The following is a 55,180-nucleotide window of genomic DNA, read 5'->3' as shown; positions in this document are numbered from 1 at the left end:
CTGGGCCGGCCGCTGCCGGGCCGTCTCAACCTGGTGGTCAGCCGCCAGGTCGGCCTGCAACTGCAAGGCGCCGAAGTATTTCCCTCGCTGGAAGCGGCGCTGCAGCGCGCCGAAGAGTGGGCCAAGGGCGAGGACGCCGATGAGCTGATGCTGATCGGCGGCGCTCAGCTTTACGAACAAGGCCTGGCCCTGGCCCAGCGCCTGTACCTGACCCGCGTGGCCTTGAGCCCTGAGGGCGATGCCTGGTTTCCTGCGTTCGACGAGTCAGCCTGGCACCTGGCCTCGAGCATTGAGCACGAAGCCAGCGCCGAGACGCCGGCCTACAGCTTCGAAGTCTGGGACAAGCGCTAGGCCTGCACCTCCCGCCTACTGACTACGCTAATCACGCTGCCCCGCTCGGGGCGGCGCGTCGTTATTTCCGAGGTTTACCCATGCAAGACAACACACCGGCGGTGGATACCGTCGCTAAGGTTTTTGTTCGCCACCCGCTTTGGGAAGACGGCCTGGCCATGATTTCCGGCACCGCGATGGTGGCCCTGGGCATTGCCTTCTATGCCCACGCCGGGCTGCTCACCGGCGGCATGGTGGGGTTGGCCTTTCTGCTCAAGTACCAGTTGGGCGTGCCGTTTGGCCTGATGTTTTTTCTGCTGAATCTGCCGTTTTATGCGCTTGGCATCTGGCGCATGGGCTGGAGTTTTACCCTGCGCACCGGTTGCGCCGTGGCGCTGGTGTCGGTGCTGGCCGAGCTGACGCCAACCTGGATTTCCTTCAACCACCTGAGCCCGCTGTATGCGGCGGTGTTCGGTGGGCTGGCGATGGGCTTGGGGTTGCTGATGCTGTTCCGCCATCGCGCCAGTTTGGGCGGAGTGAATATTCTTGCGCTGTTCGTGCAGGAGCGTTTCGGCGTGCGGGCCGGGCTGGTGCAGATGGGCGTGGATGGACTGATCGTCGCGGCGTCGCTGTTTGTGATTGCGCCTGAAAAGGTGGCCTTGTCGGTACTGGGCGCGTTGGCGCTGAATATGGTACTGGCGATCAATCACCGTTCAGATCGGTATATGGGGGTAAGTTGAAGCATTGGTGCACACACCACACCCTACAAAAGCTCGTGCAGTTCGCCGGTCACCAATCCGTCTTCAATCCGCAGAAAACCCACGCTGATCGGTAATTTGAAGCGTCGCGGGCCGGCGCTGCCGGGGTTGATATACAGCACCCCATGCAACTGCTTTTGTAGCGGCTTGTGCGAGTGGCCGGTCACCACTACGTCGATGCCCGCCGGCAGGTGCTCCGGCACATCGGCCATTTCATGCACCACGTAAATGCCAATGCCGTCGATGCGCAGCACCGCATGCGTGGGCACGCTGCTGGCCCAGCTGTCATCTTCGTCGTTGTTGCCGCGCACGACAGTCAGCGGCGCCAGATCGCGCAGGGCTTCGAGGATCTCCGGTTTACCGATGTCGCCGGCATGCACGATGCGGTCGCAGCCTTGCAACGCGGCCAGGGCTTCGGGGCGCAACAGGCCGTGGGTATCGGAGATCAGGCCGATCTTCATGGGCAATTCCTCCCGTGGTTTTACTGGGTGAAATCGGAGAATTTAACGACCAATAGGTCGTTTGATCAAAAGCTTCGCCAGCAAGCTGGCTCCTACGCAATCCAACACCGCATAAAAAGCCCCGCACGAAGCGGGGCTTTTTTATTTCAGCAGCAAGCCATCACAGCCCGTCGAGCATCGCCTTGTTGCGCACAGCACCCTTGTCGGCACTGGTCGCCAGCAGGGCGTAAGCCTTCAGCGCGGTCGTTACTTTGCGTGGGCGTTTTTCCACCGGCTTCCAACCTTTCTTGTCCTGCTGATGGCGGCGATGGGCGATTTCTTCATCGGTCACCAGCAGGTTGATGCTGCGGTTCGGGATGTCGATCAGCACTTTGTCGCCGTCGCGCACCAGGCCAATGGCGCCGCCCGCTGCCGCTTCCGGCGAAGCGTGGCCGATGGACAGGCCCGACGTGCCGCCCGAGAATCGGCCGTCGGTGAGCAGGGCGCAGGCTTTGCCCAAGCCTTTGGATTTCAGGTACGAAGTCGGGTAGAGCATTTCCTGCATGCCCGGGCCGCCTTTCGGACCTTCGTAGCGAATGATAACGATATCGCCTTCCTTCACTTCGTCGGCGAGGATGCCGCGCACCGCGCTGTCCTGGCTTTCAAAGATCTTGGCGTTGCCTTCGAACACATGGATGGACTCATCCACGCCGGCGGTTTTCACCACGCAGCCGTCCAGGGCGATGTTGCCGTACAGCACGGCCAGGCCGCCTTCTTTCGAATACGCGTGTTCGAAGCTGCGGATGCAACCGTTTTCACGGTCATCGTCCAGGGTTTCCCAACGGGTCGACTGGCTGAACGCCGTCTGGGTCGGGATACCGGCAGGGCCGGCTTTGAAGAAGTGGTGCACGGCTTCGTCGTCAGTCTGGGTGATGTCCCATTTGGCGATGGCCTCGGCCATGGATTTGCTGTGCACGGTCGGCAGGTCGGTGTGCAGCAGGCCGCCACGGGCGAGCGAGCCGAGGATGCTGAAGATACCGCCGGCGCGGTGCACATCTTCCATGTGGTACTTCTGGATGTTCGGCGCCACTTTGCACAGCTGCGGCACCAGGCGGGACAGGCGGTCGATATCGCGCAGGTCGAAATCGATCTCGGCTTCCTGGGCGGCGGCCAGCAAGTGCAGGATGGTGTTGGTCGAACCGCCCATGGCGATGTCCAGCATCATGGCGTTTTCGAAGGCTTTGAAGTTGGCGATATTGCGCGGCAATACCGACTCATCGCCTTCGCCGTAGTAGCGCTTGCACAGCTCCACCACGGTGCGGCCGGCTTGCAGGAACAACTGCTCGCGATCGCTGTGGGTGGCCAGGGTGGAACCGTTGCCCGGCAGGGCCAAGCCCAGGGCTTCGGTCAGGCAGTTCATCGAGTTGGCGGTGAACATGCCGGAGCACGAGCCGCAGGTAGGGCAGGCGCTGCGCTCGTACTCGGCGACTTTCTCGTCGGAGGCGCTGGAGTCGGCGGCGATCACCATGGCGTCGACCAGGTCCAGGCCGTGGCTGGCGAGTTTGGTCTTGCCGGCTTCCATCGGGCCGCCGGAAACGAAGATCACCGGGATGTTCAGGCGCAGGGCGGCCATCAGCATGCCGGGGGTGATCTTGTCGCAGTTGGAGATGCACACGATGGCGTCGGCGCAGTGCGCGTTGACCATGTATTCCACGGAGTCGGCGATGATCTCGCGGCTTGGCAGCGAATAGAGCATGCCGTCGTGGCCCATGGCGATGCCATCATCGACTGCGATGGTGTTGAACTCTTTTGCCACGCCGCCGGCTTTTTCGATCTCGCGGGCGACCAGTTGGCCGAGGTCCTTCAGGTGCACGTGGCCAGGCACGAACTGGGTGAAGGAGTTGGCGATGGCGATGATCGGTTTCTTGAAGTCTTCATCCTTCATCCCGGTGGCGCGCCACAAGGCGCGAGCGCCGGCCATGTTGCGACCGTGGGTGGACGTTTTTGAGCGGTAATCAGGCATGACGGTTTCCTGCGGCTATTCAGGTGTCTGTTTATATTCGTGTCGGAGCGCTGGTTGGCCGGGGGCGACGGCAGATGGCCGTACGTTCGGGGCAGGTCGCAATTCGAAACGGGGTCACCGCTCGTGCGGCCGGGGCTCACAAGCCCGCCGGGGATGGTTGGCGAGGAATGAACTGATTCTACGCCCCCCGCGCCGGGCGAGGAAAGGCTGGCGGTCTGGATCGCCGTTGTAGGGCGGATATCCGCCGCGTCCACCGTCATCGCAACGGTGGATATCGCTTCGCGATATTCGCCCTACGCCAGCAATACCGAGACCGTTACGCGTTCGGCAGCAACCGGCACGTCAGGCTCTTGATGTAGCGGGTTTCGGCAATCGCCATGTGCACCGGATGGTCCGGGCCCTGGGCGCCGCGCTCGAGCATGATGATGTTGCGGTCCAGATGACGGGCGCTCTGCAGCAGTATGTTCTGCAGGTTGTCTTCTTCCAGGTGCATGGAGCACGAGGCGCTGACCAGAATGCCGTCCTTGCTCAGCAAACGCATGGCCATTTCATTCAGGCGACGATAGCCAGCTTCGCCGTTCTTGATGTCTTTCTTGCGCTTGATAAAGGCGGGCGGGTCGCACACCACCACGTCGAAGCGCTCTTCCGAGGCTTTGAGCTCCTTCAGCGCTGCGAACACATCACCTTCGATGCACGTCACTTTCTCGGCAACGCCGTTGAGGGTGGCGTTGCGCTCTACACCGTCGAGAGCGAATGCCGAGGCGTCGACACAAAACACTTCACTGGCGCCGAACGCCGCCGCTTGCACACCCCAGCCGCCGATGTAGCTAAACAGATCCAGCACGCGCTTGCCTTTGACGTACGGCGCCAGGCGCGCGCGGTTCATACGGTGGTCATAGAACCAACCGGTTTTCTGCCCTTCGATTACCGGCGCTTCGAACTTCACGCCGTTCTCTTCCAGAGCGACCCACTCCGGTACCACACCGAACGGGGTTTCGACATAACGCGGCAGGCCTTCGGCATCGCGCGCAGCAGAATCGTTCTTGAACAGCACGCCGCGCGGTTGCAGCACTTGCACCAGGGCGGCGAGCACTTCGTCCTTCTGGCGTTCCATGGTCGGCGAGGTGATCTGCACGACAAGGATGTCGAAGAAACGATCAACCACCAGGCCTGGCAGCAGGTCGGAGTCGCCATACACCAAGCGGTAGCACGGTTGGTCGAACAGGCGCTCGCGCAGCGACAAGGCGACGTTGATGCGGTGCACCAGCAGCGACTTATCCAGTTCATGTTTGGTGTCGCGCGACAGCAGGCGGGCGCAAATCAGGTTGTTGGGGCTTATGCCCACAACGCCCAGTGGCTTGCCGCCGGCGGCTTCGAGAATGGCCTGATCGCCGGCCTGAAAGCCGGACAGTGGCGTGACGGCCACATCGATTTCGTTGCTGTAAACCCACAAATGCCCGGCGCGCAGACGGCGATCGGCATTGGCTTTTAGGCGCAGGCTGGGCAGGGACATGGGGGGCGCTCTCCGAAAAAAGAGCGGGAGTATAGCGTAGGTTGGGTTGAGCCGGAGGCGAAGCCCAACAGCCCAAACGAGGTACTTAGACCACGTGGTTGTTGGGCTTCGCTGCGCTCAACCCAACCTACATCTACGAATCCCTATGATCGTTAGGCCGCCAACGTCTCGATCAGCTTCTTGTTAAACGCCGGAATGTCATCCGGCTTGCGGCTGCTAATCAGCGTGCCATCGGTCACCACTTCCTCGTCGACCCATTTGCCGCCGGCGTTGGTGATGTCGTCTTTGAGCGAGCTCCAGCTGGTAATGGTGCGGCCTTTTACCAGCCCGGACGACACCAGCAACCAGGCGCCATGGCAAATCACGGCAATCGGCACTTCATTCTGCGAGGCCTGCACCACCAGGCTTTGCGCCTCGGGAATGCTGCGAATGGTGTCGGAGTTCATCACGCCGCCCGGCAAGACCAACGCGTCATAGTCGCCGATGTTCGCCGCCTCGAAGGTCTTGCTCACGGTAAAGCTGTCGCCCGGTTTGTCGTGGTGCCAGCCTTTAACCTGCCCGGTGCTGTCGGAAAGAATATCCACGGTAGCGCCCAGTTGTTCCAGGGCGTCTTTCGGGCCGGTCAGTTCCACTTGTTCGAAACCGTCGGTGACGAGCAGGGCGACGCGTTTGCCTTTCAAAGAGGTTGTCATGGAAGCTCCTTTATCCGTTGAGGGTGTATAAGTTCCGAGGCCGCTGTGGCGGGTAAAGTTCAGGTTGTTCGACGGCGGTCAGGTCCGGACGAGTGGTCTAGCTCGCTTTCCCGCGCCGTTATTAAGTTCTTTCCGTCTGTCGGCGTTTTCCTGCGCTGCCGAGGGTTACGTCGGGTAACCAGGCGGTTAGACTGTGTGGCATTCGTCACGTCAACTAGCCTGTGCAGTCATGGCCCAAGAACTCTCCGCTGAACAAATCCAGAAAGTCCTGCAAGGCATCAGCGTGCCGCCGCAACCTCAGATCATGGTCGACCTGCAAATGGAGCAGGTGATGCCCCATCCTGATTTGAAGACCATCGCCAAGCTGATCAGCCAGGACCCCGGCTTGTCCGGCGCCTTGTTGAAAATCGTCAACTCGCCTTTCTTCGGTCTGTCCAACCGCATCGCCTCGATTCAGCAAGCGGTGAACCTCTTGGGCTGTAACACGGTGATCAACCTGATCAACGCGCAGTCGATCAAGGGTGAGATGACCGATGAGGCGATCGTCACCCTCAACCGTTTCTGGGATACCGCCCAAGACGTCGCCATGACCTGCCTGACCCTGGCTAAGCGTATCGGCTATCAGGCGGCCGACGAGGCCTACACCCTGGGCCTGTTCCACAACTGCGGCATTCCGCTGATGATCAAGCGTTTTCCCGACTACATGACCGTGCTGGAGGAGGCCTACGCCAGCGCCACCGCCGAGCGGCGTATCGTCGACACGGAAAACCGCGTGCTCAATACCAACCATGCGGTGGTCGGTTACTTCACCGCCAAGTCGTGGAACCTGCCGTTGCACCTGTGCGATGCGATTGCCAACCACCACAATGCCCTGTCGATCTTTACCGACGACTCGGTTCGTGATGCGCAGCTGAAGACGCTGCTGGCGATTCTGAAAATGTCCGAGCACATCTGCGAAAGCCATCGGGTGCTGGGCAACCAGACCGACGATTTCGAATGGCAGAGCATCGAGCAACTGGTGCTGGAGTACGTGGGGCTGTCGGAGTACGACTTCCAAACGCTCAAAGAAAGCATTCGCGACCTGAGCATGCATTGAGCCCCGCCGCTTGCTAAGGTGCTCCACCCTCTCTTGTCGCGGGCCCTGTCATGCCTGAATTACCCGAAGTCGAAACTACGCGCCGTGGCATTGCGCCGTACCTCGAAGGTCAGCGCGTCAGCCGCGTGATCGTGCGTGATCGCCGGTTGCGTTGGCCGATTCCCGAAGACCTTGACGTGCGCCTGTCCGGCCAGCGCATTGAAAGCGTAACCCGCCGCGCCAAGTACCTGCTGCTGACGGCCGAAGCCGGCACCTTGATCAGTCACCTGGGCATGTCGGGCAACTTGCGCCTGGTGCCTATCGATACGCCTGTGGCCAAGCATGAACATGTGGATATCGAACTGGAGTCGGGCCTGGCGCTGCGCTACACCGACCCGCGGCGGTTCGGCGCCATGCTCTGGAGCACCGAGCCGCTGCTACATGAGCTGCTGGTGAAACTGGGGCCGGAACCGCTGACCGAGTTGTTCGATGGCGACCGCTTGTTCACGCTTTCGCGGGGCAAGAGCATGGCGGTAAAGCCCTTCATCATGGATAACGCGGTGGTGGTTGGGGTGGGCAATATCTACGCGACCGAAGCGCTGTTCGCCGCCGGTATCGATCCGCGCCGCGAAGCCGGCTCCATTTCGCGAGCCCGTTATCTGGAGCTGTCACTGCAGATCAAACGTATTCTGGCCCATGCCATTGAACGCGGCGGCACCACGTTGCGTGACTTTGTCGGCGGCGATGGCCAGCCGGGTTATTTCCAGCAGGAACTGTTTGTGTACGGGCGCGGTGGCGAGTTCTGCAAAACCTGCGGCAGCACCTTGCGTGAAGTAAAGCTGGGGCAGCGCGCGAGCGTGTATTGCCCTAAATGTCAGCGCTGATACATCGGCTGCGAACCCTATAAAAAACGGCGGTATTGGCAGGGCGTGTGTAAGCGCACAGTTACGCTCGGTTTTTTCCTCGCCAATTGCCCTGCAAAACCCGCAGAATGCGATCTCCAGCGCTTGACGGCCGTCACGCTGACAATTTCCGGAGCGCTGTTATAGTTACAGCCACCGCACTTTGAATCGATGAAGGACCGCACTCATGAACCTGTTTCGCTCAACCGCTGTCGTCCTGGCGCTGACCACTGGCTTCCTGGCACTGCCGGCAATGGCGGAGCAGACCAACCAGAGCGGCGATCCCACCTACACCTTAGAAGCTCCGCCAGCCTGGGCCATGCTCGGTGACCTGATCATCGCCCGCCCCCTGCTGATCGCCACCACCATCATTGGTGCCGGTGCTTTCGTGATCAGCCTGCCGTTCACCGCCGCTGGCGGTAACATCGGTGAAGCGGGCAAGGCGCTGGTCGTAGACCCCGGCAAAGAAGCTTTCGTACGCTGCCTGGGCTGCACTGAAAGCGGCTACAAGCAAAAACAGCCGGAGTAAGTTGCGGGCATAAAAAAGCCGGTCCAGGTGACCGGCTTTTTTATGCCCGCGATTTGAAGCAGCGTAGGGCGAATATTCCAAAGGGATATCCGCCGCTGCCATCCAAAGTGAGCCTAGGCAGAGAGCCACGGCGGATACCCAAGGGGTATTCGCCCTACGGTTTCACATCCATCGCCGGGGGCGACAGCTTCGCTTGGCCAATCCCGCGTGGGTCGCTGGCGGCCTCGACGCTGCGGCTGTACTTGTTCCACAGCAGCACCTGCTGATTGCCATACGGCCGCTCAACCGGTTTCAGCGCATAACCGCGCTCGCGCAGTGCATCGCGTTCGGTGGCGGTGAAGGTGCTGGGTTCGTACTCCACCACATCGGGCAGGTACTGGTGGTGGTAGCGCGGCGCCGCCGGCCAGCTCGCCACCGGTTGGCCGTCCAGGTATTGCAGCATCGCCAGCAACACCATGCTCGGAATGCGGCTGCCGCCTGGCGTGCCGAATGCGCTGAACTGGGTAGGGCTTTCGATAAAGCTCGGGCTCATGCTCGACAGTGGCCGCTTGCCCGCCGCAATGGCGTTGGCCTGGCTGCCACTCAGGCCGTAGGCATTGGCGCCTTGAACATTGGCGGCGAAGTCGTCCATCTCATCGTTGAGCAATACGCCTGTGCCCGGCGGGGTGAAGGCCGCGCCGAAGGGCAGGTTGACCGAGAGGGTGGCAGACACTGCATTACCGGCTTCATCCAGCACCACGAAATGCGTGGTGTGGTTGCCTTCTGTCCAGGGCGGTGAAGGCGGCAGGCTGCTGCTGGGCGTAGCCTTTTGCGGGTCGATGCCGGCGGCAAGCTGTTTCAGGTAGCCGGCGTCCAAGAGTTTGCTGGTGGGGTTGGCAATAAAGTCCGGGTCGCCGAGCAGACCACGGTCGCGATACGCGCGGCGCAGCACTTCAATCACGTAATGGGCGCGCTGCAATTTATCGGCCTGGCGCCAGGGCAGCTGCTGCAGCATGGCCAGGCTTTGCGCCAGGGCGATACCCCCGGCCGACGGCGGCGGCGCGCTGATCAGCTCGCGGCCATCGGTGAGGGCGTAGCGCAGCGGCTGACGCTCCACCACCTGATAGTGCTCAAGGTCGGCCAAGGTCCAGATGCCGCCGGCGCGTCTGACCCCATCAACCAACAGCTGCGCCGTTTCGCCGCTGTAGAACCCCGGTTTGCCGTAGCGCCCCAGGCGCTCGAGGGTGTTGGCCAGGTCAGGTTGGCGCAGCAGGGTGAGTTCTTCGGGAATCGCGCCCTTGTCGCCAAGAAAGACACGCGCGGTTTCCGGGTTGTCGCGCATCGAGGCCAGGCGCCACTGCGCGCGTTCGCGGTACACGTGGTCAATCGAAACGCCGTCACGGGCCAGGCGAATGGCAGGGCCTAGGGAATCAATCAGCGGCAACTTGCCGTACTTGCGCGCCAATTCCACCAGCGCGGCAGGCAACCCGGGAATCGCTGCGGCCAGGGCGCCATCCAGCGAAAGCTGGGGCTGTATCTTGCCGTCGCGCTTGTACAGGTCGGCATGGGCGGCTAGCGGAGCGCGCTCGCGGGCATCGAGAAAGCGGTATTGCGGCTGCTCGCCGGCCTGGCGCAACAGAAAGAATCCGCCGCCGCCGAGGCCCGAGCTGTAGGGCTCGACCACCGCCAGCGCGGCGCTTACGGCAATGGCGGCATCAAAGGCATTGCCGCCAGCGGCCAGGGTTTCCAGGCCGGCGATGGTGGCGGCAGGGTGCGCACTGGCAATGGCCGCTTGTTTGGGCAGTGGGGCGGCGCTGGTGCCGAGTGCAACAAGGAGCAGCAAGGTACTGAGCAGTACCTTGCCGACGTGGCTGCCACGAACCCGGCAGCCCATGGCGTTACGCTTTCCCGGTGATGATCAGGTACTTGTTCATCAGCTCATCCTTGCTTTCGACGTTGTTCTCATCGAGTGGGATGCAATCGACCGGGCATACCTGCTGACACTGCGGCTCGTTGTAATGGCCGACACACTCGGTGCACAGGTTGGGGTCGATAACGTAGATTTCTTCACCCTGCGAAATAGCGGCGTTCGGGCACTCTGGCTCGCAGACGTCGCAGTTGATGCAGTCGTCGGTGATGATTAAAGACATGAAACACAACTCCTGCCGTTGCAGTCGGCCACGGCATGTTCGGACAGCGGAGTGCAAATTGTGCCGGATTGTCGGGAAGGGCGCCAATGTAGGTTGGGTTGAGCCGTAGGCGAAGCCCAACGTTGGACTCGATATACGCCGGCCCGTTTGGCTTCGCTACGCTCAACCCAACCTACGGCTATCTACTTCTTGAAGCGCTCGCGCAGCGCATCCGCCACCGCGGGATGCACGAACTTGCTGATATCGCCACCCAGGTTGGCAATTTCGCGCACCAGGGTGGAGGAGATAAACGAGTACTTTTCCGACGGTGTGAGAAACAGGCTTTCCACATCCGGCACCAGGATGCGGTTCATATTGGCCAGCTGGAATTCGTACTCGAAGTCGGACACCGCGCGCAGGCCGCGCAAAAATACATTGGCGCCCTGCTCTTTGGCGAAGTGCGCAAGCAACGTGGAGAAGCCCACCACTTCCACATTCGGCAGGTGCTTGGTCACTTCACGCGCCAGTTCCACGCGCTGTTCCAGCGGGAACAACGGATTCTTCTTCGGGCTGGCCGCGACGGCAATGACCACTTGATCGAACAGGCGCGAAGCGCGTTCAACAAGGTCACCATGCCCCTTGGTAATGGGGTCAAAGGTACCGGGGTACAACACTCGATTCATCGTGACGTCCTGGCGCAGGCCATAGGGGAGTCGGATGGTAGCGCAGCAACCCCCCCGGGCCAAGTCATCGCCGCTTTTGGGTGTAGGAATATTCCCGCACCCTTAGTGTCACGCGGACTTCAGGCGGTCTGCCAATTGGGTCGCCAATTGCGCCGTCAGCCCGTAGACGGACAACTGCGGGTTGGCGCCAATGCTGGTGGGGAACAACGAACCATCATGAATCGACAGATTGCGCAGCTGATGGTGGCGGCCCAGGCTGTCGGTAACCGCCTGCGTCGGGTCTTCTCCCATGGCGCAGCCGCCCATCACGTGGGCACTGCCCAGGCGGGTGCGGTAGATCTCCAGGCTCAAACCGTCGAGCTGGCTTTTTGCCTCGGCCAGCGTTTTCACATACTCGGCGTCGGTGTGCAGCGGCAGCACGCTTTTGGCGCCGGCGGCGAACTGGATTTCGGCCATGGTGTGGAACGAGCGACGGATGCCATCCCAGGTGTAATCGGTCATCTGGTAATCGAGCACCGGGCTGCCGTCACTGCGCAGTTCCACCGTGCCTTCGGCGCTATCGGGGTGAAAACCGTCGCGCAGCAGGGCGAGCATGGCGTTGGTGTGTGGCAACTGTTCCATGCGCATGGCGTTGTCGATGCCGAAGCGGCCGAGCAGGGTGGCGGTCAGCGCCGGCTGCATGGGTGGCACTTCGAGCTTGAAGGACATGCGGCCGGTGGTGCCGTCGTCCCATTGAAAGTGGTCGGAATAGATCGACTGCGGCGCACCGTAGAACGGGTTTACCACCTGCTCGAACTGCGCGGCCGAGAAGTTCACAAGGTGAATAAAGGTGCGCTTGCCGGCACGCTGGTGCGGGTCCGGCGCTTTCGAGCGCAGCAGAATCGCCGGCGTGTTGATGCCGCCGCCGGCGAGGATGTAGTGCTTGGCTTTTACCGTAATGGTGCGCCCGGTCGGCGTCACGCAGCGCTCGTCCATGGCCTGGCAGTGAATGCCAGTCACCTTGTCACCTTCGATCAAGAGCTTGTCGGCGCGTGCCAGGTACAGCAGCTCGCCGCCTTTTTCCAGGGTGGCCGGAATGGTGGTCACCAGCATCGACTGCTTGGCGTTGGTCGGGCAGCCCATGCCGCAGTAGCCCAGGTTCCAGCAGCCGCGCACGTTGCGTGGAATCACTTTCCAGTGATAACCGAGCTTGTCGCAGCCGACGCGAATCACATCGTTATTGGCGTTCGGCGGCATGATCCACGGCGCCACGCCCAGGCGCTGCTCCATTTTTTCAAACCAGGGCGCCATCTCCGCCACACTGTGGCCTTTTACGTTGTGCTCCTTGGCCCAGTGCTCCAGCGTCGGCTCGGGCGTGCGAAAGCTGGAGGTCCAGTTCACCAGCGTGGTACCGCCGACCGCCCGGCCTTGCATGATGGTGATGGCGCCGTCTTTGCTCATGCGCCCGATGCCTTCCTGATAAAGGCTTGGGTAAGCCTCGGCTTCCTGCATCTTGAAATCACTGCTGGTTTTCAGCGGGCCTTCTTCGATCAGCAGCACCTTGTAGCCGGCGGCGCTGAGGATTTCCGCCGTGGTGCCGCCGCCAGCACCGGTGCCGACGATGGCGACATCGGCTTCCAGGGTCAGGTCCTGCTCAAGGCGCGAGCCGTTGTAGGTTTTCCAGCCGCGGCCAAGGCCTTCGGCAAACAGATCAGGTACGGGCATTCAGGCTGCTCTCGGTAAATTCTTATTAGAAGTGGTGCAACGCCAAGGCGCGTTAATCAGACCCTGGGCGGGCCGGGGTAGCCGCAATGCGCCCAGGATTCCGGGCGGCCATACCAGGCCATCATCACCAGTTGCAGCAACGAGGCGTGCCCCATGCGCAACAGACTCAGCGAGCTGTTCTGCCAGCGGTTGAGGAAGTGGGTGATGTCCTCGCTGCTGGCATTTTCCCAACTGCCCCAGATGCCGGTTAGCGGGCCACGGGTAACGGCCATCGCCAGGACATCGAACAGCTGCACGGTGAGCTTGAGCATCTCCGGCGAGAGGCGGTTGAGGCTGTAGTCGAGGTTTTGCAGCGTGCCGTCGATGGCCTGTGGCATCTGCTCAGGTTTCACGGCGCCGGCGAGCATCACCGGAATCAGCGCCTTGAGAAACGGCAGGTCGGCGTCGCGCAGAATCGCAAAACCGTTGGCCGGCGTGCTTGCTGAGCAGCCGCTCAAGGTGGCGGCAAGGCCGGCGGTGGCGAGAAAGGCCGAGCCCATCAGGCCGACTTTCAGCAGGCCGCGGCGCGAGAGGCCGGGTGCAGCTACTACGGAGTCATTCATTATTGTTTTTTGACCTCGCTCTATAGGCGATTTAAAGGCGGCGCACCGTCAGGCTATGTCAAAACTACTGCGCTCGGTTAGGCGTTAAAAGCAGACTCACATCCCGATTAGCAGGCTAAAACCGGGCGCCGCGAGGTTCAGCTGGGGTTTAGCGGATGAACAGTTTGAGCACCAGTTTCTGCAACGCTTTGCCATACGGCGGGTAGATCACTTTCGAGGCGTTGAAGCGCTGCTTGATAAAGACGCCCTTGGCCTTGGAGAAGGTCAAGAAGCCTTCATGGCCGTGGTAGTGGCCCATGCCCGAGGGACCAACCCCGCCGAAGGGCATATCGTCCTGCGCCACATGCAGCAGGGTATCGTTCAAGCACACGCCGCCGGCGTGGGTCTCGTGCAGCACGCGCTTCTGCTCAGCCTTGTTGTAGCCGAAGTAGTAGAGCGCCAGCGGACGAGGGCGATCGTTGATGTAGTTGAAGGCATCTTCGAGTCGGTCGTACGGAACGATCGGCAGCAGCGGGCCGAAGATTTCGTCCTGCATCAGTTTCATCTCGTCGTTCACATTCAGCACCACGGTCTGCGCCATGCGGCGGCCCTGGCCTTCGGGGAACAGCGGAATAAGTTTGGCGCCTTTGCTTTCGGCATCACTGAGCAGGCCTTTGAGGCGGGTGAGTTGTCGGTCGTTGATGACGGCGGTGTAGTCCGGGTTGTCCTTCAGGGTCGGGTAGAAGGTCTGCACGGTTTTGCGGTAGGCCTCGACGAAACCTTCCACGCGGTCTCTGGGCACCAGCACGTAGTCAGGCGCCACGCAGGTCTGCCCGGCGTTCATGGTTTTACCGAACGCAATGCGCTCGGCGGCATCGGTCAACGGCACGTCGGCGGAAACGATGGCCGGCGATTTGCCGCCCAGTTCCAGGGTGACCGGCACCAGGTTTTCCGCCGCAGCGCGCATCACGTGTTTGCCGATGCTGGTGGCGCCGGTGAACAGAAGGTGGTCGAACGGCAGTTTGGAAAACGCCATGCCCACTTCGGCTTCGCCCAGCACCACGGCCACCAGGTCTTCGGGGAAGATGCGGGCCAGCAGGTCCTTGACCAGTTGAGAGGTCACCGGGGTGGACTCGCTCATCTTTATCATCACCCGGTTACCGGCAGCCAGGGCGCCCACCAACGGGCCGATGGCCAGAAACAGCGGGTAGTTCCACGGCACGATCACGCCCACCACACCCAGCGGCTGGTACACCACCTTGGCGCTGGCTGGCTGAAACGCCGAGCCGACGGAGCGGCGCGAGGGTTTCATCCATTTCTTGATGCGCTTGGTGGCGTAGTGAATGCCATGCACGCTGGGCATGATTTCGGCCAGCAGGGTTTCTTCGGCCGCACGGTTGCTGAAGTCCTGGGAGATGGCTTTTACCAGGGTGTCCTGCTCGTTGAGCAACAGGTCGCACAGGCTCTTGAGCCATTGAATGCGCTGCGACGCCTCGGGCATGGGGTTGGCGCGGAAGGCTTCGCGCTGGCGGCGTAGTAGTTCGTCCAACTGCTCGATTTGTTGTTGGTTGTGTTGCAGGTAAGCAATGTCGGCGACCATCGGAAAAGCTCCTGGGCAGTCCAGTTAAAAGAACCCGGAACCGCCATACGAGGGTCGGTTTAGGGTTGCGCAATACAGCGTGCTGGATTTTTAGAGCAATTACTCTAATATGTCAAATAGGATGCCGACAACGGCTCTGCGATGCACCCCAACGAAAAGTTAGGGTGCTTGGTTTCTGTGTTGATGGGTAACAATTAGGGCGCTTGTGCGTGTACCTTTGGCGCAAGAAGGGGAGCTGGCCCGGTGCAAACGGGTGCGGTTGCTGGAGCAACAGTGTGTGAGGTACGAGCGCCATGGCCGCGCCAATGAAAACCCGAGAGCGAATCATCCAGGCGAGCCTCGAGCTGTTCAATCTGCAGGGCGAACGCAACGTGACGACCAACCACATTGCCGCGCACCTGGCGATTTCACCGGGCAACTTGTATTACTACTTCCGTAATAAGCAGGCGATCATCGCCGAACTGTTCAACCAATATGAACAGCAGGTCGATACCTTCCTGCGCCCGCCGGAAGGCCGCGCGATGACGGTGGAAGACAAAACCTACTACCTCGAAGCCCTGCTCGCGGCGATGTGGCACTACCGCTTTCTGCACCGCGATCTGGAGCATTTGCTGGAAACCGACGCCAGCCTCGCGGCGCAATATCAGCAGTTTTCCCAGCGCTCAATGGGCCGCGCGACGGCGATTTATCAGGGCTTTGTCGATGCTGGCATTCTGATTATGGGCGAGCGGCAAATTGAGGCGCTGACCCTCAACAGCTGGATCATCATGACCTCCTGGGTTCGCTTTCTGTGCACCTCCCGTGGAGACCCGGGTGACCTCAGCGAAGAGATGCTGCGCCGTGGCATCTATCAGGTGCTGGCGCTGGAAGGTGGCTATATCGCCCCGCAAGCGCGCGAGGCAGTGGACGCTTTGCAGCAGCGGCTGTTCGTACCGCTGACTACGGTGACCTGAGCGCTACTTCAGCGCCGCCAGCCACGCCGGAATTCGCCGCTCCAGGTAGTACTCGGGGCGTCGCCACGAACCCTGAACAAAGCCCACATGCCCGCCATGGGCGTGCAGCTCGAACTGCACGCAACTCGCCAATTCCGCCGGCTCGGGCAGGCTGTGGGGGAACACGAATGGATCATCTGCCGATTGGATCAGCAAAGTCGGCGTCTGGATACGGCCAAGGAAATAACGACTGGATGAGCGCTTGTAGTAGTCATCGGCGTCGGCGAAACCATGCAGCGGCGCGGTTACCCGGCCGTCGAAGTCCCAGAAGGTGCGCATATTGGTCAGCGGCCCGAGCTTTTCCAGAATCGACAGCCGATCGGCCTGGCCCTTGTGGGCGAACAGGCGCTGTTTGTCTTTCACGTAGGCGAGCATCTCGCGCATAAAGTGCGCCTGATACACCTTGGAAAAGCCTATGCCGATGCGATCGGCGCACTGGTCCAGACGAAACGGCACGGAGACCGCCACGGCGCCTTGCAACTGACTGTCGGCGCCGCTTTCTCCCAGGTACTTGAGCAAGACATTGCCGCCCAAGGAGTAGCCCACGGCGTACAGCGGCGCCATCGGCCGTTTGGCCCGCAGGTGGCGAATGGTTTCAGCCAGGTCTTCGCTGGCGCCGGAGTGGTAGCCGCGCGGCAGCAAGTTGGGCTCGCCCGAGCAGCCGCGCCAGTTCAGCGCCACACTGGCCCAGCCCTGGGCCGCCAGGTTTTGCTGCACACCCAGCACGTAGAGGGAATTGGACGAGCCGGTGAGGCCATGCAGTACCAGCACCAACGGCGCCTCGGCTTCGTGAGGGCCATGCCAATCCATGTCGAGAAAATCCCCGTCTTCCAGCCACAGCCGCTCGCGTTCGCGTTCAAGCCTGGGTGGCTTGCGGCACAGCGAATTCCACAGGGTTTGCAGATGCGGATTGGGTAGCCACCAGGCGGGGGAAAAGGTGCTCATCGGTTCGTTCACGTGGAAAAGTCAGCAGAGACCGATAGTGCCAGGGTCTGGCGTAGGAAGGGAGTTGGGAAATTTAAGCCGCTTCCTATGCAAGAACCACGCGGCGGGTTGTTACGGTTCGCTCCCCGTTTTAATGCCCTAGAGCGCAAGGAGTGGACGATGATATTTTTTCTGAGCGGAATCGGCATTTTCCTCGCGGTGGTTTACGCGATTTTATTGTGCTGTAACGGGTTGAACCTGCGAATTTTTGTCGGGCGCGACCAGTGTTTTATGGTGCAGATACTGCCCTGAGCGCCCGACGTGGTGAATCAGATGCTGCGTTGCCACAGGGCGTAGTACACCTGCCCTGCCTTCTGCTCTCGGTGCAACCGCCAATTACTCGGCATGCTCAGGCTTGATGGCGGGTTTTCACTTTCGGTGTACACCCAGGCTTCGTCCGCCAACCAGCCTTTTTCTTCCAGCAGTGTGCAGGTCGGTTGCAGCAGGTTCTGGTTAAACGGCGGGTCGAGAAACACCAGATCGAACGGCGTGGCACTCTGGGTTTCCAGATAGCGCAGGGTGTCGGTTTGCAGCAGTTGGCCGGTGGCGCATTTCAGTGTATCGAGGGTTTGGCGCAGGTTGGCAATGGCAGCGCCATTGAGGTCCAGGGCCAGGGCAACGCTGGCGCCGCGCGACAGGGCTTCCAGATACAGCGCGCCGCTGCCGGTAAACAAATCCAGCACACGGGCGCCCTGCACATAAGGCGCCAGCCAATTGAACAAGGTTTCACGCACACGGTTTGGCGTTGGGCGCAAACCGTGGGCCATGGGGAAGCTGAACTGGCGGCTGCGCCACTCGCCAGCAATGATGCGCAACTGGCCTTGGCCACCGTGGGCGGGGGCGTTGCCTGGTTTTACTGGACGTGCCATCAATGCTCCGGAACGCCAAGCGCAGGCTCGGCGGGGTGATCGGTAGGTGGCGGCAGGGGCTTTTGTTCCACGGTCGGGCCGGCGGTGACGATAACCAGGTTATCGGCATTCAGGTGCTTGGCCATGGCGGCTTTCACGGTCGCGACGTCGAGCGCCTGAACCTGCTGCATAAAGTCTTCAAGATAACTGAGCGACAGGTCGTAGAAACCAATGGCACCCAGTTGCGCCACTATATCCCCATTGCTGGCAGTCGACAGCGGGAAGCTCCCGGCCAGTTCGCGCTTGGCGTCATCCACTTCTTTCTGCGTGGGGCCGTTGGCCAGGTAATCACGCAGGATGTCTTGCACCAGTTTCAGCGCGCCTTCGCTTTGCTCGGCCCGGGTTTGCAGGCTGATCATGAACGGCCCGCGGGCTTGCATGGCGGTGAAACCGGACGAGATACCGTAAGTCAGGCCGCGTTTCTCGCGCACCTGATCCATCAGGCGCGTGCCAAAACCGCCGCCACCGAGAATCTGGTTTCCGAGAAACAGCGCCGCGTAGTCAGGCTCGGCGCGATCGATGCCCAGTTGAGCCAGCATCAGGGTGGTCTGCTTGGACGGGAATTCGATATGGGTCGCGCCTGCTTTGGGCTCTTGCGGCGCCACGGTCTTGGGCAGCGCCGGGCCTTTGGGCAGCGCCGCCGATACCTGCGCGGTCATGGCTTCAGCCTCGGCGCGCGACAGGTCGCCCACCAGCGCAATCACGGTATTGCCCGCGGCATAAGCCTTGTGGTGAAACGCCTGCATCTGGGCAATGGTGATGCCGGGAATGGATTTGGCCGTGCCATCGCTGGAGTGCGCGTAAGGGTGGTCACCGTACAGCCGCTTGAAAAGCTCCAGGCCCGCGAGGCGCCCTGGGTTCTGCTTCTGGTATTCGAAACCGGCCAGTACCTGGTTCTTTATGCGTACCAGCGAGTCGGCGGGGAAGGTTGGCTTACCAATCACGTCGGCAAATAGCTTGAGTGCCGGCTCGCGTTTGTCGGCAGCGGTGAGGCTGCGCAGGCTGGCTACGCCCATGTCGCGGTAGGCGCCGTTGCCGAAATCTGCGCCCAGGTCTTCGAAGCCGGCGGCAATGGCGCTGACGTCCTTGCCCGCTACGCCCTCATTAAGCATGGCGTTGGTCATCATCGCCAGGCCAGGCGTGTCGCCGTCCTGGCTGCTGCCAGCGGCGAAGGTCAGGCGCAGGTCGAACATCGGCAACTCGTGCGCTTCAACGAACAGCACCTTGGCGCCTTCGGCGGTTTTCCAGGTTTGAATATTGATGGTGCGATGGCTGGGTGCCTGGCCTTCCAGCGCGGCCAGCGATTCCAGATGATCGGGCGTCTTCACGGCTGCCACGGGCGCGGCAGCGGTGGGCTCGGTAGGGGCCTGGACCGGGCGGCTGACAAAAAATACCAGCACGGCCAGCAATACCAACAGGCTAAGGCCGAGCAGGCCATAGCGCAGACCGTTGCGCTCACTCATGGGTTTTTTCCTTCGGCAAAACTTCAGCAACGCTGAGGCGCTCGCGGGTGAAATAGGTGCGGGCAGCTTGTTGGATATCGTCGGGCGTGACGGCTTCGATGGCAGCGAGGTCTTCGTCCATCAGCTTCCACGACAGGCCCACACTTTCCAGTTGGCCAATGGTGCTGGCCTGGCTGCTGATGGAGTCGCGTTCATAAACCAGCCCGGCGATTACCTGGGCCCGCACGCGCTGCAGCTCGGCGGCGGTAGGCGCGGTGGTTTTCAGGGCGTCGAGTTGGCGCCACAGGCCTGCCTCGGTTTGCGCGATGGTTTTGCCCGTTTGCACATTGGGCGTTGCCGAAAGCATGAACAGGCTATCGCCGCGATTGAACGCGTCGTAACTGGCAGAGGCGCCGGACACCAGCTCCTCGCCGCGCTCCAGTTGCGTGGGCAGGCGGGCGCTGTAACCGCCGTCCAGCAGTGCCGAAATCAGGCGCAGGGCATATACCTCACGTCGGTCGGCGGCCGTCGCCAGACTGGGCACGTTAAAGCCCATCATCAGGCTCGGCAGCTGAGTTTGCAGATACAGGCGAATGCGCCGTTCACCGGGCTCGGCCAGTTCCAGTGGCGCTTTGGCAGTGGGAATGGCACGGCTGGGCACCGGCCCGAAATAGCGTTCGGCGAGGGTTTTTACCTCGGCGACAGTAACGTCGCCGACCACCACCAGCGTGGCGTTATTGGGGGTGTACCAGGTTTCGTACCAGTGGCGCAGTTCTTCGACGCTCATGCGCTGCAGGTCGGCCATCCAGCCGATAGTCGGCGTGCCGTAGCCGCTGCCTGGGTAGGCCATGGCTTTGAAGCGCTCGTAGGCCAGGGAGCTGGGTTTGTCATCGGTGCGCATGCGGCGCTCTTCCTTGATGACCTCAATCTCGCTGCGAAACTCTTCCGGCGGCAGACGCAGGCTGGCCATGCGATCCGCTTCCAGCTCGAAGGCCACCGGCAGGCGGTCGCGGGCCAGCACCTGGTAATACGCGGTGTAGTCGTCACTGGTGAACGCGTTTTCTTCGGCGCCCAGTTCGCGCAATACCAGCGAGGCTTCGCCGGGTTTCATCTTGGCGCTGCCTTTGAACATCATGTGTTCAAGGGCGTGGGAAAGACCGGTCTGGCCGGGCGTTTCATAACTGGAGCCAACCTTGTACCAGACCTGAGAAACCACCACCGGCGCGCGGTGATCTTCGCGTACAACGACCTTGAGGCCGTTGGCGAGGGTGAACTCCTGGGTGGCTTGGGTTTCGGCGGCGAAAGCAGACAGCGGCAGGTAAAGGGCCGCGAGCAGCAGCCCGGTGGCGCTGCGGGCAAGCATTTTCATGAAGTGAATGACCTGTCGAGGAGGCCCGCTTGGTCTTAGCGTCGGCGGGCGCGGAGGTGCTAGGATACCCATCCATTTTATTGGCGGCCACGGCTGTTGGGTTTTTACCCTGTTGGCGCGTCGCACCCTTGAGATAGCCGCTCTCCATGTTTGGTTCCAACGACGACAAGAAGACCCCAGCTGCTGCTGGGAACACCGCCCCGGTAGCTTCCGACCCGAAGTCCGAAGAGAAAACCGGCGAGAAAAAGAGCCTGTTTGGCTGGCTGCGCAAGAAGCCTCAGGAGCCCATTGCGGCGTCTGAGCCTGCGGCTGAAACCGTTGTGCCTGCCGAGCCTGTAGCGCTTGAGCCGGCGGTGGTCAGTGAGGCCCCGTTGATTGAGCTGCCGGTTCAGGAGCAGCAGCCGATCGTGGTGCCCGAGCCGATGGCGCTGGAGCCGGCTCCTGCTCCTGTTGCGACGACTCCTACGCCTGAGCCGGAAATTGACCAGCCAGTTGTGGTTAATACCCCGGCTGTTGTTGCGCCAGTGCCCACGCCTTCAGTTGAAAGCAAGGCGGGCTTCTTCGCCCGGCTGAAGCAAGGCCTGTCGAAAACCAGCGCCAGCCTCGGCGAAGGCATGGCCAGTCTGTTTCTCGGCAAGAAGGCCATCGACGACGACCTGCTGGACGAAATCGAAACCCGCCTGCTGACCGCCGACGTTGGCGTTGAAGCCACCACGGCGATCATCCAGAGCCTCACTCAGAAAGTGGCACGCAAGCAGCTGGTCGACAGTGGTGCGCTGTACAAGGCGTTGCAGGAAGAGCTGGCCTCGCTACTCAAGCCAGTCGAGCAACCGCTGGTGATTCCGGCTGAGAAGAAGCCCTTCGTGATTCTGGTTGTCGGCGTTAACGGTGCGGGTAAAACCACCACCATCGGCAAGCTGGCGAAGAAGCTTCAGCAAGAAGGCAAGAAAGTGATGCTGGCCGCCGGAGATACCTTCCGCGCCGCCGCCGTTGAGCAATTGCAGGTGTGGGGTGAGCGCAATCAGATTGCCGTGATTGCCCAGCACACCGGCGCCGACTCTGCCTCGGTGATTTTCGATGCGGTGCAGGCCGCCACCGCCCGGGGCATCGATGTGCTGATCGCCGACACCGCCGGCCGTCTGCATACCAAAGACAACCTGATGGAAGAACTGAAAAAGGTGCGCCGGGTGATCGGCAAGCTGGACGAAACAGCGCCGCACGAAGTGTTGCTGGTGCTGGACGCCGGTACCGGGCAGAACGCCATCAGCCAGGCCAAGCAGTTCAACCAGACCGTGAACCTTACCGGTCTGGCTCTGACCAAGCTGGACGGCACCGCCAAGGGAGGGGTGATTTTCGCCCTCGCCAAGCAGTTCGGGCTGCCAATTCGCTACATCGGTGTGGGTGAAGGCATCGATGATCTGCGTACTTTTGAAGCTGAAGCCTTTGTTCAGGCCTTGTTCGCCGAGCGGGAGCACGCATGATTCGCTTTGAGCAGGTGGGTAAACGCTACGCCAATGGCCACGTCGGCCTGCACGAGTTGAGTTTTCGCGTACGCCGGGGCGAGTTTCTCTTCGTCACCGGGCACTCAGGCGCGGGCAAGAGCACCTTGCTGCGCCTGATTCTGGCAATGGAGCGGCCCACCTCGGGCAAGCTGCTGCTGGCCGGGCAGGACCTGGCGCAGATCACCACTGCGCAAATTCCGTTTCTTCGCCGCCAGATTGGTGTGGTGTTTCAGAACCATCAGCTGTTATTTGATCGCACGGTGTTCAACAACATTGCCCTGCCGCTGCAGATTCTCGGTCTGTCCAAACCGGATATCGCCAAACGCGTCGATGCCGCGCTGGAGCGTGTGGCGTTGAGCGACAAGCGCGACCTGTTCCCAGGCGATCTGTCGACTGGTCAGCAACAACGCGTCGGCATTGCCCGCGCCGTGGTGCACCGCCCGGCGCTACTGCTGGCGGACGAACCCACCGGTAACCTCGACCCCCGTCTGGCCGCCGAAATCATGGGCGTGTTCGAAGACATCAACCGCATGGGCACCAGCGTGCTGATCGCCAGCCACGACCTGGCGCTGATCGCGCGCATGCGCCACCGCATGCTGACCCTGCAACGCGGCCGTTTGATCGGCGATGGAGAGGCCGGTTAATGAGCGCTACCCGCAATCCCCAGGAATCGTCTTCGGCCGCAGAGCGCGTTGGCGCGGCCCCGAAGAAAAATGACCAGAAGAAAGACGACGGCAGCCCGGATTTCGCGACCCTGCTGCACGCCTGGATCGAAGCCCATCGCGCCAGCCTGATCGACAGCTTGCGCCGTCTGGCCAAACAGCCGATCGGCAGCTTTTTCACCTGCCTGGTAATGGCCGTGGCGTTAAGCCTGCCAATGGGCTTGTCGTTGCTGCTGAACAATGTCGAGCGTCTGGGCGGTTCGTGGCAGCGCGCGGCGCAGATTTCCCTGTTCCTCAATCTGGATGCCAGCGAGGCCGACGGTCAGAAGCTGCGCGCGCAAATTGCCGACATGGGCGATGTGGCCGAGTCCGAATGGATCAGCCGCGAACAAGCCCTGGCGGAATTCCAGCAACAGTCCGGCTTGGGTGAAGCGCTCAAGGAGTTGCCGGAAAACCCGCTGCCGGCGGTGATTTTGGTCACCCCCAAAGAAGTCGACAAGGCAGCACTGGAAGCCCTGCGCTTGCGCCTGGCGGACTTGCCGAAGGTGCAACAGGCGCAGCTCGACTTGCTGTGGGTGGAGCGTCTGAGTGCGATTCTGAAACTGGGTGAGCGATTTGTCTTCGGCCTGACGCTGTTGCTGGTGATGGCGCTGCTACTGGTTATCGGCAACACGATTCGTTTGCACATCGAGAACCGTCGTACCGAAATCGAAGTCATCAAGCTGGTAGGCGGAACTGACAGCTACGTGCGCCGTCCCTTCCTTTATATGGGTGCACTTTATGGCCTGGGTGCGGGGTTGCTGTCCTGGGCAGTGCTGGCCTTCGGTCTGGATTGGCTCAATGGCGCCGTGGTACGCCTGGCAGGGCTCTACGGCAGCGACTTCGCGTTGGGCGGCGTGCCGTTAGCCGATGGTCTATCCCTGCTGCTTGGCGCCGTTCTGTTGGGGTATATTGGCGCCTGGCTTGCAGTGGCCCGGCACTTGAATGAACTGGCCCCAAAGTAGTAAGTTCTTGTTTCGTTGTGTGTTTTCGTGCTTTCTGAACTTTAGAGTCAACTGTTAGTCTTATTGGCAGTGCTCAAGAGGCACGAGTTTCGTGAGTCGGAGGATTCGCATGAGCAATTCTTTGCAACCTGTCCATGCCTTAGTCCCGGGTGCAAACCTGGAGGCCTACGTGCATGCGGTCAACAGCATTCCGCTGCTGAGCGTTGAGCAGGAGCGCGAACTGGGCGAAAGTCTTTTCTACCATCAAGATCTTGAAGCCGCCCGGCAAATGGTGCTCGCGCACCTGCGTTTTGTTGTCCATATCGCTAGAAGTTATTCCGGTTATGGCCTCGCCCAGGCCGACCTGATTCAGGAAGGCAACGTCGGCCTGATGAAAGCCGTCAAACGCTTTAACCCGGAAATGGGTGTGCGTCTGGTGTCGTTCGCCGTGCACTGGATCAAAGCTGAAATTCACGAGTTCATCCTGCGCAACTGGCGCATCGTCAAAGTGGCTACCACCAAGGCGCAGCGCAAACTGTTCTTCAATCTGCGCAGCCAGAAAAAGCGTCTGGCCTGGCTGAACAACGATGAAGTGCATGCCGTAGCGGAGAGCCTGGGCGTCGAACCGCGCGAAGTGCGTGAGATGGAAAGCCGTTTGACTGGTCACGACATGGCCTTCGACCCTGCTGCAGAAGCAGATGATGAAAGTGCCTTTCAGTCGCCCGCCAATTACCTTGAAGACCACCGTTACGACCCGGCGCGGCAGTTGGAGGACTCCGACTGGAGTGATAGCGCTACGGCGAACCTGCACGAAGCGCTGGAAGGCCTCGACGAACGCAGCCGCGACATTCTCTACCAGCGTTGGCTGGCTGAGGAAAAAGCGACGTTGCATGAGCTCGCTGCCAAGTACAACGTCTCGGCTGAGCGAATTCGCCAGCTGGAGAAAAATGCGATGAGCAAGCTTAAAGGCTCCATAGCCGCCTAAGCCCTCGCGCACGTTCAAAGAGCCGCACTCAGGTGCGGCTTTTTTCTGTCCGCCTGATTTTCTGATTTTCTGCTGCCGGAGACTCACTATGTCCATGCCACCCCTGCGTATGCAGCACTGGCTGCTGTTTGTGGTGATCGCCATCGCCTTCTTCGCGTGGGGTGGCTGGTTGATGCGCAGCACCGGCAGCGTTGAACCGTTGCCAGGGATGGTGCAGTGGCAACAGCGGATACTTGCGCCGATGGCCGACGGCAAGCTGTCGCTAGAGCAGTTGAATGCCATTGAGGGCGGTGAGCTATGGCTCAAGCCGCGGCTGGATGGGCCTCAGCTGGTATTCCGTAGCGAACTTGAAGCCTCCGGTCAGCGCTGGAAGCTCGAAGCGATCCTGGTGCTGAGCCCGCATGAGCGCACCAGCCTGATGGCCGCTACCGGCCTGAAGCCGACTGATCCGGAGCAACCGTTGAGCTCGGCCATGTTAGGAGAAATGGGGCAGCACGCTTTGGCAACGCTCGCTTTACGTCCCGAGCAGCCGACCGCTGCTGAGCAAATAACCGCGAGCTTTGGGCCGCCTCGTCTACGACTGCAGTTGAATGAAGGCGAGGGCTGGGTTTATCCGATGCAGGGCCTGACAGCCCAGATTGAAAATGATCACGTGCGACTGCTGCATGTGGTGCCCAAAAGCACCCTCACCCAATAAAGCGCAGCGTTACCAGACCCGACGGTTCTTTTGCATCTGCACGATGTAGTCGCTGCCACCCAATTGCCGCATCTGTTGATGGATCCAGTTGGCCCGGCGATTTACATAGGCCGTTGGACGACTGGGACTCCATTTGAGCGGGTTAGGCAGTACGGCAGCGAGCAGGCTCGACTGGCGCCCGGACAAGTAGGGCGCCCCGGTACCAAAGTGTTTGCGTGCCGCGGCCTCGGCGCCAAACACGCCCTCGCCCCATTCCACGCTGTTGAGATACACCTCGAGAATGCGTTGCTTGGGCCAGAGCAGCTCCAACAACCCGGTAAACCAGACCTCCAGGCCCTTTCGCACCCAGCTGCGACCGGGCCAAAGAAACAGGTTCTTCGCTACCTGCTGACTGATGGTGCTGGCGCCGCGTAGCGAGCCGCCGCGCTCGTTATGGTCAAGCGCCGCCTGAATGGCATCAACATCAAAGCCCCAGTGCTCAGCAAATTTCTGGTCTTCACCGGCGATCACCGCGATCTTCAGGTCATCCGGCAGCTCACTCCAGGGACGCCAGGTGCGCTGCAGATCTATCGGTTTTCCATCAACCCAGGACTCGACCTTGCGTTCGATCATCAGAGCCGTGCCTGGCGGCGGCACCCAGCGAAAAATCAGCACCAGCAACACTGACGTGGCAGCGAACCAGAGCAGACATTTCAAAAGACGACGAATCAGTGTGCGGAGCATGCGCGGCTGGGCCTGGCAGGGTAAGGCGCCATTATAGCCAGCCAGCGCTGGAGAATAAGAGTGAGGATTGCAACGTTGATAGAGCGCCGCCTGCAGGCCGTGAGGCAGCGGTTGCTGCGGTTTATAAGTTCAGGGTGTGCCGGTTTTTGATTGTGTTCGCTAGACCCCACGCAGTACGCCCGGCTGTATTTTGGGTGAAATTGAAATCTGGAATGAGTGATCGTAGATGTTGTTGAAATATATATGATTTTCAATGCGGTGGTGGCGTGCGCGGTGAGACTGAAGAAGTGGCTTGGCAACCTTCGGAAATTTCCAGCAGTTCTAAGGGATTAGGTCTGCTGTTTTAGAAGTTCGGATGAATATACTCGTGAGCGTGGTAACCGAACTTTAAATTTTGAAATCAAATTGGGGTTAGCTCATGAAACACAAACTTTTAGCAATCAGCTCTATTATGGCAATGGCTGCTACAGCGCAAACGGCGATGGCGGATAGCGGGACTATCGAATTTGAAGGCGCGATCACCGCTACAACCTGCGATGTCACAGTCAATGGTCAGACAAATGATGCGCTCGTTACTCTGCCTACTATATCGCAGAGCCTGCTGAAGACCGAGGGGGCGGTAGCAGGGCGTACACCGATCAAATTCGAACTTACAGACTGCATCTTGGCGGTGGCCAATCCGGACCCGACCGCAACTACGGATCCGGCCCTGCAGGGCTTTGCGAAAGTGTACTTCAATGCCGCGACAGGAACTGACTTCATCAATCCCGCTGGCCGTCTTGATATTGACGACACCATTGCAGATGCCGCAACCAACGTAAATCTGCAAATCCTTGGTACCGACAACGTTGCAATGGATCTTTCGCAGGATGTCGACCTGCAAGGTACCGCGGCGAGCACGAAGATCGAAAACGGCGCAGCAACAATGATGTATGGCGTTCAATATTACGCAACTGGTGCTACAGGGGCAGGTATCGGTAAAGTAAGTTCCAGCGTAGGTTACGAAATTCACTACGAATAATAGTGCTAGCAGGGCGCCTATGACAGTAGGCGCCCTGCATGTATTTCGGAGCCTATATGCGGTGTCTTTCAGTGTTGGGTGCGTGTTTACTGTTAAATGGCTACGTTCACGCAGAAAATCAAGCTAACTTCACCGTTGAAGGCACGGTAACAGGATCGACCTGTAAAGTTATCTCAGGGAATGGAAGGCCGGTGACTATCCCTTCAAAGGGCCTTGGCGAGCTCGCATCCCCAAATTCTGTAGCGGGGAAAACTGCGTTTAGAATATCAGTGCAAGGGTGTGCAACCACGGCAACGGTCTACTTTCATAACGACCAAACCACTGTAAATTCTAATGGTCGGCTAAACAATACAGCGACTGACAGCGAAGTAGCCGAGAACGTTGAGTTGGAGATCCTAAACTCAAAAAGTGAGTCAGTGGATCTTTCCGCAGCACACGGCTCTCAAGGTACGAGCGCCCCATCCGTAGGTATTAGCGAGGGTGACGCTGATTTTGATTTTTTCGTCCAATATTACTCAATCGGTGCAGCTAGTGCTGGAAAGGTTAAAAGTACGCTAACTTTTATAGTTGAGTCGCTTTAACTTTGCGCCGAGTAGATCAGGTATTTATTATGTTGAGTGTCTCATTGTTTAGGGCAAGAGGCAGTTTTCTGTGGGTTGCAGCTATTTTTGCCATGTCGCTATGGGGGCAGGCATCAGCTTCGGTAGTTATCGATACTACCAGGGTGATTTATCCAAGTAAGAAGTCTGAAGTTTCAGTAAGGCTAACTAATGAAGGCTTAACGCCAAAGTTGGTCCAGGTGTGGATTGACGACGGTGATCGCCAAGCCAGCCCGGAGACGATCAAGGTTCCATTTGTCGTTCTCACACCGATATTCAGAATGGATGCCAAGAAAGGGCAGGTCACCAGGATTCAGTACCTGAATACTATGCCTCTTCCGACAGATAGAGAGTCTGTGTACTGGCTAAATGTGTTGGAAATTCCTCCAAAACCGACCGGAAAAGAGGCGGAAGAAAATCACCTTCAGTTTCGCTATAGAACTCGAATCAAATTGTTTTATCGGCCGGAAGGCCTTGCGGGAACCTCTGCTGAGGCATCTGGGAAACTAAGGTTCAAGTACAAGCCGGGTTATGTGCAAGTCGAAAATCCCACTGCCTATTATGTGAGCATGGTGAGCCTTAAAGTGGGTGAAGATGCGGCTGGTGGCAAAAGTGACCCGCAGATGTTCGCGCCATTTTCTACAACACTTTTGGAGCTAAAGGCGCAAAGTTCAGCATTACAAAAGCCGAAAATAATATACAGGACCATTAATGACTATGGCGGTGCTACAGCCCAGGAGCAAAGCGCCGATCAATTTTAGATAAAACAACCCTCTGGCTCAATAACCATGAAATCGAGACGCCAATTGTTAAGGGCTGCGGCGGGTGCGGCTGCTCAGTTTTTGGTAACGGTATTGACGTCCGTAGCTTATGGGGACGAAAGAACTGCCTACCTTGAGTTTGATAACAGAATGCTGTGGGGTACGCCAAGCGATAAAGAAAGTGCAGACTTGTCTCGATTTTCAGAGGGAAATCCGGTTCCAGCCGGAACTATGAGCGTTCAGCTTTTTTTGAACGGTAACCCTAGAAAAATGTTGGATGTATATTTTAAGCCTGTGGCCGGCAAAAAGTCGGCCGTTGCTTGTTTTACACCTATAGATATCAAGTCCGCAGGTGTTGCACTTGACAAGTTGCCCGAGGATATGGTTCGGTGGCTTCAGGATTCGGAGAGCAAGACGACGTGCAAACCTATTGCAGAAGTCGTTCCAAGCGCTTCAGCAGCATTCGATTTTTCCGAACAGCGCCTCGATTTGACAATTCCACAGGCTTATCTGAAAGAGTTGCCAGCCGACTATATTGATCCGGAGCAGTGGGAGCGAGGTATCACGGCCGCGCGCCTCAACTACACGCTTGATGTGTTCAATTCAAAGAGCTCAGGTGTAAACAGCACTCAGGGCTTTGGGCACTTTGAAAGCGGATTTAATACGCTGGGCTGGCGACTACGGAACATCTCTTCCGTAACCTCCAGTAAACACGGAAATACCTTCCAGGCGCAGCGCACCTATGCACAAACCGATATTGAACCGATAAAAAGCACGCTCACGCTTGGCCAGAGTTTTACTGATGGGCAACTGCTGAACTCCTACGGTCTACAAGGGGCTTTCCTAGCAACCGACCCCCGGATGCTGCCATCCTCGCTGCGCAACTATGCACCTGTGGTATCCGGCGTAGCCGATTCCAATGCCAAGGTAACAATCCGTCAGAATGGTGTAGTGATTTATGAGCGGGCCGTTCCGCCCGGTCCTTTTGAAATCAAAAATCTACAAGCAGTTGGTTACGGCAATGACCTTGAGGTGACGGTTACCGAAGCAGACGGCTCGGAAAAGAAATTTAGCGTGCCCTATTCACCCTTGGTGCAGTTGCTACGGCCCGGTCAATCAAAATATTCCGCGAGTGTGGGTGAGGCTTGGTCGCCTTCTTTCAATAATTACAAACCGCTTGCCGGTCAGTTCAATTATCAGTATGGCGTTAACAACTACCTTACTGCATCTGCCGGTGCATTGGTAAGCGAAGACTACATGGCAGTGGCTTTGGGTAGCGCAGTGAGTACGTATATAGGCGGTCTTTCCGCTGATTATACCCATTCCAATAGCCGCTCCGACTCCACGGGAGCGGTAAACGGCGATAGCTTGAGGTTTGTGTATTCAACGCTGATTGCGCCAACCAAGACGAATATCACACTCTCCAGTTATCGTTACTCTAGCCAGGATTACTGGTCTTTCAATGAGTTTCTATCCCATGAAAATAGAAGAGATAAGAGAAGTTGGAAGGACCCCGACTTCTACTACTTTTATGGTGCCAAGCAAAAAGGGCGGTTTGATATTAGCCTTCGACAACGTCTGCCAGGTGCGTTGGGCAATGTGTCGTTGCGAGCCTCGACCAGAAACTATTGGAACCGCGAAGGTACAGACACGCAATATCAACTTTCTTACGGCAATAATTTTAAATCGCTTAGTTACAATTTGTCTGCCAGTCGCGTTAAAAATCAGAACAACCAGCAATATGACGAGTTTCGCCTGAACATTAGTCTGCCATTGTCTTTTTCCGATTATGGCAGGACCTATCTGTCCAGCACTGCCTGGAAACATAGTGAATCCGGTAGCGTCGGCCAGCTCCAGTTGGGCGGTATTGCTGGTGCGGATCAGCAAATCACCTACGGCGTAACCACGACGCAGACGCTCGATAATCAAAATCGTCAGGAGAGCTATGGAGTTAGCGGGGGCTATCAGGGTAGCAACGGGTACGTCACCGCGGGTACAAGCAGGGGCAATGGTTACCAACAATCGTCACTGGGGGTTGCTGGCTCAGTGCTGGCCCATTCTGACGGCTTGACCTTTGGCCAAACGCTGGGTGACACGGTTGCACTGGTGGAGGCCGAGAACGGAGGCGGTGCCCGAATTACCAACGCCAGTGGGGCTAAAGTGAACGGTTCGGGGTATGGCGTAGTGCCTTATCTCACGCCCTATTCACGTAACCGCATCGAGTTGGACCCTGAAGGGCTTTCCCCCGACCTAGAGTTCAAACATACAAGTGCTGAGTCCATTCCCGTGGACGGGTCAATCGTCAAAATCAAGTTTGAAACAACAAAAGAAAGCACCTTGTTTATCCGTGCAACTTTTGCAGATGGTTCACCCCTGCCGTTCGGAGCGGAGGTGGTGGATGCCACTTCAAAAAATCTGGTCGGTTATGTGGGGCAGGCAGGCGGTGTTGTCGCGCGTGGTGTTGGAGAAAACAGTCAGTTGGAAGTTAAGCTGGAAAAGAACCACTGCGTATTAGAGCTTAAAGTAGAGAGTGAAAGCGTGAATAAAAATCACCCTGGTGCAATCAATAACGCACTTGGCATATGCAAATTCGAGTGAATATCATGTGTATCGGTCTAGGGTTACTTCGGAGCTTAATCGCTCTGCTGATTATTTTAACAGGGCTTTTGCATTCTACCTTCGCGAATGCCGGATGCATGTGGCAAGGTGCGTCGATCCACTGGGCGCCAGGTCCAAATCTCCCACTTATACTCGGAGACTCAGGGTTTAAAATGCTGGCCAATAAGAAATGGTATGAAGACTCGCGTTATGAGCATAGGCCCGGCAGGGACCCACTTATGGCGATCGATAGAATTGTACTTTTAATGCGCGGCGGCTGCGCGGGTTTGGCTGGGTTGGAGGGGGTAAGGGGGGTGAGCGCTGTGTATGTGCCTCCCAGCGGGGCCGAGCAAACTTCCGCAACTAGTTACCGAATCAGTTCGGCCGCTGCCGGGGTGAGCGTGGAACTTAATTTCTCCAATGGAGTGGCCCATCCTGACGGAGTGCTGCTGGGGTCGTCAACCCCCCTTGCTACGGTAAGCCCCACCGGAGCTTTCAACTTCGGTTCGTCGGTGAATAATGTACCCGTAACGATTTCGTTAATTAAAACTGGTGAATTCGGTTCTGGCTACGGTATGGGTGCAAACAATATAAGGTTTCCGGACGGGCTAGGGTCGATGCAATACTACAGCTCCACTGATCCTGGGGTGAAGTCAAGCTCGATAAATGTCATTAATTTTCCTGATACCTACGGTCTAGGTGGAACGGATTCACATTATTTGGCGGCCGTAGGGACGCCCTACTGTGAGGTATTAACTTTGGGTAATGCCTCTCTTGTGGCGGCCTCTCCCGCAGTAATTCAACTGTCGTCGGTAAGTAGTTCGGCCTTCTCTGGAATTGGCGCAATTGACAGCGGTTCCTCTACGAGAAAGTTTCGTTTCGCGTGCCATGGAACAGACGAGACTCAGCCTAAGGTTTATTTTAATGCGACCTATCCACTTGGCGGAAGCGTTAACGGTGTGGGCATGCCCTCTGCCGATAGCGATATCGGTATTCAGATACTGCTTAACAACGTACCAGTCGAATTTGAGACCTATTCGTCGCCCTTGCAGTGGACTAAGAATGCTTACGCTCCATACAACCCAAAAGAAGGTGGCACGTATTTGGCTTCGGGTTATTACTGTTTGAAAGAGTGTGGCACTAGCATGACCGGCGCCAATTGGATTGATGGTGAGGTTGGGACTGGAAATAATGACGATATTGATGTCAATGTAACATTTAAATACTATCAAACCACTGACGCGCGACCTGCGCCCAGTCAGTTTTCAGTTCCGTTTACGGTAACGCTGGATGTCCCGTGATTGTATAAGTTCCTTTCGTGTCTCCCTGCAGAGTGCGCGGGGTTATTAACGTCAGCGTGTGGCTTTGTGTGAAAAAGGTAAACAAGTAAGTATTTATCCTGTAATGGTAGTTATGGAGATGTTATGGAACTCAGGGAGTTGAGTTGTGTGGGGCGTAGTTTTGGCCGTCTGATCATGGGCTTGCCATTTTCCATGGCCGTCTACTCCCAAGGTGCGCTAAGTAATTGTACTTGGACGCCTCTTTCTGGCGCGGCGGTTTCGGCTTCTCAGATTCAATTTGTCGATCTCGGTAGATGGTTGAGAAGGACCTTGTGGGTTGACGATTCTCGTTTTCCTGCCGGCACGCTATTAGCTTTAAGCGCGGTTTCTTTAAATCCAACAGGATGTACAGGGCTTCTGGACTTGAGGTTCAGACCTGTGGATTTCGTGTACGTGCCTCCGCGAAGTGCGGTCCGCTCCGGAGCCGGTTATCTCATACCTGCACAAGCGCCGGGTGTTGCGCTGAGGCTGGAGTTTTCGCAAGCGCTTGGGCCTCATCCCAGCGGGATTCTTCTTGGCGCCGCCACCGAGCGGGTGAGCGGTGGTGGGTTATTGCCAGCCTCCGCCCTTCCTAGGCTGGTTATACAAGTCTCTGTAGTTAAAACGGGCCCCTTCGATCCATATGGGCTCAATGCTCAGGTCACTCACCTAGCGTGGCCAGACGGATTGGGGTGGATCCGTTATTTTGACGCCGAGCTGCCGGAGAATTACGCCATCAGCCAAATGTCTGTGGCGATGGGCCCGATGGCTGTGCAGGGAAGCGGCTATCCAGGTTCAGCTGTACGCACCTTTTGCCATTTCGGCCGCGATCCGCGAGTAAGAACGCTTGTTGACGATAGGGCGCTTGGTGAAGGTGCGGTCATTACATTGCCGTCTGTGAAACGAAGCGACTTTGCGGGCATAGGCGCCTCTGGTCCTGGGGCAATAAGCGGTTCCCTCGCATTTCACTGCGTTGCTCGCGCCGGCACTGAAGTGAAGGTTTCCTTTGATGCCGTTTTTCCGTTGGGCAAAGGACTGGAAGGCGTGGGTATGCCGGAGGCGAACAGTGATATTGGCGTGCAAATATTGCTTGCAGGGCTGCCGGTACAATTGGGCGTGAACTCACAGCAGCTTGGGTGGAATTTCAGACGCTCCAGCAGTTACCCCCAAGAGTTGGATGACACAACGGTGCAGGGGCGTTTCTGCATTGCAAACTGCGGTACGGACGCTAGTCTGGCTGACTTGAACTGGATCGAAGGCGATGGGGGAACTGCCAATAACATGGCGATGGAGACCACTGTCAGCTTCAGATACTTTCAAACCACCCACCAGCGCCCAGCGCCAAGGTCGTTCTCAGTACCGTTCACTGTCACGTTGGATTGGCAATAAATCTCATCGCGCATTGAGAGGGGTCTCTGGTCAACCTCGGCCATCCTGTAAGCTTTGGGACCAGACGTCGCCCCCCCCCACTTGCCTCGGAGCTACCTGATGTTGCGCGTATTTGTGATGTTGGCTGCATTCTTCGGCCTTACCGGCGTCGGCCTCGGTGCATTTGCCGCCCATGGCTTGAAGAGCAAGCTCTCGGCTGATTATCTGGCCATTTTTCAGACGGGCGCCCATTACCAAATGCTTCACGCCTTGGCGCTGCTGGCAGTGGCGGTGCTGTCGTTGCACTTGCCTGGTCGGTTGGTCAATGCAGCCGGCTGGTTGTTTTGCATCGGCATTCTGCTGTTTTCCGGCAGCCTCTACGCGTTGACGCTCACTGGTATCGGTAAGCTCGGCATTATCACGCCCTTCGGTGGGCTGTCGTTCCTGGCCGGCTGGCTTTGTCTTGGCCTGGCTGCATGGCGCTACCAGGGCTAATTGGTAGGAACCTGACTGCGGCGTCAATTGTGAGACGAATGGCGCTGCTTTGCCTTGGTCAACGCACGCGATGGGGCTAGAATGCCGGCCCCCTCATAGTGTGATTGCCTGTCATGCGCATTCAGTTGAACGGTGAATCTTTCGAGCTTGCTGACGGCCAGACCGTCGCGGACCTGCTGGTTCGTCTGGACCTCACCGGGCGTCGGGTGGCCGTAGAACTCAACCTCGACATCGTGCCGCGCAGTCAGCATGGCGAAACCGTTCTGCGCGACGGCGACACCCTGGAAGTCGTACACGCCATCGGCGGCGGCTAGCCCCGTCTGCGACTCCCGCCACCGCATTAGCTCCCCAGCCGAAGAGGATTTCCGATGAGCCAATCTCGTACCGACAAGCCTTTTACCCTGGCCGGCCGAACCTATCAGTCCCGTCTGCTGGTGGGCACTGGCAAGTATCAGGATCTGGACGAAACCCGCCGCGCCATCGAAGCCTCCGGAGCTGAAATCGTGACGGTTGCCGTGCGCCGCACCAACATCGGCCAGAACCCGGATGAGCCGAATCTGCTGGATGTGATTCCGCCCGATCGCTACACCATCCTGCCCAATACCGCTGGCTGTTATGACGCCGCCGAAGCCGTGCGCACCTGCCGCCTGGCCCGCGAACTGCTCGACGGCCACAAGCTGGTGAAACTGGAAGTGCTGGCCGACCAGAAAACCCTGTTCCCCAATGTCATCGAGACCCTCAAGGCCGCCGAAGTGCTGGTAAAGGATGGCTTCGACGTCATGGTGTACACCAGCGACGACCCCATCATCGCCCGCCAACTGGCCGAAATGGGCTGCATTGCCGTAATGCCGCTGGCCGGTCTTATCGGCACCGGTCTGGGTATCTGCAACCCGTACAATCTGCGCATCATTCTTGAAGAAGCCAAGGTGCCGGTGTTGGTGGATGCCGGGGTCGGTACTGCCTCCGATGCGACCATCGCCATGGAGCTGGGCTGCGAAGCCGTGCTGATGAACAGCGCCATTGCCCACGCGCAAAACCCGGTGCTGATGGCCGAAGCCATGAAGCACGCCATCGTTGCCGGGCGCATGGCCTACCTCGCTGGCCGCATGCCGAAAAAACTCTATGCCAGCGCGTCCTCCCCGCTGGATGGTCTGATCAAGTAAGAAGCCACCATGACTGAATCGCACGACACCCAGGTAGAACCGCAAGACGACGCCCAGCCCGATCAGCGTAAGCACCGGGCCATCAAGAGTTTTGTGATGCGCGCCGGCCGTATGACTGAAGGCCAGCAACGCGGCCTGGATATCGGCAAGCCACTCTACGTGCTGCCGCTGGCGGACGACTTTGTCGATTTCGATCAGGTCTTTGGCCGCTCGGCGCCGCGCACGCTGGAAATCGGCTTCGGCATGGGGCACTCGCTGCTGGAAATGGCAGCGGCCGCCCCCGAGCAGGATTTTATCGGCGTTGAAGTGCATCGCCCCGGTGTAGGCGCGCTGCTCAATGGCGTGCTGACCCACGAGCTGAAAAACCTGCGGGTTTACGACTGCGATGCCATTGAAGTGCTCAAGCGCTGTGTGGCCGATGCCAGCCTTGATCGTCTGCTGCTGTTCTTCCCGGATCCGTGGCATAAATCGCGTCACCACAAGCGTCGTATTGTGCAGCCGGAATTCGCAGAACTGGTACGCCAAAAGTTGAAAGTCGGCGGTGTTTTGCACATGGCCACTGACTGGCAACCGTATGCCGAAGTCATGCTGGAAGTGATGCAGGCCGCGCCAGGCTACAAAAATCAGGCTCCGGACGGCACCTATGTGCCGCGCCCGGAAGAGCGCCCGGTCACAAAATTCGAACGCCGCGGTGAGCGCCTGGGCCATGGCGTCTGGGATCTCAAGTTCGAACGGCTAAACTGATTCGCTAATCGCCGGTGGCCACTGCCCGCCACCGCGCCTTGCTGCTATCGAGTTGTTGCACCGTTGTCAAAATCAGACCGGCACAAGCTGGCTACCTCACCACAGCAACACGCATGACTGGCTGGATAAATAATAAAGGTGGCGTGTCATCGAGGCGCCCCAAGGAGAAAGTCTGTGCTGAGAAGTATTGGAGTACTGCTGCTCACGGTCTGCGCGTTCAGCGCGCAGGCCAAGGTCGACCCGGTGCAGGCCAACCGCCTGAACGGCGACCTCACGCCGCTGGGGGGCGAACGTAAAGGTAATGCTGCCGGCACCATTCCCGATTGGGATGGCGGCTTGGCGCAACCCATCCCCAGCTACAAACCCGGTATGCACCACCCAGACCCGTATGCCAACGAGTCGGTGCAATACACGGTCAATAGCAAAAACCTCGCGCAATACCAGGCGCAGTTGCCGCTGGGCCTGAAAACCCTGCTGGAAACCAATCCCGATTATTACCTGCGCGTATTCCCAACGCACCGCAGTGCCGCCGCACCGCAGCGTATCTACGACTCCACCCGCTACAACGCCACCAATGCCGAGCTGATTTCCGGCGGCAATGGCGTGCAGGGTGCCGCAGCTGGTATTCCGTTCCCGATCCCGCAGTCGGGCCAGGAAGCGATCTGGAACCACGTGATGCGTTATCGCGGCGAGCAGATTCACTTCGTTACCAACCAGGCAGCTGTGCTATCCAATGGCGCGTACAACCTGCTCAAACTGGATCGCGACATCTACTTCCGCTACGGCCGCGAAGGCATCACCCCTGGCGAGCTGGACAACACGCTGTTCTTCTACAAATACAGTGTGGTTGCGCCGGCCAAGCTCTCGGGTTCGGCGCTGGTGGTGCAGGAAACCCTCGACCAGGTGCTGTCCATCCGCAAGGCCTGGCGTTTCAACCGTGGCGAACGTCGCGTGCGCCGTCTGCCAATGCTGGCATTCGATACGCTGCAGCCAGATACCAACGGCATGGCCACCGCCGATATGGTCGACTCCTATAACGGCGCCCCGGACCGTTACGACTGGAAGCTGGTGGGCAAGAAAGAAATGCTCGTGCCCTACAACAGTTACGCCGTGCACCAGAAAGGTATTCCTTACGAAACCATTCTGCAGGCCAAGAGCATCAACCCCGAGTTGCTGCGCTATGAGCTGCACCGTGTATGGGTAGTTGAAGCCTCGCTGCGCAAAGGCTTCAGCCACCCGTATGCCAAGCGTCGTTTTTACCTCGACGAAGACAGCTGGCAGATCCTGGCGGTAGACCTGTATGACAAGGACGACAACCTGGTCGGCCTGCAGGAAAGCCACCCCATCAGCTACTACGACGTGCCCATGTTCGGCAGCACGCTGGAAACCATCTACGACTTCGCCGGCAAGCGTTACTTCGCCGATGGTCTGGACAACAACGAGATGATGTACGACTTCAACGCGAAGCTCGGCCCAGGTGACTTCACCCCCCAAGCGTTACGCCGCGAGGGTAACTAGGCGATCTGCTGCGCGTCGCCATTGCTGCGTTGAAAGCGCCTTTTTAATGCTCATGGGCGTAGGGCGAATATCCGCACAGCGGATATCCGCCGATTGGCAGATGGCGTGGCGGCCGTCTTGGCGTTCTGCTCTAGCTCGCTCGATCTCGAGTGGTGTGAAGCTGAAAAGCATCGCGGCTGAAGCCGCTCCTACAAACAAACGGTAGGAGCGGCTTCAGCCGCGATTTTTTATGGGCGAGATTTAATCGACTAACACCGCGCCCACAATCGTCGGTTCCGGCAGCGCCGAGGGTGCCGGGCTGATCTGCAGGTATTTGATGCTTTCGCGCGGAATCAGCAGCAGGTCACCGTTGACCGCAATGCTGAGGAACGGTGATTCCAGTTGCTTGCGCAAACCTCGGGCAATCACCACCGGGTCTTCGCTTTGCTCGGGGAAGCGCATGATCAGCCGCTGCCCGTCCTGGAAGTGCAGATAAAGATGCTTGAGCGATTTCATGGCCCTACTCCTGTGCTGGCAGCCGCCCGGCCGCCAGTGGAGTAGGCGGCCTAGTTGCGGTCGGCAATCACGCCGATGAGGAAGAAGACTAGTAGCAGAACCGGCGCCAGGGTGTAGTTGTTGAAGTAGCCCAGGCCTTTGGCGACCCAGGGCGTGAGAAAGATCATCGCCAGGCCGTAGCCGATTGCGCAGATCAGCACGAACAGCAAGGTGCGGAAGATAAAGTTGAGGCCGCCAATGCGCTGCTGAACCCAGGTATTGATGCCGGGGCCGAACAGCACCAGCACGGTGGCCATGATCGCCAGGGAAATGTCGTAGAGGTGGCCGCGAGTCCAGCGCGAAACAGTGGCGATCAAGTCGAGAAGCAGGTCCATCCGGTGTCCTTAGCCTCAATGGGCGAGCAGGTCGAAGTCAGGGCAGAAAGTACTGCAACAAATCATTGAGAAACAACTGGCCCTCGGGCGTAGCCACCAGACGCTCCGGGTCGTTTACCAGCAGGCCGCGTTTTTGCGCCTGTTCCCGGGCCTTGGCGAAGTCCGCCAGTGGCAAGCCGGTGCGTTGGCTGAACAGCTCGGCCGGCACGCCATCGGTAAGGCGCAGGGCGTTCATCAGGAACTCAAAGGGCAACTCCTCGACGGTCAGTGCCTTGGCGCCGGCTTGAAAGGTTTTCTTCGGGTCCAGGTAATCCTTGGGCAGGCGGGTTTTCCAGCTGCGCAGTATCTGCCCGTCGGGGCTAGTCAGCTTGGCGTGGGCGCCAGCGCCGATGCCGAGGAAGTCGCCAAAGCTCCAGTAGTTGAGGTTATGCCGCGCGCGGCGGCCTTGCTGGGCGTAGGCCGACACTTCGTATTGGGCATACCCGTGTTCGGCCAACAGCGCCTGACCGGCTTCCTGGATATCCCACAGGGTGTCGTCCTCAGGCAATACCGGCCGCTGGTTCCAGAACACCGTGTTGGGCTCCAGGGTCAGCTGGTACCAGGACAGATGCGTCGGCGCCAGCGCGATGGCCTGGCGCAGATCGGCGAGCGCATCGTCCAGCGACTGGTCGGGCAGGCCGTGCATCAAGTCGAGGTTGAAGTTATCGAACCCAGCATTGCGCGCCATGTCGGCGGCGCGCATGGCCTCGTCGCCATTGTGGATACGGCCCAGGGCCTCGAGCTTGGCCTGCTGAAAACTTTGCACGCCGATGGACAGGCGATTGATGCCCAACCGCCGGTAGGCGCGAAACTTGTTCTGCTCAAAGGTGCCAGGGTTGGCTTCCAGGGTGATTTCGATATCGCTGGCAAAACCAATGCGCTGCTGCACGCCTTCCAGCAGCCGGCCCAGGGCGTCGGCGCTGAACAGGCTTGGCGTACCGCCACCAAAGAAAATCGAGGTCAGCTCGCGGCCGTGGGCCAGCGGCAGGTCGCGCTCAAGGTCGGCCAGCAAGGCGTCGACGTACTCGGTTTCCGGCAACACCGGGGCGGCGGTATGGGAATTGAAATCGCAATACGGGCATTTGCGTACGCACCAGGGAATATGGATGTACAACGCGAGCGGCGGCAGTTGCAGCAGGCTGTGGCCTGCCGAGGCGGGCGGAAAGATCAGCCCGCGGTCGGAGTCGTTCATTGCAGGCCCAGGCGCTCGCGCAGCAACGCCATGGCACGGGCGCGGTGGCTTAGCTGGTTTTTCTCGGCTGGGCTAAGCACGGCGCTGGAGCAGTTGCGCTCGGGCACCCAGAACAGCGGGTCATAACCAAAACCATGCTCGCCTTCGGCCTGATCGAGAATGCGCCCATGCCACAAGCCTTCGCAGATGATGGGCAGCGGGTCGTCGGCGTGGCGCACCAACGCCAGGCAGCAGACGAATTGCGCACCGCGCTGCTCGGCCGGCACCCCTTGCAGGGCGAGCAGCAGCTTGGCGTTATTGGCCGCATCGCCCTGGCCGTCGGCATAACGCGCCGAGTAGATGCCGGGCGCGCCGCCGAGAAAGTCCACCGCCAGGCCCGAGTCGTCGGCCAGTGCCGGCAAGCCCGACACCCGCGCCGCGTTGCGGGCTTTGAGAATGGCGTTTTCGATAAACGACAAACCGGTTTCTTCCGGCTCGACCAGGCTGAACTCACCCACCGAGCGCAACTGCACGCTGTTACCGAGCATGGCTTGCAGTTCTTTCAGCTTGCCGGCGTTGTGGCTGGCCAGCACCAGTTGGCTGAGGTTGATCGGCGCGTGGCTCATTTGTCGTCCGGGAAGAATTCTTGGTTGAAGTCGATGCTGTTGGTGGCACCGCCTGCGGCCTGCACATTGATGCTGAAGCGCAGCACTTCACGTTGCTCGAAAGGGAATTGCGCCAGGTAATAGATGGCGCCGCTTTCGGCGACTTGCTTGAATTCCAGCGGCCGCGCCTTGCCTAGCAAGTCGGTAACGGTGCCGGTGACATTCGCGTTGCTGGCTTTGCCAGCTTTCAGTACGGCGACGTTGACCACACCCAGGGTCTTGCTGCGAACAACGCCGGCAGCGGCAGCGATATCCGGCTGAAGAAAGCCGGAATTGAAGGCGTTGTAGTGCACATCCAGCTCACCAAAGCTGGCCTTGCGCTCGGCCATGGCCGGCAGGGCCAGGCACAGGGTGAGGACGAATAGGGCGAGGCGACGCATGATTGCTCTCCAGAGTACGAGGGCGCGTTAAATGGCGATGCGGTGTTCCAGCACGCCGGGGCCACTTACGCGGTAGATACCGATTTCACCCAACAGATTAGGCCACATCCGGCTCATCAGGCTGTGGCGGTGCAGGTGGTCAACTGCCAGACGGTCTAGCACTTTCACCCGACGCTCCAGGCACAGGGCCTCGAAATCCTTGAAGGTGCAGAAGTGAATGTTCGGCGTGTTGTACCAGGTGTACGGCATGAAGTCCGAGACCGGCATGCGCCCATTGCGCGCCAAGTAGTAGCGGCAGCGCCAGTGGCCGAAGTTGGGGAAGGTGATGATGCATTGGCGGCCCACGCGCAGCATTTCTTCCAGAATCTTGTCCGGGTACTGCACGGCTTGCAGTGCCTGGGTCATCACTACCACATCGAAACTGTTGCTGGCGAAGTTGCCCAGGCCCAGGTCGAGGTTCTGCTCAATGACGTTGACGCCCTTGGTCACGCAGGCGGCGATATTGTCCGGGTCGATTTCCAGGCCATAGCCGGTCACCCGTTTATTGTCGCGCAGCCAGGCGAGCAGCTCGCCGTTGCCGCAACCCAGGTCCAGCACACGGCTGCCAGCGGGTATCCAGTCTTGGATGATTTCCAGATCGGCTCTCACGGCAATCCTCAGAGGCTGATGCGGTTCATGTAACCGCTGAATGCTTGCAGGTAGCGCGGGATCGGCATCAGGAAGGCGTCATGGCCTTGCGGCGCATCCACTTCCAGGTAGCAGACGTTTTTGCGTGCGGCCATCAGGGCGTCGACGATTTCCCGCGAGCGCGCCGGCGAGAAGCGCCAGTCGGTGGTAAAGGAAATCACACAGAAATCGGCTTTGACCCCGGCCAGGGTTTTCGCCAGGTCGCCGTCATGGGCGGCGGCCGGGTCGAAGTAGTCCAGGGCTTTGGTCATCAACAGGTAGGTGTTGGCATCGAAGCGCCCGGAGAATTCCTCGCCTTGATAGCGCAGGTAGCTCTCCACCTGGAATTCCACGCTGTGGAAGTCGTAGTTGAGCTTTTCGCTCTTCAGGCCGCGGCCGAATTTCTCGCCCATGGCATCGTCCGACAGGTAGGTGATATGACCGACCATGCGCGCCAGCATCAGCCCGCGCTTGGGAATGACGCTGTGTTCCTGAAAGTGCCCGCCGTGGAACTCCGGGTCGGACAAAATGGCCTGACGCGCCACTTCGTTGAAGGCAATGTTCTGCGCCGACAACTTGGGCGCCGAGGCAATGGTAAGGCAGTGACGGATACGGTCCGGGTAGCTGATGGCCCATTGCATGGCCTGCATGCCGCCGAGACTACCGCCGACCACGGCAGCCCATTGGGCGATGCCCAGGCGGTCGGCCAACAGCGCCTGGCTGTGCACCCAGTCTTCTACGGTGAGCACCGGGAAATCGGCGCCGTAAGGTTTGCCGGTGACAGCGTTGATGCTCGAAGGGCCGGTAGAACCATTACAACCGCCGAGGTTATTCAGGCTCACGACAAAAAAGCGGTTGGTATCCAGCGCCTTGCCGGGGCCGATGCAACTGTCCCACCAGCCCGGCTTGCGCTCGTCGCTGTTGTGGTAGCCGGCGGCATGGTGATGCCCCGACAGCGCGTGGCAGATAAGCACCGCGTTACTGCGGGCTGCGTTCAGTTCGCCGTAGGTCTCGTACACCAATTGGTAGTTGCCAAGGCTGCGGCCACATGCCAGCGCCAACGGCTCGGCAAAGTGCTCGACCTGTGGCGTGACCAGACCAACGGAGTCTTCGGGAAAGGCGGTGGGCATCGACCCTGCTCTCGCAAAAAGGAGGCGCCAGTCTAAAGAGCACCGCCCCCTGCGGCAAGCACGGTGGGGCGGTGCTCCCCCGGTGTTTTGGCGTTTCCAGGCATCGCGGCTGAAGCCGCTGCTGCGAGCTACAAAATCTTGTAGGAGCGGCCTTCGACCGCGATGCCTTTCAGGCGCGCAACAGCGATTATTCGCTGACCTGGGCCTGGCGATTGGCCGCCGGCAATGTCACCACTTTGGCTTGCCGCGAGATCGGCGCGGGGCGGCGCAAGGTGCGTAGCATTTCGTTGGCCTGGCTCAGTTGCAGCTCCAGATCCTTCATATAACGCAGCATCTGCTGGCTGCGCGTACGCGCCTGCTGGGTGTTCTGCGCCAGCGATTTAAGCCGCAGCATGTGGGTTTCCAGCAGCTGCTTGTGTTCCAGGGTGTGCTGCATCAGCGGCATCAGGGCATCGGCCGCCCACTGATCCACTTCACGGCGCAGGCGCTGGTGCAGGCCGATCACTTCCTGCACCAGGGTGGCGAAGAAGCGGCGGGTCAGGGTGCGCTGTTCGGTCAGTAGGGTTTTAAAGTGCAGGCGGAATTGGTCTGCCTTGCCTTGCTGGGCCTTCAGCTCGCGCTGGTAGCGGCGGATATTGAACTGCGGTGCATCCACGCCGTGCAGCGGGTTTTCTTCGTTGTGGCGACGGTAAATGGCCGAAACCATCTTGTTGGCCATCTCCACTTCCTGAGCGAGGTTGGCCAGGTCGTGGTCCACAGAGCGGAAGAAATGCAGGATCGCCTGGTTGATGCCAAGGGTGGTCCAGCTGCCGGTGAGGTTGGTGCGCACTTTGTTCAGGTGTTCTTCCAACCGCTCCGAGCGGGCCGCATTACGCAGCAGGTCGCCCTGACGCTTGAGCAGGCGCTGGTTGGTTTTCAGGCCGAGCAGGCGACGGTGGTGCTGGCTATGGTCGTCTTTGGTTTTGGCGGTCAGTTCGAAGAGCAACTGGCCGTTGTCCTGTTGGTGGGTGGTCAGCAGGGTCTGCTGTTCGCGCACCTTTTCCAAGCGCAGGTTGAGCACATGCTGACTGTTCTGCAGCAGCGCCAGTACCTGATTGACGACGCGGTCTTCGAGCAGCCGTTCCTTCTGCGCCACAATGCGTTCGCACAGCAGGTTTTCCAGATGGCCCAACTGGCTGCGCTCCAGCAGCGGCAGGTCTTTGCGCACTTTGGCCAGCAAAGCCTGCTTGGCCGACAGCGGCAATACGTCTTCGATGCCAATGCCAAGCTGCTTGGCGGTGGCGGCCTGGATTTGGCTGATGGCGTTCTGCACGAAGGTTTCGCCGGCCAGGTCGTCCCAGAGCACGTCGATCTTGTTCAGCACGGCAAACAGGCTGGTCTGGGTTTCTTCGTCGAGCGCGCGGATATGGGTTTGCCACACGGCCATGTCGCTGGCGGTTACGCCGGTATCGGCCGACAGCAGAAAGATGATCGCCTGGGCGCTGGGCAGCATCGACAGGGTCAGTTCCGGCTCGCTGCCCAGGGCGTTGAGGCCGGGCGTGTCGAGAATGCGCAGGCCTTGGCGCAGCAGCGGATGGTCGAAGTTGACGATGGCGTGGCGCCACGCCGGCACCAGTACCTGACCGGGTTTGCCGGCGCTTTCCAGCATGTCCGGGTGAAAGCCCAGGGCAATGGCTTGCTCGACGGCCATGGGTTTGGTCTTCGCCACTTGGGTAAAGGCCTGCACCATGTTGTCGGGGTCGCTGATGTCCAGCGGGATATTCACCCAATGACGCGGGATGCGTTTGAACTGCGCGACGCTGGCATCGGTCATGCGCGTTTCAATCGGCAGAAGGCGGATATAGGAGCGTTCTGAGCGCGGGTCGAAGAACAGCTCGGTCGGGCACATGGTGGTGCGCCCGGCGTGGGACGGCAGCATGCGCTGGCCGTACTCGGAGAAAAAAAGGCTATTGATCAGCTCGGTTTTGCCGCGCGAGAACTCGCCGACAAAGGCCAGGGTAATGTGGTCGGTGCGCAGGGTACGCAAGGCGCGGTCGAGCTTGGCTTCGACGGCCTCGGAGGTCAGGCGGTTGGTGGCCAGCCAGCTGCGGTAACGGGTGATTTCCCGCATTAACTCGCGCTTCCAGCCTACGTATGCACTTACCTGTTGACTGAGACGTTCCATGCTCATTCCTGCACTCCTGTCGGCAACGCATCCTGCGACTGATTTTGAAAGATCATCGGCGTGGCAACCAGCCGCTGCAAGCGGCCGGGCGGCGCTTTGTGACGGGCGCACGCTGAGATGGCAGCTTGCCATTGGTCGGCATTATGCGGGAAGCATCCTACGCGTCAATCGGCCCTGGAGGGCAGCCCGCCTTAAGGTCGGTAGGTACGACCGAGCGGTCGTTAACAGAGGGGCGCAGACGCTAACGCTGGGCCTTTGCGGCCCAGCGTCCTCTCGGTTTTACAGCAGCATCCGCAGCACGTCAGGCATGCCGGTCATGATCATCAGGTTCTGAATCACCAGCATGTCCAGCAGCTTGAGCGCCAGGAAGGCAAAGATCGGCGACAGATCAAGGCCACCCATGCTCGGCAGAATCCGGCGAATCGGCGCCAGTACGGGGTCACAGACCTGGTTCACCAACTCCACGCCGGGGTTATGGCTGCCCTGGGCGACCCAGGAGAGGATCACGCTGATGATCAAGGCGAAAAAGAACACCTTGAGGAACAGCGCGGTGATACCAATCATTGACCAGATCAGCATCTGCAACGGGTTGGCAATCACGCCATACGTCAGCAGCAACGTCAGGGCAATAAGGATGAACTGCAGCACGATGGCCAACACCAGCGAGGCGATGTCCAGGCCACCAAAGCCGGGAATGATCTTGCGCAGGGGTTTGAGCAGCGGCTGGGTAGCGCGCACGATGAACTGGCACAGCGGGTTGTAAAAGTTGGCCCGCACCAGTTGCAGGATAAAGCGCATCAAAACGATCAACAGGTACATGCTGCCCAGGGTCTGCAGGATGTAGACGGCAGCAGTGTTCAATCCAATCATCATCAGCTCCTTATTGGCCCAACTGCTCGGCCAGTTCCGCCGAGCGATGTGCTGCGGCGTTGAGTGCCTGTTCCACCAAGGCTTCGAAGCCGCCGGCCTGGAAGGACTTGATCGCCGCTTCCGTAGTGCCAGCTGGCGAGGTGACGCGGCGGCGTAGTTCAGCTGCATCCACATCGCTGGCCACCGCCATCCGCGCGGCGCCGAGTGCGGTTTGCAGGGTGAGTTGGGCAGCGGTGGCAGCGGGCAGGCCAAGCTTCTCGCCGGCCGCCGTCATGGCTTCGATCAGCAGGAAGAAATATGCCGGGCCACTGCCAGACACCGCCGTGACGGCGTCGATCAAGTGTTCTTCTTCCAGCCACAGCGCCACGCCAACGGCCGACAGCAATTGCTCGGCCTGCTGGCGCTGGGCGGTATTCACTTGCGCGTTGGCGAACAAACCGCTCACGCCCTGGCGCAGCAACGCGGGGGTATTGGGCATGCAGCGCACGATTGGACGGGTTGGGGCGTTCGGTGTGCTCAGCCAGGTTTGCAGGCTGGCGCAGGTGATGCCGGCGGCAATCGAGACGATCATCTGGTTGCCCTGCAACTCAGGCGCCAGTGCCAGGCACACGGTTTTCATGGCTTGCGGTTTGACCGCCAATACCACGACATCGGCGCCTTTTACGGCGTCCCCGTTATTGGCGAACACTGTGATGCCGTGGTCGCTGGCGATTTTGGCGCGTTGCTCGGCGCCGGGGTCGCTGGCGCTGATCAGTTGCCCATCCATGCCTTGGGCGCGCAGGCCACCGATCAGACTGGCAGCCATGTTGCCGGCACCAATAAAGGCAATACGGGGGTTGCTCATAAAACGCTTCCTTTAATAAGGCAGGGGTTGCGGTTGTTCATGAAGTGGGCTGGCCGCCCTCGGATTGGGCATAGTTACGGGCACCAAAGAGCGCCGTGCCGATGCGCACCCAGGTGGCGCCTTCGGCAATGGCCGCTTCCAGGTCATGGCTCATGCCCATCGACAAGGTGTCGAGGTCGGGCAGGGCCAGGCGGCTTCGCAAATCACGTACCGTGGCAAAGGCCTGGTGCTGAGCGTTGATATCGTCGGTGGGCTCTGGAATAGCCATCAGTCCGCGCAAACGCAGATTCGGCAACTGCGCCACGGCGGCGGCCAAGGCTGGTAGTTCTTCCGGGGCGCAGCCGGACTTGCTCGCTTCGCCGCTGACGTTGACCTGCAAGCAGATGTTCAGCGGTGGCAACCCGGCGGGGCGTTGTTCAGCGAGGCGTTGGGCGATTTTCAGGCGGTCCACCGAATGTACCCAGTCGAAGTGCTCGGCAATGGCTTTGGTCTTGTTCGACTGGATGGGGCCGATGAAGTGCCATATCAAGGGCAGATCGGTCAGCTCGGCCTGCTTGCCGAGGGCTTCTTGCAGGTAATTTTCGCCAAAATCGCGCAGCCCGGCCGCATGGGCCTCACGTATCGCACTGGCGGGTTTGGTTTTGCTCACGGCCAATAGGCCAATGCGCGCAAAATCTCGCTGCGAGGCTTGCGCCGCCTCACGGATACGCTCACCGAGCTTTGCAATATTCTCTGCTATCGTGGACATTACCTACACCAGCCGCCTTGGTTCAGCGGCATTCTACCCGCTTGCTTGCCATTAGATGCTCGTCTTTAAGGAGTTCCATGGATATCACTGAGCTGCTCGCCTTCAGCGCGAAACAGGGCGCTTCGGACCTGCACCTCTCGGCGGGTTTGCCGCCGATGATCCGGGTTGATGGCGATGTCCGTCGAATCAACCTGCCGGCGCTGGACCACAAGCAAGTGCACGCGCTGATCTACGACATCATGAATGACAAGCAGCGCAAGGATTTCGAGGAATTCCTGGAGACCGACTTCTCCTTCGAAGTGCCGGGCGTCGCGCGTTTCCGGGTTAACGCCTTTAACCAGAACCGTGGTGCTGGCGCTGTATTCCGGACGATTCCGTCCAAGGTGCTGTCCATGGAAGATCTGGGCATGGGCGAGATCTTCAAGAAGATTTCCGATGTGCCGCGCGGGCTGGTGCTGGTTACCGGGCCGACCGGTTCGGGCAAGTCCACCACGCTGGCGGCCATGCTCGACTACATCAATAGCAACAAGTATCACCACATCCTCACCGTCGAAGACCCCATCGAATTCGTGCACGAGTCGAAAAAGTGCCTGATCAACCAGCGTGAAGTGCACCGCGACACCCTGGGCTTCAGCGAAGCACTGCGTTCGGCACTTCGGGAAGACCCGGACATCATCCTGGTGGGTGAGATGCGCGACCTGGAAACCATCCGCCTGGCGCTGACCGCTGCGGAAACCGGTCACTTGGTATTTGGCACCCTGCACACCACCTCGGCGGCAAAAACCATCGACCGGGTGGTCGACGTATTCCCGGCCGAAGAGAAGTCGATGGTGCGCTCGATGCTGTCTGAATCGCTGCAATCGGTTATTTCGCAAACCCTGCTGAAAAAAATCGGCGGCGGTCGGGTTGCCGCCCACGAAATCATGATTGGCACCCCGGCGATCCGTAACCTGATTCGTGAAGACAAGGTCGCGCAGATGTACTCGGCCATTCAGACCGGTGGTGCACTGGGCATGCAGACCCTCGACTCGTGTCTCAAGGGCCTGGTCGCCAAAGGTCTGGTTTCGCGCGAAGCCGCGAGGGAAAAAGCGAAAACCCCGGAAAATTTCTGACGCATATCCCATCCTGCACGTCTGCCCGCTTGGAACTGCGCGGCAGACAGCAGAATATGCACTGCTTCTATACGGCTAATTTTTAACGACAGGTTGCGCTACACGCGCGCAGCCGGTTGCCCTCATGGGGTGGCGGTAGCCTCCGGCTGCTGTGGCAAGGTTGCGTGAAAGGCGAGAACTTCGATGGAATTTGAAAAGCTGCTGCGTCTGATGGTCGAGAAGGGTGGTTCCGACCTGTTTATCACCGCCGGCGTGCCGCCTTCGATGAAGGTCAACGGCAAGATCATGCCGATCACCAAGACGCCAATGTCACCCGAGCAGGCTCGTGAAACCGTGCACGCGGTGATGAACGAGCAGCAGCGTCGTGACTTTGCCGAAAATCACGAATGCAACTTCGCCATCAGTGCCCGTGGCATTGGTCGTTTCCGTGTCAGCGCCTTTTACCAACGCAACCTTGCGGGCATGGTGCTGCGTCGCATCGAAACCAATATTCCGACCCTCGAAGACCTCAAGCTGCCGGAAGTACTGAAAAAGCTCGCACTCACCAAGCGCGGTCTGGTGCTGTTCGTGGGCGCGACCGGTACCGGCAAGTCCACCTCGCTGGCGGCGATGATCGGCTACCGCAACAAGAACAGCAGCGGCCACATCATCTCCATCGAAGACCCGATCGAATATATCCACCAGCACCAGAGCTGCATCGTGACCCAGCGCGAAGTGGGCATCGACACCGAGTCGTTCGAAGTGGCGCTGAAGAACACCCTGCGCCAGGCCCCCGATGTGATTCTGATTGGTGAGGTGCGTACCCGCGAAACCATGGATCACGCCGTGGCGTTCGCCGAAACCGGGCACTTGTGTCTGGCCACCTTGCACGCCAACAACGCCAACCAGGCGCTGGACCGCATCATCAACTTCTTCCCCGCCGACCGTCAGCAGCAGGTGTGGATGGACCTGTCCTTGAACCTCAAGGCCATCGTCGCGCAGCAACTGATTCCAACGCCGGACGGCAAAGGTCGTCGCGCCGTTATCGAGGTGTTGATCAACACCCCGCTGGCCGCTGACCTGATCCGCAAGGGTGAGGTGCATGAGCTCAAGGCGTTGATGAAACGCTCTACCGAGCAAGGCATGCAGACGTTCGACCAGGCGCTGTATCAGCTGTACAGCCAGGGCGAAATTACCTACGAAGATGCCTTGGCCTACGCCGACTCGGCGAACGACCTGCGACTGATGATCAAACTGGGCTCGGAAACCGATGGTGATCACCTGACCACCATGTCTCAGGGCCTGTCGCTGGAAACCAGTGATGAAGACAGCGGTCGACGTTTCCGCTAAGCGATGGGCAAATAAAAAGGGCTGCCAGTGGCAGCCCTTTTTGTTTCACACGGTTGTTACCGCGAGGTGACTCTCAGCTGCGGCTCATTGCTCGGCAGCACGCGCTTGGCCATCGCATAACGGGTTTTCCAGTAGGGCTTGTTCAAGGTGTCGATAGTGACCGCTTTGCCGCGCCGTGGCGCATGGATAAAGCGGTCGTTGCCCAGGTAGATCGCCACATGGTTGATACGCCCGCCGCGGATATTGAAAAACAGCAGGTCTCCGGGCTCCAGATCATCGCGTGCGACTTTTTTGCCATCGGTACGAGCCATGGCGTTGGAGGTGCGCGACAGGTCCACCGAGTCGATATCGTCAAAGGCGTAGCGCACCAGACCGCTGCAATCAAAGCCCTTCTCCGGTGAGCTGCCGCCCCAGCGATAACGCACACCCAGGGTGTTTACGGCGCGGCCAAGTACCGAGCTGCTGTTTTTGGCCGCTTCGCTACGCTCTGGTGAGGTGCTGGCTGGCGCGTTGGAAATAGATGAAGTGGAGGCCGTGTGCCCGGTGGAATGGGCTGGCAACGGTTGGTAGCGATTACTTGCCGCGCTGTGGGAAGCGACAGCGGCAAGCGGTAAACACAGGCAGATGGATAGCCAGGTTTGGTGAAGGGAACGCATAACTCACAGCTCTTGTTTTCACGAAAGCGCAACTTTATAACAGCTTTTTTGTGCATTTTTTGACCATTGGTCGATTGGAACTCTGGTCCGATCAGTGAAAAGCAGTGATAAAACCCTGCTTTTTTCAGCTTTGTAGTGACTAATCGCGAGCGTCTCGTTGGGCATGGAGCATGCTCTTCGTAGGGCGAATACCGTAGGTATCCGCCGTCACGATCCCAGCGGCGGATACCTACGGTATTCGCCCTACGCGTTCGCGGTAATGGTTGTTGGGGCGAGGGATGGTAGAGCCGCAACGCAATGCCGTAGCCTTGGTCAAAGTTGCAAACGCCCCACGGAGGAAAGCATGAACGTACGTCAGGACACCCACAGCAAGCTCATCGGCTATTTGCTGTGGATTTTCGGTTTTCTCGGCGCGCACCGTTTCTATTACGGCAAGCCGGTAACCGGGACTATCTGGTTCTTTACCTTTGGCCTGTTCTTTATCGGCTGGATCATCGACTTGTTTCTGATTCCGTCCATGGACCGCGAAGCGGACCTACGCTTTAACGCCGGCGGCCTGGACTATAACGTCGCCTGGATTCTGCTGACCTTTCTCGGCGTATTTGGCGTGCACCGCATGTACCAGGGGAAATGGATTACCGGGATCATTTACCTGTGTACCGGCGGTCTGTTCTTTGTCGGTGTGCTGTACGACTTCTGGACGCTTAACGATCAGGTGTCAGTACGCAACGTGGCCCAGCGCATCTAGGGTAAGCCCAACAAAACAAAAAGCCCGCTGAAGAGCGGGCTTTTTGTTTTGTTGGGCTTCGCTGCGCTCAACCCAACCTACCAGTGGTTATCTGCAGGTTGGGTTGAGCCGTAGGCGAAGCCCGACAGGTCGATCACGCCTGGTAGCTGATGTGGCCGTCCACCAATGTGTAACGCACGGCACCCGGCAGGCAGTGGCCGATAAACGGACTGTTTTGGCCTTTGGAAAACCAGGTTTCGCCGGCCAGGGTGGAGGCCTGCGGGTCGAACAGCAGCACATCCGCCGGGCTATTCACGGCCAATTGCCCAGCCGGCAAGCGCAGGGCGGCGGCAGGCCCGGCGCTAAGACGGGCGATCAGCGTCGGCAAATCCAGCAAACCGTCCTGCACCAGGGTCATGCCCAACGGCAGCAGCAACTCGGCGCTGCTGATACCAGGCTCGGTGGCGCCAAACGGCGCCAGCTTGGCGTCGGCTTCGTGGGGCTGGTGATGGCTGGCGATGGCCTGAATGACCCCGGCTTTTACCGCCGCGCGCAGTCCGTCTCGGTCGGCGGCGGTACGCAGCGGCGGTTGCACGTGGTACAGGCTGGAGAAGTCGATCAGCGCTTCGTCGGTCAAAATCAGCTGGTACAGCGCCACATCGGCGGTTACCGGCAGGCCGCGTGCCTGGGCCTCGGCGATCAGCTCGGCGCCACGGGCGCTGGTCAATTGGCTGAAATGCGCGCGCACGCCGGTCTGTTCCACCAGCAGCAGGTCGCGCGCGACGGCCACGGTTTCGGCGCTTTCGGGAATGCCCGACAAGCCGAGGAAGCTGGCCGTGGCCCCTTCATGGGCCAGACCGCCTTCGGCCAGATCGTGGTCTTGGGATTGCAGCACCACGGTCAGGTCAAAGGTCGCTGCGTATTCAAAGGCGCGACGGCGGGTACGGTTGTTGCGGAAGCTTTCCAGGCCATCACCGAACGCGACACAGCCTGCATCGCGCAGCGCAACGAGCTCGGCGAGCTGTTCGCCGGCCAGGCCTTTGCTCAGCGCGCCAATCGGAAACACCTTGGTGTGCCCGGCACTGCGCGCACGGTCCAGGATCAACTCGGCGACGGCCGGGGTATCGAGAATCGGTTTGGTAAACGGTGGGCAGCACAGGCTGGTGACACCGCCGGCTGCTGCTGCCAGGGTTTCGCTGGCAATGCTGCCTTTGCGGCTGTAGCCCGGTTCGCGCAGGGCGACGTTCAGGTCCACCAGCCCAGGGCTGGCGACCAGGCCGTTGGCATCGATGCTTTTGTCCGCTTCAAAGCCGGCAGGCTTGGCGCCGATGGCGGCAATCTTGCCATCGGCAATAAACAGGTCGCAAACCTTGTCCAGGCCGCTATCGGGATCGATCACGCGAGCGCCGAGGATTTCGATACGCATCAGTTTTGCTCCTCAGCCGCTTTGTTTGCTTGGGCTTCCTGATTCAGCAGGCGTTGAGTGGTCTGGCCGCTCATGGCCATGGACAGCACGGCCATGCGGATGGCGATGCCGTACGTCACCTGGTTGAGAATCACCGACTGCGGGCCGTCCGCCACTGCCGACTCGATTTCCACGCCACGGTTGATTGGCCCCGGGTGCATGACCAACGCATCCGGTTTGGCCAGTTTCAGGCGTTCGCTGGTCAGGCCGTACAAGCGATAGAACTCGCCTTCACTGGGCAGCAGGCCACCTGTCATGCGTTCGCGTTGCAGGCGCAGCATGATCACCACGTCCACATCTTTGAGGCCTTCGGCGAGGTCCGTGTAGATATTCACGCCGTATTGTTCGATGCCGACCGGCAACAGGGTTTTTGGTCCGATAACGCGGATGTCCGGGCAGCCCAGGGTTTTCAGCGCCAGCATGTTGGAGCGCGCCACCCGCGAGTGCAGGATGTCGCCAACGATGGCCACCGAAAGGTTTTCAAAGCTGCCTTTGTGGCGGCGAATGGTGAGCATGTCGAGCATGCCCTGGGTCGGGTGCGAGTGGCGGCCGTCGCCGCCGTTGATGATCGCCATATCCGGGCACACGTGCTCGGCAATGAAGTGCGCGGCGCCGGAGTCGGCATGGCGCACCACGAAAATGTCTGCCGCCATGGCTTCGAGGTTGCGCAGGGTGTCCAGCAGGGTTTCGCCTTTGCTGGTGGAGGAGGTCGACACGTTCAAGGTGATGACGTCCGCCGACAGGCGCTGTGCCGCCAATTCAAAGGTTGTGCGGGTGCGTGTGGAGTTCTCGAAGAACACGTTGCACACCGTTTTGCCGCGCAGCAGTGGCACTTTTTTCACCGCGCGGGCTCCGACTTCAAGAAAAGAGTCGGCGGTATCGAGGATTTCGGTCAGCAACTCGCGAGGCAGGCCATCGAGCGAGAGGAAGTGGCGCAGCTGGCCCTGGTCGTTGAGCTGCAGCGGGCGCTTGGCGTCTGTTGGCGTCATCGGGGAAGTCTCAGTGGGCGGCGGGAGCTAGGTGCTCGAGAGTGAGCGGCGCGGGGCCGAGCAATTTTACCCGCTCATTGGGCGCCAGCTCCAGGGTGGCGCCGACCACATCCGGACGAATTGGCAGTTCGCGCGAATTAAGATCCAGCAGATTGACCAGAGTCACGCTGGCAGGGCGGCCGTAGTCGAACAGCTCGTTGAGGGCTGCGCGAATGGTGCGCCCGCTCATCAGTACGTCGTCCACCAGCACCAGGTGCTGGCCTTCGATTTCAAAGGGCAGCGCCGAAGGGCGTACCTGCGGGTGGAGGCCGTTCTGGGTGAAGTCATCGCGGTAGAACGACACATCGAGAATGCCCAGTTCGGTGTCGCGGCCCATTTCCTTGAGCAGGGCCTGGGCCACCCACACGCCGCCGGTGTGAATGCCGATAAAACGTGGCTCACTGATGTGCCGGTTGGCCAGGTGCTCGTTGAGGGCTGCGGCCATTTTCGGCAGTAGCTCGGCGGGGTTGGGTAGCTTCATGGTCTCTCCTCGAATCGCAAAAACGCAGAGCTTCAGGCGCCGCTGTGCTCGGCTAGCCAGCCTTCGAGCAGCAGCGCGGCGGCAAGGGCGTCGACCGGATTTTCGCGGTAGCCGCCCCGCTGACCCTGCTGCAGGCGCTCGCCTTTGGCGGCATAGGTGGTCAGGCGCTCGTCATGGGTGTGGACGGGCAGGTTGAAACGGCCGTTGAGTCGCCGGGCAAATTTCTCCGCGCGTTCGCTCATCTCGCTGGGGCTGCCGTCCATATTCAGCGGCAGGCCGACCACGATGGCATCCGGTTGCCACTCGCGCACGAGGGCTTCGACTTTCTGCCAATCGGGCACGCCGTTCTGGGCTTTGAGCACGCAGAGCTCGCGGGCCTGGCCAGTGATCACCTGGCCGACGGCAACGCCGATCTGCTTGGTGCCGTAGTCGAAACCGAGCAGCAGGCGTAGAGGTTTGTCGGCCATCAGGCGTGCCCGGCTTGTGAGGTCAGCAGGCTGAGGTTGACGCCCAGGCGCGCGGCAGCGGCGGTCAGGCGTTGGTCGAAGGGCAGGTCGAACAGAATGTGGGAATCGGCAGGGCAGGTCAGCCAGGTGTTGCCGATCAGCTCCTCTTCCAACTGCCCGGCCTCCCAGCCGGCGTACCCGAGAGCGATTACGTGTTTTTCCGGGCCATGGCCATCGGCGATGGCAAACAGCACGTCTTGCGACGTAGTGACGGCCAGTTCACCCAGATCCATGGTGGCTTGGAACTGCGGGCCCGCCGGGTGCAACACAAAGCCGCGATCGGTTTGCACTGGGCCGCCGGAAAAAATCGGCAGGCTCTGGCAGATGGCCGGCGGCAGTATTTCGGGGCGCAGTTGTTCGAGCACGTCGGCGAGGTTCAGGCCATTGGGGCGGTTGATCACCAGGCCCATGGCGCCTTGCTCGTTGTGCTCGATGAGGAAAGTGAGTGTCTGCGCGAAATTCGGATCGGCCATGTGCGGCATGGCAATCAGAAAGTGGTTTTTCAGGTAGCTGGGGTTGGCGTCTTTCATGGCGCGTAGTGTCGCCGCTGGCTAGTGGC

At 59.5% G+C, this 55,180-nt stretch carries 57 protein-coding genes (1 of these 57 cut by a window edge); 25 read left to right on the top strand and 32 right to left on the bottom strand.

Features of this window, described 5'->3' with window-relative positions:
• Positions 1-351, top strand: partial view of a dihydrofolate reductase gene (locus tag PKE98_RS00810; RefSeq protein ID WP_271193323.1) — the 3' portion only. The gene continues 162 nt to the left of window position 1, outside the view; only the last 351 of its 513 coding nucleotides appear in the window; its start codon lies beyond the left edge, outside the window; it ends in the stop codon at positions 349-351.
• An 80-nt stretch (positions 352-431) separates the two neighbouring features.
• Positions 432-1,070, top strand: coding sequence for a YitT family protein (locus PKE98_RS00805; RefSeq protein ID WP_271193322.1), 639 nt, complete (start codon positions 432-434; stop codon positions 1,068-1,070).
• Positions 1,071-1,093: 23 nt separating this feature from the next.
• Here PKE98_RS00805 and PKE98_RS00800 read toward each other — a convergent pair whose 3' ends face one another.
• The 4 genes from PKE98_RS00800 to PKE98_RS00785 all read right to left on the bottom strand — a co-directional run bounded on the left by PKE98_RS00800 (position 1,094) and on the right by PKE98_RS00785 (position 5,756).
• Positions 1,094-1,549, bottom strand: a complete 456-nt coding sequence (locus PKE98_RS00800) for a metallophosphoesterase family protein (protein WP_271193321.1) — start codon at positions 1,547-1,549, stop codon at positions 1,094-1,096.
• A 160-nt stretch (positions 1,550-1,709) separates the two neighbouring features.
• Positions 1,710-3,551 (bottom strand): dihydroxy-acid dehydratase, encoded by a 1,842-nt coding sequence (gene ilvD, locus PKE98_RS00795; RefSeq protein WP_271193320.1) that lies wholly within the window; start codon positions 3,549-3,551, stop codon positions 1,710-1,712.
• A 316-nt stretch (positions 3,552-3,867) separates the two neighbouring features.
• On the bottom strand, positions 3,868-5,064 hold the full coding sequence (locus tag PKE98_RS00790; RefSeq protein WP_271193319.1) for a class I SAM-dependent rRNA methyltransferase: 1,197 nt from the start codon (positions 5,062-5,064) through the stop codon (positions 3,868-3,870).
• Between the two features lie 152 nt (positions 5,065-5,216).
• Entirely contained in the window at positions 5,217-5,756 is a 540-nt protein-coding gene (locus tag PKE98_RS00785) for a type 1 glutamine amidotransferase domain-containing protein (RefSeq protein WP_271193318.1), read from the bottom strand.
• A gap of 283 nt (positions 5,757-6,039) precedes the next feature.
• On the opposite strand from PKE98_RS00785, the gene PKE98_RS00780 reads away from it, so the two are divergent.
• The 3 genes from PKE98_RS00780 to PKE98_RS00770 all read left to right on the top strand — a co-directional run bounded on the left by PKE98_RS00780 (position 6,040) and on the right by PKE98_RS00770 (position 8,262).
• Positions 6,040-6,852: an HDOD domain-containing protein gene (locus tag PKE98_RS00780; RefSeq protein WP_271193931.1), complete on the top strand. Its 813-nt coding sequence runs from the start codon at positions 6,040-6,042 to the stop codon at positions 6,850-6,852.
• Positions 6,853-6,902: 50 nt separating this feature from the next.
• On the top strand, positions 6,903-7,715 hold the full coding sequence (gene mutM / locus PKE98_RS00775; protein ID WP_271193317.1) for a bifunctional DNA-formamidopyrimidine glycosylase/DNA-(apurinic or apyrimidinic site) lyase: 813 nt from the start codon (positions 6,903-6,905) through the stop codon (positions 7,713-7,715).
• A gap of 205 nt (positions 7,716-7,920) precedes the next feature.
• Complete coding sequence (locus tag PKE98_RS00770; RefSeq protein ID WP_271193316.1) at positions 7,921-8,262, top strand: multidrug transporter; 342 nt, start codon at positions 7,921-7,923, stop codon at positions 8,260-8,262.
• Positions 8,263-8,416: 154 nt separating this feature from the next.
• Here PKE98_RS00770 and ggt read toward each other — a convergent pair whose 3' ends face one another.
• The 6 genes from ggt to PKE98_RS00740 form a co-directional block, all read right to left on the bottom strand.
• Positions 8,417-10,135, bottom strand: a complete 1,719-nt coding sequence (gene ggt, locus PKE98_RS00765; protein ID WP_271193315.1) for a gamma-glutamyltransferase — start codon at positions 10,133-10,135, stop codon at positions 8,417-8,419.
• Positions 10,136-10,139: 4 nt separating this feature from the next.
• A complete protein-coding gene (locus tag PKE98_RS00760; RefSeq protein WP_108095032.1) occupies positions 10,140-10,391 on the bottom strand; it encodes a YfhL family 4Fe-4S dicluster ferredoxin in 252 nt (83 codons plus the stop codon).
• 182 nt (positions 10,392-10,573) lie between these two features.
• A complete protein-coding gene (gene coaD, locus PKE98_RS00755; RefSeq protein WP_271193314.1) occupies positions 10,574-11,053 on the bottom strand; it encodes a pantetheine-phosphate adenylyltransferase in 480 nt (159 codons plus the stop codon).
• A 108-nt stretch (positions 11,054-11,161) separates the two neighbouring features.
• Entirely contained in the window at positions 11,162-12,757 is a 1,596-nt protein-coding gene (locus PKE98_RS00750) for a GMC family oxidoreductase (RefSeq protein ID WP_271193313.1), read from the bottom strand.
• Between the two features lie 56 nt (positions 12,758-12,813).
• Positions 12,814-13,359 (bottom strand): twin-arginine translocation pathway signal protein, encoded by a 546-nt coding sequence (locus PKE98_RS00745; RefSeq protein ID WP_271193312.1) that lies wholly within the window; start codon positions 13,357-13,359, stop codon positions 12,814-12,816.
• Positions 13,360-13,507: 148 nt separating this feature from the next.
• Positions 13,508-14,938 carry a coniferyl aldehyde dehydrogenase gene (locus tag PKE98_RS00740; protein WP_271193311.1) on the bottom strand — a complete coding sequence of 477 codons (1,431 nt, stop codon included), beginning with the start codon at positions 14,936-14,938 and terminating at the stop codon, positions 13,508-13,510.
• A gap of 293 nt (positions 14,939-15,231) precedes the next feature.
• Between PKE98_RS00740 and PKE98_RS00735 the strand changes: the two genes are divergently transcribed.
• Positions 15,232-15,891 carry a TetR/AcrR family transcriptional regulator gene (locus tag PKE98_RS00735; protein ID WP_271193310.1) on the top strand — a complete coding sequence of 220 codons (660 nt, stop codon included), beginning with the start codon at positions 15,232-15,234 and terminating at the stop codon, positions 15,889-15,891.
• 3 nt (positions 15,892-15,894) lie between these two features.
• Here PKE98_RS00735 and PKE98_RS00730 read toward each other — a convergent pair whose 3' ends face one another.
• From PKE98_RS00730 to PKE98_RS00715, 4 genes are all read right to left on the bottom strand, one after another.
• On the bottom strand, positions 15,895-16,875 hold the full coding sequence (locus PKE98_RS00730) for a hydrolase (protein WP_271193309.1): 981 nt from the start codon (positions 16,873-16,875) through the stop codon (positions 15,895-15,897).
• A 308-nt stretch (positions 16,876-17,183) separates the two neighbouring features.
• Positions 17,184-17,783: a 16S rRNA (guanine(966)-N(2))-methyltransferase RsmD gene (gene rsmD / locus PKE98_RS00725; protein WP_271193308.1), complete on the bottom strand. Its 600-nt coding sequence runs from the start codon at positions 17,781-17,783 to the stop codon at positions 17,184-17,186.
• On the bottom strand, positions 17,783-19,285 hold the full coding sequence (locus tag PKE98_RS00720) for a M16 family metallopeptidase (RefSeq protein WP_271193307.1): 1,503 nt from the start codon (positions 19,283-19,285) through the stop codon (positions 17,783-17,785). Before PKE98_RS00720 ends, rsmD begins: the two co-directional genes overlap by 1 nt.
• The gene (locus PKE98_RS00715) at positions 19,278-20,633 is read right to left on the bottom strand and encodes a M16 family metallopeptidase (RefSeq protein ID WP_271193306.1); all 1,356 of its coding nucleotides are present in this window, start codon (positions 20,631-20,633) and stop codon (positions 19,278-19,280) included. The genes PKE98_RS00720 and PKE98_RS00715 overlap by 8 nt, the downstream gene beginning before the upstream one ends.
• 146 nt (positions 20,634-20,779) lie before the next feature.
• On the opposite strand from PKE98_RS00715, the gene ftsY reads away from it, so the two are divergent.
• The 5 genes from ftsY (at position 20,780) to PKE98_RS00690 (ending at position 25,462) form a co-directional block, all read left to right on the top strand.
• Positions 20,780-22,114, top strand: a complete 1,335-nt coding sequence (ftsY, locus tag PKE98_RS00710) for a signal recognition particle-docking protein FtsY (RefSeq protein WP_271193305.1) — start codon at positions 20,780-20,782, stop codon at positions 22,112-22,114.
• Positions 22,111-22,779 carry a cell division ATP-binding protein FtsE gene (gene ftsE / locus PKE98_RS00705; protein WP_108095018.1) on the top strand — a complete coding sequence of 223 codons (669 nt, stop codon included), beginning with the start codon at positions 22,111-22,113 and terminating at the stop codon, positions 22,777-22,779. Before ftsY ends, ftsE begins: the two co-directional genes overlap by 4 nt.
• A complete protein-coding gene (gene ftsX, locus PKE98_RS00700; RefSeq protein ID WP_271193304.1) occupies positions 22,779-23,801 on the top strand; it encodes a permease-like cell division protein FtsX in 1,023 nt (340 codons plus the stop codon). The genes ftsE and ftsX overlap by 1 nt, the downstream gene beginning before the upstream one ends.
• A gap of 109 nt (positions 23,802-23,910) precedes the next feature.
• Positions 23,911-24,765, top strand: coding sequence for an RNA polymerase sigma factor RpoH (gene rpoH / locus PKE98_RS00695; protein WP_110615341.1), 855 nt, complete (start codon positions 23,911-23,913; stop codon positions 24,763-24,765).
• An 88-nt stretch (positions 24,766-24,853) separates the two neighbouring features.
• A complete protein-coding gene (locus PKE98_RS00690; protein WP_271193303.1) occupies positions 24,854-25,462 on the top strand; it encodes a hypothetical protein in 609 nt (202 codons plus the stop codon).
• Positions 25,463-25,471: 9 nt separating this feature from the next.
• Here the strand turns inward: PKE98_RS00690 and mtgA are convergent, their stop codons facing one another.
• On the bottom strand, positions 25,472-26,185 hold the full coding sequence (mtgA, locus tag PKE98_RS00685) for a monofunctional biosynthetic peptidoglycan transglycosylase (protein ID WP_271193302.1): 714 nt from the start codon (positions 26,183-26,185) through the stop codon (positions 25,472-25,474).
• 418 nt (positions 26,186-26,603) lie between these two features.
• Here mtgA and PKE98_RS00680 point away from each other — a divergent pair, with 418 nt between their 5' ends.
• The 11 genes from PKE98_RS00680 (at position 26,604) to PKE98_RS00635 (ending at position 37,771) form a co-directional block, all read left to right on the top strand.
• Complete coding sequence (locus PKE98_RS00680) at positions 26,604-27,206, top strand: fimbrial protein (protein WP_271193301.1); 603 nt, start codon at positions 26,604-26,606, stop codon at positions 27,204-27,206.
• 38 nt (positions 27,207-27,244) lie between these two features.
• Complete coding sequence (locus PKE98_RS26965) at positions 27,245-27,787, top strand: fimbrial protein (RefSeq protein WP_373877791.1); 543 nt, start codon at positions 27,245-27,247, stop codon at positions 27,785-27,787.
• A 29-nt stretch (positions 27,788-27,816) separates the two neighbouring features.
• Entirely contained in the window at positions 27,817-28,566 is a 750-nt protein-coding gene (locus PKE98_RS00675; protein ID WP_271193300.1) for a fimbrial biogenesis chaperone, read from the top strand.
• Between the two features lie 27 nt (positions 28,567-28,593).
• Complete coding sequence (locus PKE98_RS00670) at positions 28,594-31,164, top strand: fimbria/pilus outer membrane usher protein (RefSeq protein WP_271193299.1); 2,571 nt, start codon at positions 28,594-28,596, stop codon at positions 31,162-31,164.
• 401 nt (positions 31,165-31,565) lie between these two features.
• Positions 31,566-32,465, top strand: a complete 900-nt coding sequence (locus tag PKE98_RS00665; RefSeq protein ID WP_271193298.1) for a hypothetical protein — start codon at positions 31,566-31,568, stop codon at positions 32,463-32,465.
• Positions 32,466-32,588: 123 nt separating this feature from the next.
• The gene (locus PKE98_RS00660) at positions 32,589-33,872 is read left to right on the top strand and encodes a hypothetical protein (RefSeq protein WP_271193297.1); all 1,284 of its coding nucleotides are present in this window, start codon (positions 32,589-32,591) and stop codon (positions 33,870-33,872) included.
• 99 nt (positions 33,873-33,971) lie between these two features.
• Positions 33,972-34,346 carry a DUF423 domain-containing protein gene (locus PKE98_RS00655; RefSeq protein WP_271193296.1) on the top strand — a complete coding sequence of 125 codons (375 nt, stop codon included), beginning with the start codon at positions 33,972-33,974 and terminating at the stop codon, positions 34,344-34,346.
• A 113-nt stretch (positions 34,347-34,459) separates the two neighbouring features.
• Positions 34,460-34,660, top strand: a complete 201-nt coding sequence (thiS, locus tag PKE98_RS00650) for a sulfur carrier protein ThiS (protein ID WP_271193295.1) — start codon at positions 34,460-34,462, stop codon at positions 34,658-34,660.
• A gap of 54 nt (positions 34,661-34,714) precedes the next feature.
• Positions 34,715-35,509, top strand: a complete 795-nt coding sequence (locus PKE98_RS00645) for a thiazole synthase (RefSeq protein WP_122452972.1) — start codon at positions 34,715-34,717, stop codon at positions 35,507-35,509.
• A 96-nt stretch (positions 35,510-35,605) separates the two neighbouring features.
• The gene (trmB, locus tag PKE98_RS00640; RefSeq protein ID WP_271193930.1) at positions 35,606-36,253 is read left to right on the top strand and encodes a tRNA (guanosine(46)-N7)-methyltransferase TrmB; all 648 of its coding nucleotides are present in this window, start codon (positions 35,606-35,608) and stop codon (positions 36,251-36,253) included.
• A gap of 174 nt (positions 36,254-36,427) precedes the next feature.
• Complete coding sequence (locus PKE98_RS00635) at positions 36,428-37,771, top strand: DUF1329 domain-containing protein (RefSeq protein ID WP_271193294.1); 1,344 nt, start codon at positions 36,428-36,430, stop codon at positions 37,769-37,771.
• Between the two features lie 240 nt (positions 37,772-38,011).
• On the opposite strand, the gene PKE98_RS00630 is transcribed toward PKE98_RS00635, so the two are convergent.
• From PKE98_RS00630 to PKE98_RS00580, 11 genes are all read right to left on the bottom strand, one after another.
• A complete protein-coding gene (locus PKE98_RS00630) occupies positions 38,012-38,266 on the bottom strand; it encodes a hypothetical protein (RefSeq protein ID WP_271193293.1) in 255 nt (84 codons plus the stop codon).
• Positions 38,267-38,316: 50 nt separating this feature from the next.
• Positions 38,317-38,640, bottom strand: coding sequence for a DUF3392 domain-containing protein (locus tag PKE98_RS00625; protein WP_271193292.1), 324 nt, complete (start codon positions 38,638-38,640; stop codon positions 38,317-38,319).
• A 37-nt stretch (positions 38,641-38,677) separates the two neighbouring features.
• Entirely contained in the window at positions 38,678-39,871 is a 1,194-nt protein-coding gene (gene hemW, locus PKE98_RS00620; protein ID WP_271193291.1) for a radical SAM family heme chaperone HemW, read from the bottom strand.
• The gene (gene rdgB, locus PKE98_RS00615; RefSeq protein WP_271193290.1) at positions 39,868-40,476 is read right to left on the bottom strand and encodes an RdgB/HAM1 family non-canonical purine NTP pyrophosphatase; all 609 of its coding nucleotides are present in this window, start codon (positions 40,474-40,476) and stop codon (positions 39,868-39,870) included. Before rdgB ends, hemW begins: the two co-directional genes overlap by 4 nt.
• A complete protein-coding gene (locus PKE98_RS00610; RefSeq protein ID WP_271193289.1) occupies positions 40,473-40,895 on the bottom strand; it encodes a DUF4426 domain-containing protein in 423 nt (140 codons plus the stop codon). Before PKE98_RS00610 ends, rdgB begins: the two co-directional genes overlap by 4 nt.
• A gap of 27 nt (positions 40,896-40,922) precedes the next feature.
• Positions 40,923-41,543, bottom strand: coding sequence for a methionine biosynthesis protein MetW (gene metW / locus PKE98_RS00605; RefSeq protein WP_271193288.1), 621 nt, complete (start codon positions 41,541-41,543; stop codon positions 40,923-40,925).
• Positions 41,544-41,551: 8 nt separating this feature from the next.
• Positions 41,552-42,691 (bottom strand): homoserine O-succinyltransferase MetX, encoded by a 1,140-nt coding sequence (gene metX / locus PKE98_RS00600; RefSeq protein WP_271193287.1) that lies wholly within the window; start codon positions 42,689-42,691, stop codon positions 41,552-41,554.
• Between the two features lie 187 nt (positions 42,692-42,878).
• Entirely contained in the window at positions 42,879-44,861 is a 1,983-nt protein-coding gene (locus PKE98_RS00595; protein ID WP_271193286.1) for a dynamin family protein, read from the bottom strand.
• 273 nt (positions 44,862-45,134) lie between these two features.
• On the bottom strand, positions 45,135-45,725 hold the full coding sequence (locus PKE98_RS00590) for a YggT family protein (protein ID WP_271193285.1): 591 nt from the start codon (positions 45,723-45,725) through the stop codon (positions 45,135-45,137).
• Between the two features lie 10 nt (positions 45,726-45,735).
• Positions 45,736-46,569 carry a pyrroline-5-carboxylate reductase gene (proC, locus tag PKE98_RS00585; RefSeq protein ID WP_271193284.1) on the bottom strand — a complete coding sequence of 278 codons (834 nt, stop codon included), beginning with the start codon at positions 46,567-46,569 and terminating at the stop codon, positions 45,736-45,738.
• Positions 46,570-46,606: 37 nt separating this feature from the next.
• Complete coding sequence (locus PKE98_RS00580; RefSeq protein WP_271193283.1) at positions 46,607-47,317, bottom strand: YggS family pyridoxal phosphate-dependent enzyme; 711 nt, start codon at positions 47,315-47,317, stop codon at positions 46,607-46,609.
• 77 nt (positions 47,318-47,394) lie between these two features.
• Here PKE98_RS00580 and pilT point away from each other — a divergent pair, with 77 nt between their 5' ends.
• Together pilT and PKE98_RS00570 are read left to right on the top strand one after the other, a co-directional pair.
• Positions 47,395-48,429 (top strand): type IV pilus twitching motility protein PilT, encoded by a 1,035-nt coding sequence (pilT, locus tag PKE98_RS00575; protein ID WP_271193282.1) that lies wholly within the window; start codon positions 47,395-47,397, stop codon positions 48,427-48,429.
• A gap of 183 nt (positions 48,430-48,612) precedes the next feature.
• Positions 48,613-49,758: a PilT/PilU family type 4a pilus ATPase gene (locus PKE98_RS00570; RefSeq protein WP_122492107.1), complete on the top strand. Its 1,146-nt coding sequence runs from the start codon at positions 48,613-48,615 to the stop codon at positions 49,756-49,758.
• 56 nt (positions 49,759-49,814) lie between these two features.
• On the opposite strand, the gene PKE98_RS00565 is transcribed toward PKE98_RS00570, so the two are convergent.
• Entirely contained in the window at positions 49,815-50,414 is a 600-nt protein-coding gene (locus PKE98_RS00565) for a C40 family peptidase (RefSeq protein WP_271193281.1), read from the bottom strand.
• Positions 50,415-50,757: 343 nt separating this feature from the next.
• Here PKE98_RS00565 and PKE98_RS00560 point away from each other — a divergent pair, with 343 nt between their 5' ends.
• A complete protein-coding gene (locus tag PKE98_RS00560) occupies positions 50,758-51,162 on the top strand; it encodes an NINE protein (protein WP_271193280.1) in 405 nt (134 codons plus the stop codon).
• A 133-nt stretch (positions 51,163-51,295) separates the two neighbouring features.
• Here PKE98_RS00560 and PKE98_RS00555 read toward each other — a convergent pair whose 3' ends face one another.
• From PKE98_RS00555 to PKE98_RS00535, 5 genes are read right to left on the bottom strand one after another with little or no spacing between them, the layout of a single operon-like run.
• Positions 51,296-52,567 (bottom strand): dihydroorotase, encoded by a 1,272-nt coding sequence (locus PKE98_RS00555; RefSeq protein WP_271193279.1) that lies wholly within the window; start codon positions 52,565-52,567, stop codon positions 51,296-51,298.
• Complete coding sequence (locus PKE98_RS00550) at positions 52,567-53,595, bottom strand: aspartate carbamoyltransferase catalytic subunit (RefSeq protein WP_271193278.1); 1,029 nt, start codon at positions 53,593-53,595, stop codon at positions 52,567-52,569. The genes PKE98_RS00555 and PKE98_RS00550 overlap by 1 nt, the downstream gene beginning before the upstream one ends.
• A gap of 10 nt (positions 53,596-53,605) precedes the next feature.
• Positions 53,606-54,115 carry a bifunctional pyr operon transcriptional regulator/uracil phosphoribosyltransferase PyrR gene (gene pyrR, locus PKE98_RS00545; protein WP_271193277.1) on the bottom strand — a complete coding sequence of 170 codons (510 nt, stop codon included), beginning with the start codon at positions 54,113-54,115 and terminating at the stop codon, positions 53,606-53,608.
• Between the two features lie 32 nt (positions 54,116-54,147).
• Entirely contained in the window at positions 54,148-54,585 is a 438-nt protein-coding gene (gene ruvX / locus PKE98_RS00540; protein WP_271193929.1) for a Holliday junction resolvase RuvX, read from the bottom strand.
• Positions 54,582-55,151, bottom strand: a complete 570-nt coding sequence (locus PKE98_RS00535; protein WP_271193276.1) for a YqgE/AlgH family protein — start codon at positions 55,149-55,151, stop codon at positions 54,582-54,584. Before PKE98_RS00535 ends, ruvX begins: the two co-directional genes overlap by 4 nt.
• Positions 55,152-55,180: the final 29 nt, after the last annotated feature.

It is taken from the genome of Pseudomonas turukhanskensis, assembly GCF_027922365.1.
GTDB lineage: Bacteria > Pseudomonadota > Gammaproteobacteria > Pseudomonadales > Pseudomonadaceae > Aquipseudomonas > Aquipseudomonas turukhanskensis.
The sequence above is the reverse complement of the archived record's forward strand: the minus strand, read 5'-3'. Positions and strand labels throughout refer to the sequence as shown.

Bases quoted from the DNA above. Each gene is read 5' to 3' on its own strand.
- PKE98_RS26965 (WP_373877791.1), top strand. From the start codon at position 27,245: ATGTATTTCGGAGCCTATATGCGGTGTCTTTCAGTGTTGGGTGCGTGT.
- PKE98_RS00555 (WP_271193279.1), bottom strand. From the start codon at position 52,567: ATGCGTATCGAAATCCTCGGCGCTCGCGTGATCGATCCCGATAGCGGC.
- pilT (WP_271193282.1), top strand. From the start codon at position 47,395: ATGGATATCACTGAGCTGCTCGCCTTCAGCGCGAAACAGGGCGCTTCG.
- PKE98_RS00580 (WP_271193283.1), bottom strand. From the start codon at position 47,317: ATGTCCACGATAGCAGAGAATATTGCAAAGCTCGGTGAGCGTATCCGT.
- ftsX (WP_271193304.1), top strand. From the start codon at position 22,779: ATGAGCGCTACCCGCAATCCCCAGGAATCGTCTTCGGCCGCAGAGCGC.
- rsmD (WP_271193308.1), bottom strand. From the start codon at position 17,783: ATGGCACGTCCAGTAAAACCAGGCAACGCCCCCGCCCACGGTGGCCAA.
- trmB (WP_271193930.1), top strand. From the start codon at position 35,606: ATGCGCGCCGGCCGTATGACTGAAGGCCAGCAACGCGGCCTGGATATC.
- PKE98_RS00690 (WP_271193303.1), top strand. From the start codon at position 24,854: ATGTCCATGCCACCCCTGCGTATGCAGCACTGGCTGCTGTTTGTGGTG.
- ggt (WP_271193315.1), bottom strand. From the start codon at position 10,135: ATGGGCTGCCGGGTTCGTGGCAGCCACGTCGGCAAGGTACTGCTCAGT.
- PKE98_RS00655 (WP_271193296.1), top strand. From the start codon at position 33,972: ATGTTGCGCGTATTTGTGATGTTGGCTGCATTCTTCGGCCTTACCGGC.
- PKE98_RS00610 (WP_271193289.1), bottom strand. From the start codon at position 40,895: ATGCGTCGCCTCGCCCTATTCGTCCTCACCCTGTGCCTGGCCCTGCCG.
- PKE98_RS00715 (WP_271193306.1), bottom strand. From the start codon at position 20,633: ATGAAAATGCTTGCCCGCAGCGCCACCGGGCTGCTGCTCGCGGCCCTT.
- PKE98_RS00595 (WP_271193286.1), bottom strand. From the start codon at position 44,861: ATGAGCATGGAACGTCTCAGTCAACAGGTAAGTGCATACGTAGGCTGG.
- hemW (WP_271193291.1), bottom strand. From the start codon at position 39,871: ATGAACGACTCCGACCGCGGGCTGATCTTTCCGCCCGCCTCGGCAGGC.
- PKE98_RS00565 (WP_271193281.1), bottom strand. From the start codon at position 50,414: ATGCGTTCCCTTCACCAAACCTGGCTATCCATCTGCCTGTGTTTACCG.
- mtgA (WP_271193302.1), bottom strand. From the start codon at position 26,185: ATGCTCCGCACACTGATTCGTCGTCTTTTGAAATGTCTGCTCTGGTTC.
- PKE98_RS00790 (WP_271193319.1), bottom strand. From the start codon at position 5,064: ATGTCCCTGCCCAGCCTGCGCCTAAAAGCCAATGCCGATCGCCGTCTG.
- ilvD (WP_271193320.1), bottom strand. From the start codon at position 3,551: ATGCCTGATTACCGCTCAAAAACGTCCACCCACGGTCGCAACATGGCC.
- PKE98_RS00800 (WP_271193321.1), bottom strand. From the start codon at position 1,549: ATGAAGATCGGCCTGATCTCCGATACCCACGGCCTGTTGCGCCCCGAA.
- thiS (WP_271193295.1), top strand. From the start codon at position 34,460: ATGCGCATTCAGTTGAACGGTGAATCTTTCGAGCTTGCTGACGGCCAG.
- PKE98_RS00675 (WP_271193300.1), top strand. From the start codon at position 27,817: ATGTTGAGTGTCTCATTGTTTAGGGCAAGAGGCAGTTTTCTGTGGGTT.
- PKE98_RS00785 (WP_271193318.1), bottom strand. From the start codon at position 5,756: ATGACAACCTCTTTGAAAGGCAAACGCGTCGCCCTGCTCGTCACCGAC.
- PKE98_RS00560 (WP_271193280.1), top strand. From the start codon at position 50,758: ATGAACGTACGTCAGGACACCCACAGCAAGCTCATCGGCTATTTGCTG.
- PKE98_RS00645 (WP_122452972.1), top strand. From the start codon at position 34,715: ATGAGCCAATCTCGTACCGACAAGCCTTTTACCCTGGCCGGCCGAACC.
- PKE98_RS00590 (WP_271193285.1), bottom strand. From the start codon at position 45,725: ATGATTGGATTGAACACTGCTGCCGTCTACATCCTGCAGACCCTGGGC.
- PKE98_RS00660 (WP_271193297.1), top strand. From the start codon at position 32,589: ATGGAACTCAGGGAGTTGAGTTGTGTGGGGCGTAGTTTTGGCCGTCTG.
- PKE98_RS00535 (WP_271193276.1), bottom strand. From the start codon at position 55,151: ATGAAAGACGCCAACCCCAGCTACCTGAAAAACCACTTTCTGATTGCC.
- PKE98_RS00805 (WP_271193322.1), top strand. From the start codon at position 432: ATGCAAGACAACACACCGGCGGTGGATACCGTCGCTAAGGTTTTTGTT.
- proC (WP_271193284.1), bottom strand. From the start codon at position 46,569: ATGAGCAACCCCCGTATTGCCTTTATTGGTGCCGGCAACATGGCTGCC.
- metX (WP_271193287.1), bottom strand. From the start codon at position 42,691: ATGCCCACCGCCTTTCCCGAAGACTCCGTTGGTCTGGTCACGCCACAG.
- rpoH (WP_110615341.1), top strand. From the start codon at position 23,911: ATGAGCAATTCTTTGCAACCTGTCCATGCCTTAGTCCCGGGTGCAAAC.
- ftsE (WP_108095018.1), top strand. From the start codon at position 22,111: ATGATTCGCTTTGAGCAGGTGGGTAAACGCTACGCCAATGGCCACGTC.
- PKE98_RS00740 (WP_271193311.1), bottom strand. From the start codon at position 14,938: ATGGTCGCCGACATTGCTTACCTGCAACACAACCAACAACAAATCGAG.
- PKE98_RS00670 (WP_271193299.1), top strand. From the start codon at position 28,594: ATGAAATCGAGACGCCAATTGTTAAGGGCTGCGGCGGGTGCGGCTGCT.
- mutM (WP_271193317.1), top strand. From the start codon at position 6,903: ATGCCTGAATTACCCGAAGTCGAAACTACGCGCCGTGGCATTGCGCCG.
- PKE98_RS00745 (WP_271193312.1), bottom strand. From the start codon at position 13,359: ATGAATGACTCCGTAGTAGCTGCACCCGGCCTCTCGCGCCGCGGCCTG.
- PKE98_RS00680 (WP_271193301.1), top strand. From the start codon at position 26,604: ATGAAACACAAACTTTTAGCAATCAGCTCTATTATGGCAATGGCTGCT.
- PKE98_RS00750 (WP_271193313.1), bottom strand. From the start codon at position 12,757: ATGCCCGTACCTGATCTGTTTGCCGAAGGCCTTGGCCGCGGCTGGAAA.
- ftsY (WP_271193305.1), top strand. From the start codon at position 20,780: ATGTTTGGTTCCAACGACGACAAGAAGACCCCAGCTGCTGCTGGGAAC.
- PKE98_RS00630 (WP_271193293.1), bottom strand. From the start codon at position 38,266: ATGAAATCGCTCAAGCATCTTTATCTGCACTTCCAGGACGGGCAGCGG.
- PKE98_RS00760 (WP_108095032.1), bottom strand. From the start codon at position 10,391: ATGTCTTTAATCATCACCGACGACTGCATCAACTGCGACGTCTGCGAG.
- PKE98_RS00625 (WP_271193292.1), bottom strand. From the start codon at position 38,640: ATGGACCTGCTTCTCGACTTGATCGCCACTGTTTCGCGCTGGACTCGC.
- PKE98_RS00720 (WP_271193307.1), bottom strand. From the start codon at position 19,285: ATGAGTGAGCGCAACGGTCTGCGCTATGGCCTGCTCGGCCTTAGCCTG.
- PKE98_RS00550 (WP_271193278.1), bottom strand. From the start codon at position 53,595: ATGACGCCAACAGACGCCAAGCGCCCGCTGCAGCTCAACGACCAGGGC.
- PKE98_RS00735 (WP_271193310.1), top strand. From the start codon at position 15,232: ATGGCCGCGCCAATGAAAACCCGAGAGCGAATCATCCAGGCGAGCCTC.
- PKE98_RS00770 (WP_271193316.1), top strand. From the start codon at position 7,921: ATGAACCTGTTTCGCTCAACCGCTGTCGTCCTGGCGCTGACCACTGGC.
- rdgB (WP_271193290.1), bottom strand. From the start codon at position 40,476: ATGAGCCACGCGCCGATCAACCTCAGCCAACTGGTGCTGGCCAGCCAC.
- PKE98_RS00570 (WP_122492107.1), top strand. From the start codon at position 48,613: ATGGAATTTGAAAAGCTGCTGCGTCTGATGGTCGAGAAGGGTGGTTCC.
- PKE98_RS00730 (WP_271193309.1), bottom strand. From the start codon at position 16,875: ATGAGCACCTTTTCCCCCGCCTGGTGGCTACCCAATCCGCATCTGCAA.
- pyrR (WP_271193277.1), bottom strand. From the start codon at position 54,115: ATGAAGCTACCCAACCCCGCCGAGCTACTGCCGAAAATGGCCGCAGCC.
- coaD (WP_271193314.1), bottom strand. From the start codon at position 11,053: ATGAATCGAGTGTTGTACCCCGGTACCTTTGACCCCATTACCAAGGGG.